At 70.7% G+C, this 51,204-nt stretch carries 50 protein-coding genes and 1 pseudogene; 26 read left to right on the top strand and 25 right to left on the bottom strand.

The window, feature by feature from the left end; translation table 11 throughout:
• Positions 1–219 precede the first annotated feature (219 nt).
• Genes ADL15_RS40690 through ADL15_RS40700 form a run of 3 tightly spaced genes read left to right on the top strand, consistent with a single transcriptional unit; the run spans position 220 to position 2,105 of the window.
• A complete protein-coding gene (locus tag ADL15_RS40690; RefSeq protein WP_157441925.1) occupies positions 220–966 on the top strand; it encodes a hypothetical protein in 747 nt (248 codons plus the stop codon).
• A 27-nt stretch (positions 967–993) separates the two neighbouring features.
• Positions 994–1,887 (top strand): hypothetical protein, encoded by an 894-nt coding sequence (locus ADL15_RS53600; RefSeq protein ID WP_157441926.1) that lies wholly within the window; start codon positions 994–996, stop codon positions 1,885–1,887.
• Positions 1,884–2,105: a hypothetical protein gene (locus tag ADL15_RS40700; protein WP_157441927.1), complete on the top strand. Its 222-nt coding sequence runs from the start codon at positions 1,884–1,886 to the stop codon at positions 2,103–2,105. The genes ADL15_RS53600 and ADL15_RS40700 overlap by 4 nt, the downstream gene beginning before the upstream one ends.
• A 1,565-nt stretch (positions 2,106–3,670) precedes the next feature.
• Here ADL15_RS40700 and ADL15_RS40705 read toward each other — a convergent pair.
• A complete protein-coding gene (locus ADL15_RS40705) occupies positions 3,671–4,543 on the bottom strand; it encodes a hypothetical protein (protein ID WP_157441928.1) in 873 nt (290 codons plus the stop codon).
• Between the two features lie 159 nt (positions 4,544–4,702).
• Here ADL15_RS40705 and ADL15_RS40710 point away from each other — a divergent pair, with 159 nt between their 5' ends.
• Positions 4,703–5,167 carry a DUF4262 domain-containing protein gene (locus ADL15_RS40710; RefSeq protein WP_232344862.1) on the top strand — a complete coding sequence of 155 codons (465 nt, stop codon included), beginning with the start codon at positions 4,703–4,705 and terminating at the stop codon, positions 5,165–5,167.
• A 112-nt stretch (positions 5,168–5,279) separates the two neighbouring features.
• Here ADL15_RS40710 and ADL15_RS40715 read toward each other — a convergent pair whose 3' ends face one another.
• Complete coding sequence (locus ADL15_RS40715; protein ID WP_394326980.1) at positions 5,280–6,104, bottom strand: helix-turn-helix transcriptional regulator; 825 nt, start codon at positions 6,102–6,104, stop codon at positions 5,280–5,282.
• Between the two features lie 87 nt (positions 6,105–6,191).
• On the opposite strand from ADL15_RS40715, the gene ADL15_RS40720 reads away from it, so the two are divergent.
• Positions 6,192–7,016 (top strand): oxidoreductase, encoded by an 825-nt coding sequence (locus ADL15_RS40720; protein WP_067703585.1) that lies wholly within the window; start codon positions 6,192–6,194, stop codon positions 7,014–7,016.
• A 14-nt stretch (positions 7,017–7,030) separates the two neighbouring features.
• On the opposite strand, the gene ADL15_RS40725 is transcribed toward ADL15_RS40720, so the two are convergent.
• From ADL15_RS40725 to ADL15_RS40760, 8 genes are all read right to left on the bottom strand, one after another.
• Positions 7,031–8,233 carry a hypothetical protein gene (locus ADL15_RS40725; protein ID WP_157441929.1) on the bottom strand — a complete coding sequence of 401 codons (1,203 nt, stop codon included), beginning with the start codon at positions 8,231–8,233 and terminating at the stop codon, positions 7,031–7,033.
• A gap of 128 nt (positions 8,234–8,361) precedes the next feature.
• Positions 8,362–8,772 carry a VOC family protein gene (locus tag ADL15_RS40730; RefSeq protein WP_067703592.1) on the bottom strand — a complete coding sequence of 137 codons (411 nt, stop codon included), beginning with the start codon at positions 8,770–8,772 and terminating at the stop codon, positions 8,362–8,364.
• Between the two features lie 143 nt (positions 8,773–8,915).
• Positions 8,916–9,869, bottom strand: coding sequence for a hypothetical protein (locus ADL15_RS40735; RefSeq protein WP_067703595.1), 954 nt, complete (start codon positions 9,867–9,869; stop codon positions 8,916–8,918).
• Between the two features lie 54 nt (positions 9,870–9,923).
• Entirely contained in the window at positions 9,924–11,066 is a 1,143-nt protein-coding gene (locus ADL15_RS40740; RefSeq protein ID WP_067703597.1) for an acyl-CoA dehydrogenase family protein, read from the bottom strand.
• Positions 11,063–12,952, bottom strand: coding sequence for an acetyl/propionyl/methylcrotonyl-CoA carboxylase subunit alpha (locus ADL15_RS40745; RefSeq protein WP_067703710.1), 1,890 nt, complete (start codon positions 12,950–12,952; stop codon positions 11,063–11,065). Before ADL15_RS40745 ends, ADL15_RS40740 begins: the two co-directional genes overlap by 4 nt.
• Positions 12,952–14,526: an acyl-CoA carboxylase subunit beta gene (locus tag ADL15_RS40750; RefSeq protein ID WP_067703600.1), complete on the bottom strand. Its 1,575-nt coding sequence runs from the start codon at positions 14,524–14,526 to the stop codon at positions 12,952–12,954. The genes ADL15_RS40745 and ADL15_RS40750 overlap by 1 nt, the downstream gene beginning before the upstream one ends.
• Positions 14,523–16,268, bottom strand: a complete 1,746-nt coding sequence (locus ADL15_RS40755) for an acyclic terpene utilization AtuA family protein (RefSeq protein ID WP_067703603.1) — start codon at positions 16,266–16,268, stop codon at positions 14,523–14,525. The genes ADL15_RS40750 and ADL15_RS40755 overlap by 4 nt, the downstream gene beginning before the upstream one ends.
• Positions 16,269–16,340: 72 nt before the next feature.
• The gene (locus ADL15_RS40760; RefSeq protein ID WP_067703606.1) at positions 16,341–16,973 is read right to left on the bottom strand and encodes a TetR/AcrR family transcriptional regulator; all 633 of its coding nucleotides are present in this window, start codon (positions 16,971–16,973) and stop codon (positions 16,341–16,343) included.
• Positions 16,974–17,035: 62 nt separating this feature from the next.
• Between ADL15_RS40760 and ADL15_RS53605 the strand changes: the two genes are divergently transcribed.
• Together ADL15_RS53605 and ADL15_RS40765 are read left to right on the top strand one after the other, a co-directional pair.
• Positions 17,036–17,218, top strand: a complete 183-nt coding sequence (locus ADL15_RS53605) for a hypothetical protein (protein ID WP_157441930.1) — start codon at positions 17,036–17,038, stop codon at positions 17,216–17,218.
• A gap of 2 nt (positions 17,219–17,220) precedes the next feature.
• A complete protein-coding gene (locus ADL15_RS40765; RefSeq protein WP_067703713.1) occupies positions 17,221–17,637 on the top strand; it encodes a PIN domain-containing protein in 417 nt (138 codons plus the stop codon).
• Here the strand turns inward: ADL15_RS40765 and ADL15_RS40770 are convergent.
• A pseudogene (locus ADL15_RS40770) lies at positions 17,624–18,168 on the bottom strand (DUF1990 family protein). The gene ADL15_RS40765 and the pseudogene ADL15_RS40770 sit on opposite strands and share 14 nt — an antisense overlap.
• A gap of 11 nt (positions 18,169–18,179) precedes the next feature.
• Between ADL15_RS40770 and ADL15_RS54695 the strand changes: the two are divergent.
• Together ADL15_RS54695 and ADL15_RS56065 are read left to right on the top strand one after the other, a co-directional pair.
• Entirely contained in the window at positions 18,180–19,052 is an 873-nt protein-coding gene (locus tag ADL15_RS54695) for a hypothetical protein (RefSeq protein ID WP_067703612.1), read from the top strand.
• Positions 19,018–19,401, top strand: a complete 384-nt coding sequence (locus ADL15_RS56065) for a hypothetical protein (protein WP_232344864.1) — start codon at positions 19,018–19,020, stop codon at positions 19,399–19,401. The genes ADL15_RS54695 and ADL15_RS56065 overlap by 35 nt, the downstream gene beginning before the upstream one ends.
• A 9-nt stretch (positions 19,402–19,410) precedes the next feature.
• Here the strand turns inward: ADL15_RS56065 and ADL15_RS40785 are convergent, their stop codons facing one another.
• Entirely contained in the window at positions 19,411–20,019 is a 609-nt protein-coding gene (locus ADL15_RS40785; RefSeq protein WP_067703618.1) for a TetR/AcrR family transcriptional regulator, read from the bottom strand.
• Positions 20,020–20,111: 92 nt separating this feature from the next.
• On the opposite strand from ADL15_RS40785, the gene ADL15_RS40790 reads away from it, so the two are divergent.
• Complete coding sequence (locus tag ADL15_RS40790) at positions 20,112–20,861, top strand: SDR family NAD(P)-dependent oxidoreductase (RefSeq protein ID WP_067703622.1); 750 nt, start codon at positions 20,112–20,114, stop codon at positions 20,859–20,861.
• 30 nt (positions 20,862–20,891) lie between these two features.
• Here the strand turns inward: ADL15_RS40790 and ADL15_RS40795 are convergent, their stop codons facing one another.
• Positions 20,892–21,332 carry a hypothetical protein gene (locus ADL15_RS40795; RefSeq protein ID WP_067703625.1) on the bottom strand — a complete coding sequence of 147 codons (441 nt, stop codon included), beginning with the start codon at positions 21,330–21,332 and terminating at the stop codon, positions 20,892–20,894.
• A 112-nt stretch (positions 21,333–21,444) separates the two neighbouring features.
• On the bottom strand, positions 21,445–22,179 hold the full coding sequence (locus ADL15_RS40800; protein WP_067703628.1) for a YqjF family protein: 735 nt from the start codon (positions 22,177–22,179) through the stop codon (positions 21,445–21,447).
• A 17-nt stretch (positions 22,180–22,196) separates the two neighbouring features.
• Between ADL15_RS40800 and ADL15_RS40805 the strand changes: the two genes are divergently transcribed.
• Entirely contained in the window at positions 22,197–23,315 is a 1,119-nt protein-coding gene (locus ADL15_RS40805) for a tetratricopeptide repeat protein (RefSeq protein ID WP_067703631.1), read from the top strand.
• A gap of 57 nt (positions 23,316–23,372) precedes the next feature.
• Here the strand turns inward: ADL15_RS40805 and ADL15_RS40810 are convergent, their stop codons facing one another.
• Positions 23,373–24,488 carry a hypothetical protein gene (locus ADL15_RS40810; protein WP_067703639.1) on the bottom strand — a complete coding sequence of 372 codons (1,116 nt, stop codon included), beginning with the start codon at positions 24,486–24,488 and terminating at the stop codon, positions 23,373–23,375.
• Positions 24,485–24,991, bottom strand: coding sequence for a SigE family RNA polymerase sigma factor (locus tag ADL15_RS40815; protein WP_067703720.1), 507 nt, complete (start codon positions 24,989–24,991; stop codon positions 24,485–24,487). The genes ADL15_RS40810 and ADL15_RS40815 overlap by 4 nt, the downstream gene beginning before the upstream one ends.
• Before the next feature lie 104 nt (positions 24,992–25,095).
• Between ADL15_RS40815 and ADL15_RS40820 the strand changes: the two genes are divergently transcribed.
• Positions 25,096–25,923 carry a hypothetical protein gene (locus ADL15_RS40820; RefSeq protein WP_067703643.1) on the top strand — a complete coding sequence of 276 codons (828 nt, stop codon included), beginning with the start codon at positions 25,096–25,098 and terminating at the stop codon, positions 25,921–25,923.
• Positions 25,924–25,954: 31 nt separating this feature from the next.
• On the opposite strand, the gene ADL15_RS40825 is transcribed toward ADL15_RS40820, so the two are convergent.
• From ADL15_RS40825 to ADL15_RS40835, 3 genes are read right to left on the bottom strand one after another with little or no spacing between them, the layout of a single operon-like run.
• Positions 25,955–27,316, bottom strand: a complete 1,362-nt coding sequence (locus ADL15_RS40825) for an MATE family efflux transporter (protein WP_232344866.1) — start codon at positions 27,314–27,316, stop codon at positions 25,955–25,957.
• Entirely contained in the window at positions 27,259–28,239 is a 981-nt protein-coding gene (locus ADL15_RS40830) for a phosphotransferase family protein (protein WP_067703646.1), read from the bottom strand. Before ADL15_RS40830 ends, ADL15_RS40825 begins: the two co-directional genes overlap by 58 nt.
• Before the next feature lie 40 nt (positions 28,240–28,279).
• A complete protein-coding gene (locus ADL15_RS40835; protein ID WP_198171237.1) occupies positions 28,280–28,777 on the bottom strand; it encodes an EamA family transporter in 498 nt (165 codons plus the stop codon).
• On the opposite strand from ADL15_RS40835, the gene ADL15_RS40840 reads away from it, so the two are divergent.
• Positions 28,740–29,579, top strand: coding sequence for a LysR family transcriptional regulator (locus ADL15_RS40840; RefSeq protein WP_067703656.1), 840 nt, complete (start codon positions 28,740–28,742; stop codon positions 29,577–29,579). The genes ADL15_RS40835 and ADL15_RS40840 overlap by 38 nt on opposite strands.
• 58 nt (positions 29,580–29,637) lie before the next feature.
• Here the strand turns inward: ADL15_RS40840 and ADL15_RS40845 are convergent, their stop codons facing one another.
• On the bottom strand, positions 29,638–30,504 hold the full coding sequence (locus ADL15_RS40845; RefSeq protein WP_067703661.1) for an NAD(P)-dependent oxidoreductase: 867 nt from the start codon (positions 30,502–30,504) through the stop codon (positions 29,638–29,640).
• A 59-nt stretch (positions 30,505–30,563) separates the two neighbouring features.
• Between ADL15_RS40845 and ADL15_RS40850 the strand changes: the two genes are divergently transcribed.
• Positions 30,564–30,917, top strand: a complete 354-nt coding sequence (locus tag ADL15_RS40850) for a MerR family transcriptional regulator (RefSeq protein WP_067703731.1) — start codon at positions 30,564–30,566, stop codon at positions 30,915–30,917.
• 246 nt (positions 30,918–31,163) lie between these two features.
• Here the strand turns inward: ADL15_RS40850 and katG are convergent, their stop codons facing one another.
• The 3 genes from katG to ADL15_RS40865 are packed head-to-tail and all read right to left on the bottom strand — an operon-like array spanning position 31,164 to position 34,088.
• Positions 31,164–33,398 carry a catalase/peroxidase HPI gene (katG, locus tag ADL15_RS40855; protein WP_067703663.1) on the bottom strand — a complete coding sequence of 745 codons (2,235 nt, stop codon included), beginning with the start codon at positions 33,396–33,398 and terminating at the stop codon, positions 31,164–31,166.
• A complete protein-coding gene (locus tag ADL15_RS40860) occupies positions 33,395–33,826 on the bottom strand; it encodes a Fur family transcriptional regulator (protein ID WP_067703666.1) in 432 nt (143 codons plus the stop codon). Before ADL15_RS40860 ends, katG begins: the two co-directional genes overlap by 4 nt.
• A gap of 58 nt (positions 33,827–33,884) precedes the next feature.
• A complete protein-coding gene (locus tag ADL15_RS40865; RefSeq protein WP_067703734.1) occupies positions 33,885–34,088 on the bottom strand; it encodes a hypothetical protein in 204 nt (67 codons plus the stop codon).
• Positions 34,089–34,191: 103 nt separating this feature from the next.
• On the opposite strand from ADL15_RS40865, the gene ADL15_RS40870 reads away from it, so the two are divergent.
• The gene (locus ADL15_RS40870; protein WP_083972397.1) at positions 34,192–34,527 is read left to right on the top strand and encodes an RNA polymerase sigma factor; all 336 of its coding nucleotides are present in this window, start codon (positions 34,192–34,194) and stop codon (positions 34,525–34,527) included.
• Here ADL15_RS40870 and ADL15_RS40875 read toward each other — a convergent pair.
• Positions 34,443–36,128 carry an MFS transporter gene (locus tag ADL15_RS40875; protein ID WP_067703673.1) on the bottom strand — a complete coding sequence of 562 codons (1,686 nt, stop codon included), beginning with the start codon at positions 36,126–36,128 and terminating at the stop codon, positions 34,443–34,445. The two genes, ADL15_RS40870 and ADL15_RS40875, sit on opposite strands and share 85 nt — an antisense overlap.
• Positions 36,129–36,249: 121 nt before the next feature.
• Between ADL15_RS40875 and ADL15_RS40880 the strand changes: the two genes are divergently transcribed.
• The 7 genes from ADL15_RS40880 to fxsT all read left to right on the top strand — a co-directional run bounded on the left by ADL15_RS40880 (position 36,250) and on the right by fxsT (position 45,928).
• Positions 36,250–37,182, top strand: a complete 933-nt coding sequence (locus tag ADL15_RS40880; protein ID WP_067703676.1) for a LysR family transcriptional regulator — start codon at positions 36,250–36,252, stop codon at positions 37,180–37,182.
• 79 nt (positions 37,183–37,261) lie between these two features.
• On the top strand, positions 37,262–37,414 hold the full coding sequence (locus tag ADL15_RS53610) for a hypothetical protein (RefSeq protein WP_198171233.1): 153 nt from the start codon (positions 37,262–37,264) through the stop codon (positions 37,412–37,414).
• A gap of 17 nt (positions 37,415–37,431) precedes the next feature.
• Positions 37,432–39,570 (top strand): FxsB family cyclophane-forming radical SAM/SPASM peptide maturase, encoded by a 2,139-nt coding sequence (locus ADL15_RS40885; RefSeq protein ID WP_083972399.1) that lies wholly within the window; start codon positions 37,432–37,434, stop codon positions 39,568–39,570.
• Positions 39,564–40,403, top strand: a complete 840-nt coding sequence (locus ADL15_RS40890; RefSeq protein WP_067703682.1) for an aminoglycoside N(3)-acetyltransferase — start codon at positions 39,564–39,566, stop codon at positions 40,401–40,403. Before ADL15_RS40885 ends, ADL15_RS40890 begins: the two co-directional genes overlap by 7 nt.
• On the top strand, positions 40,400–41,050 hold the full coding sequence (locus tag ADL15_RS40895) for a TIR-like protein FxsC (protein WP_198171234.1): 651 nt from the start codon (positions 40,400–40,402) through the stop codon (positions 41,048–41,050). The genes ADL15_RS40890 and ADL15_RS40895 overlap by 4 nt, the downstream gene beginning before the upstream one ends.
• On the top strand, positions 41,047–42,063 hold the full coding sequence (locus ADL15_RS40900) for a TIR-like protein FxsC (RefSeq protein ID WP_067703689.1): 1,017 nt from the start codon (positions 41,047–41,049) through the stop codon (positions 42,061–42,063). Before ADL15_RS40895 ends, ADL15_RS40900 begins: the two co-directional genes overlap by 4 nt.
• A gap of 7 nt (positions 42,064–42,070) precedes the next feature.
• On the top strand, positions 42,071–45,928 hold the full coding sequence (fxsT, locus tag ADL15_RS40905; protein WP_067703692.1) for an FxSxx-COOH system tetratricopeptide repeat protein: 3,858 nt from the start codon (positions 42,071–42,073) through the stop codon (positions 45,926–45,928).
• Between the two features lie 399 nt (positions 45,929–46,327).
• Here fxsT and ADL15_RS40910 read toward each other — a convergent pair whose 3' ends face one another.
• Entirely contained in the window at positions 46,328–47,353 is a 1,026-nt protein-coding gene (locus tag ADL15_RS40910) for an outer membrane protein assembly factor BamB family protein (protein WP_157441934.1), read from the bottom strand.
• 245 nt (positions 47,354–47,598) lie between these two features.
• Here ADL15_RS40910 and ADL15_RS40915 point away from each other — a divergent pair, with 245 nt between their 5' ends.
• The 4 genes from ADL15_RS40915 to ADL15_RS40930 all read left to right on the top strand — a co-directional run bounded on the left by ADL15_RS40915 (position 47,599) and on the right by ADL15_RS40930 (position 50,770).
• The gene (locus tag ADL15_RS40915; RefSeq protein ID WP_067703698.1) at positions 47,599–48,180 is read left to right on the top strand and encodes a hypothetical protein; all 582 of its coding nucleotides are present in this window, start codon (positions 47,599–47,601) and stop codon (positions 48,178–48,180) included.
• Positions 48,181–48,366: 186 nt separating this feature from the next.
• Positions 48,367–48,846 carry a hypothetical protein gene (locus ADL15_RS40920; protein ID WP_067703701.1) on the top strand — a complete coding sequence of 160 codons (480 nt, stop codon included), beginning with the start codon at positions 48,367–48,369 and terminating at the stop codon, positions 48,844–48,846.
• Positions 48,847–49,280: 434 nt separating this feature from the next.
• Positions 49,281–50,426, top strand: a complete 1,146-nt coding sequence (locus ADL15_RS40925; RefSeq protein ID WP_067703704.1) for a TRAFAC clade GTPase domain-containing protein — start codon at positions 49,281–49,283, stop codon at positions 50,424–50,426.
• Positions 50,423–50,770: a hypothetical protein gene (locus ADL15_RS40930; RefSeq protein WP_067703707.1), complete on the top strand. Its 348-nt coding sequence runs from the start codon at positions 50,423–50,425 to the stop codon at positions 50,768–50,770. Before ADL15_RS40925 ends, ADL15_RS40930 begins: the two co-directional genes overlap by 4 nt.
• The last annotated feature ends 434 nt before the right edge of the window (positions 50,771–51,204 follow it).

Below are 51,204 nucleotides of genomic sequence, written 5' to 3' on the forward strand. Positions count from 1 at the left end.
AATAGAAGCGTCAGAACTCCTATCCTCCCAGGCCAGAGGGCACTTTCTATCTTCCGGGGTGCCGCCGTCTCACCATTCAGCGGTGGATCGAGGCTCAGGGGGCTCGCGGAAGGGCACACCAGCTCCTGGCCGTGCTGCAATGGCAGCCCTGAGCCGAGAGAAAGAGACGCCCAGCCCATGCCGCGACGAAAGCTGATCCGCCTCTGCGCGGTGCTCGCGATGACCGTCCTGGTGGCCTGCGCCCTGCTCGACAACGTTATGGCACGATTCCCGGAGGGCTCGCGGACGCCCGTACGCGTGCTGCTCGGCATGCTCGCCGCGGCCGGGCTCGGCACGGTGGTGCGCCGGCGGCGGCTGGCCGCCCGCGGCACGACCACGCCGGTCTTTCCCGAAAGCTGCGGCCCCTCAACCGAGGAGATCTACCGCTCGGCCGAGCAGGTGCGCAGCCGTTATGCGCCGATGCAGGTCGACGAGGTGGACACGACCGACGAGGGCTTCCCCAAGGACTCGACCGCCATCGACACTTTCACCTTCCTGCTGACCGACGGCGGCCACATCGCCCGGGTCTCCGAGCACGTCCGGGTCGGAGGCGACTTGCTCCTTGACGACGTGACGATCGAGGTCTCGCTGCTTGGACTCGGCAAGCGGGCACGCGCCCCGATGCCCGACGAGGCGCCGATCGTGGTGCCCATCCTGCGCCGCAAGGAGGTCATGCGGGAGAGCTTCGAGGCCCACGACGGCGCCGACAACCGCTTGGTCCAGCTTCCTCCCCAGGTCACCGACGGGCTGCTGGCATGGGCGGTCCGGGGGCTCTTCCAGATGATCTACGTGCCGAAGGACGAGGCGCCGACACGGGCGCAGAACGCCGTCGTCTATCGGCTGGTCGCGCTCATCTGCCGCACCGACGTGATCACGGCCGGGGATTTCGAGAAGCGCTACGACGCGATCCTGCCTCCGATGACCTAGGCCCAGCCGGGTGAGGACGCCCGGCAGTTGCGCGAGTTCTGCGCGTACTTCGCGGCCAACACCGTCTCGGCGATCGAGGCTCCCGGCGGGACCGAGGTAATCTACGTCACCTATCGCGACGTCACCGTCAACGACCGTCTCGACACCGCGCACGACCGGCAGCGGACCCGGTTCGGGATCACGCCCTATCGCTATCGCATCCCGGTCAACTTCGCGTTCTCGGCGCCGATCTACCAGCTGCGGATCACCGGTCCGGAGTCGCACTTCGTGCACAACCATTATCTGAGCCCGATGCCCGACCGGCTGGTCGCCGTACGTAGCGGGATCGGCATCCGTCTCGACCGCAACCACGGCGTCTCGTACACAGGGCTGCAGACCCGCGGCCTCAACCGGCTGCCCGAACCGCTCGAGCTGGAATGCGTCGCCGAGTTCGAGGAGATCCCGCCCGGCATGCTGCGTCGCACACTTGTCGTCTCGGCCATCTGCGCGCTGGTGACGCTGGCGTTCGCGTTCGTCATGCCGAAATGCGCTGCAGGACAGCCGGGGCACCGACTTCGCCGCGTTCCTACTCGCAGTGCCGGGCTTCGCCGCTACCATGGTCGGGATCTCCGCCGAGCGGGTGCAGCAATCGTCACTGACCACGTTCGGAGGGCTGGTCGTCTCCGGGACGATCTCCTTCACGAGTTCGGTGCTCTACGTCGTCCAGTCGCTGATCTGGCACCACACGCCACGAGTGCGTCTCTCGGTTCTCGGCCTGTTCCGGTTGCCGCCCGCCGACACGATGTGGCTTCTGCTGGCGGCGGCTTCGATCACGGCGACGTTCTACCTGAGCGTGGAGAGCACCCACCGCATGCACCGCTACATGTCGGCCCTGCGCCGCCGTCCGAGCGCCACGTAGATCGATGGAAGGATTCCTCTTGACAACGCAGGTGAACTACGCTGACCGCATGACCGAACGCGGACGCACGCTGCCCTCGGGCACCGCTTTCGCAAACAAGGGCGAGCCCTCCGCCGCCGATACGGCGTATCTACGCAGGGCTCTCGACGACGAGCAGAAGTCGCGCCTGCAGGGCATCGTTGCCCGCAGCCTGCGCAGCGGTTTCATGGATGCCGCGACCGCCACCGACGCCGACACCTGAGCACGCGTCGCCGAACGGGGAACCCCAGAAAGAAGTCCGTCCTTGACCGAGTATCGGTCCGCCCTGCCTGCGGCACCGGCGCAGCGGCACCGTCAAAACAACGACGAATACCAGCCGAGACACCTGCGGGTGGAGCCGGAGCCGATACCGGCTCCCCGGCGGCCGGCACCGACCGACCGGCCGCCCCCGCGCTCGACGGGGCACGCCTGGCCGCCGTTCGATCCGCCGGACTACGACCCCGAACCGGGGCATTTTCCGCCGCCCGACCTCTCCGGCGACATCCACAACCGACGGTGGGGCATGAGAGCGGCCCGTCAGCTGATTCCCGGGACAAGGACGGATCTCCGTGACCGACGACCCGCTGTAGCGATGCCGGGCTTCACCGACGCCAAGTGAGGGCTGCTAGCTCAATCGACCCCCATCGCCAGGGCGTCTTGGGTAGCTCCATCACTCGTCCGGTGTGCTCAGAGACAGAGTTCCGTGGCACAGACACGCTTCATTGGCAACGGACAATCACCGCACGTCGTGGAGGCCCCCGTTCGAACGCCTGCACGAGATACGTGACCTGCCCGCGCCGGCGATCCGTTTCGTCGCGACCCCGCGCATCGCTGACGGAACGACGATGACAGTGCACAGAAGACTGCTATCAGGGCCACGGCCAGCCAGGTCTGGTTCCAGTCTTCCTAAGGGCTTTGGACGACGGAAGTCGTCATGATCGAGTCAAGTTTTGCGCCCGGGGGCCAGGTTGGCTGGTCGGCGTGTTCAGGCGGCGAGGCCTGCGTGCTGGGCGAGGGAGTTGAGGGCGGTTTCGTACGGTTCCAGCCTCGTCGTCATCATCTCTTTCACGGGCTCACCTGACCCGCGTCAGCCTGCTTGTCGCAGCCGGGCACCCAGGCCCGGTATCCAGCCAGTTATCCGAGAACCCCTGGTAGAAGGGCCAGCAATTCGGCTCTCGGTTTCCTGTCGCCTTTCGGCCACCGGCGTTCGCTTCTCGGGTCATCCTGTTCCCGCCGGGGAGTTGGGCCTTCCTCACGGTCGGCTTACCACCCACCAATAGCGGGCGGACCCCGTCGGGGTTTCCACGTTCCACACTCACGAGTTACGACCGGGGTGGGTGCCCTCTCTACTCCGGGGACCAGCGGTGCTCTCCTGACCGAATGCCGTGCCCGGCCAGCGCCTGCCGCCTCACGGCGGCCCGTCCCAACACCCCGCCTCAACATCCCATCGTGCGGAGTGAGTTCCCCCCGCTTTCACGGAGCCTCAACGAAGGTTCACGCAATTCACCCGTCCGGTCTGCCCCTCACCCGTGACCTCCATGATGGAACGGAGATCCTTCGGCTTTCCCCCGGGCTTCGCACCCCGCCGTTACCAGCGACGCACGCCAAGGAAGGGGCCAGGCAGCGAGCACGCGCCCGGGACTACACCACCGACATCACGCCGGTCCTCCTAACTGCGAGTCCACTCGCAAAGTGCGACCTCGTGTCGCAACGGCAGAAGAGTAAGCAGCATTGATCGCGCGCCGTAGAGCGCTGAGTTACGAGCACAACCGCCATTGCCGTACGGGTTCAATGCCTTAGCAGCTGCAACTCGTCGCCCCAGCTCTCGATGACAGGTGTGAGGACTGGGACCTGGATCAGGCTGTCGAAGGCGGCACAGGCCTTTTCGATACACGCGAAAGCCGCTCGAATCGCTGATGGGTCGCCATCCAGGGTGGCGGTCAGCAAGACGAGCAGTTCCTCGGCCTGCCAGTGGGTAAGCGGGTGCTGGCGGAGCTCCCAGGGAAGATACTTGTGGTACGGACGCACCCGTCCCTCCAATGTGAAGATCACGTCCAGGAGCCATGGCATCGACTCGGCGGCGTCCAGACGTCGTTCCAGCGTGCGTCCGTCACGGTCATTCTTCAGTGCGCGATAGGCGAAATTGAGCCAGCCGTCCAGCCGGTCATGCTCAACGAGGATCGATTCAGCTTCGTCGGCATCGACCGTGGCTTGCCGGTTAAGTGCGGATGCCAACCGCCCTTCGGTGCGGTCCAGCAGCGTCGGTGCCCAAGCGAACGACCAGCGGTACCACCATCCCTCAGTTCCGAACGGCGCCACCCGCTCAAGATCAGAGATCGCCAGGATGGTCTCGTCCAGCGTCGCGGAACGGCTCGTCTCGGGCCCGCGCCCGCCGGTGTCGGTGAGCACGACGAACACATCGAGGTCGGACCTCTCCGTCGCCATTTCCCTACCTGCTGAGCCAGACAAGACCAGGCCCAAGAGTTTCTGTCCGTAGTCCGCTGCGTTGCGATGCGCCACGGCCTCGAGCAGGTCGCGGTGCGCGGGAGAGAGGCCGGGTGGCAGTTGCATGGCATCAGTGTGGTCGGTCACCGTCGCAAACTTCTGCCCAGAACCCGAGGTCTGCAAGCGAGTTGATGCCGCCATGGATTGCGCACTCACGTCAGGGAGTTCAGGACGTCGGTGTGTCGAGGGGTGGCAGGAGTTGGACAGCCGAGGTGTGGATGTTCAGGTCCCGGGTACGCCGCTGGTGCACGAGGAGCACCTGCCTGGTTTCAGCAGTGACACCGAGGCCGGCAGCGACAGGTGGGAGGTGAAGCCGTGACGGCTGGACAGCAGGAGATCGGACTTGGTCAGATCGGCGAGGCCATCGAGCGCTCCGGGGTCTATCTGCAGTTCGTGCCGCAGCCGATTCCGCTGGAGACGTGCTGGTACACGATCGGCCTCACTGGGCACGGGCATCCTGAGATGGTCTTGTTCGGGTTGCCTCCCGACATTTCCCGGCCCACCCTGCGCACCGTCGCCGGTGAGGTCATCGCGGGCCGACGAACCTTCACCGCCGGCCAGCACGCCGACGACGTTCTCGAGGGCCACCCGGTTCAGTTCGTCGCGGTGATCGAGCCGGACCGTCACCTGCCCGTTGCCGCGCAGTTCTACGCCGGCACCGGCTCGGCCGTCGAGGCCTTGCAGATCGTCTGGCCGGACCGGTACCTCCGCTGGCCCTGGCAGCCCGGCACGCACCTGGATGACATGCCGGTGCTCGGCCGGCCGACTCCGTCCGGCTGACAGGGCGGCGGCAGGTGAGGGCGCCGCCTCGCGGGCTCAACCGCCGACGATCGTCCAGGCGGGCTGTGGCGGGTCCCGTGGCTCTGCCCGCCGATCCCGGGAGGCTCTGGTCTCAGGCCGGGGTCATCTGCTGGGTGCCGATGGCGGCCAGCAGGTCGAGTTTGCCTCGGGCGTCGGTATCCGGCGACGGCGTGTAGACGACGACGTGGAAGTTCGAGCCCTGGGTGGTCAGCACGTCGCAGTCCAGCGGGATCTCGCCCACGTCCGGGTGGTCGACGACCTTGTGCGAACTCTCGTGCTGGGCCACCGACGGCCGGGCCCAGAGCTCCCGGAAGCGGGCGCTGCGCTGCAGGCGGGCCAGCACGGCCGCTATCGACGGGTCGCTCGGGTAACGGCCGGTCGCGGCGTGCAGGTCGGCGACCAGGGACTCCTCGAACGCGGCACGGTCGGCCGGGGATTGGCGGGCGCGGCCCGGTTTGCCGTCGAACTGCCAGAACAGCACGTTGCGGTCGGTGCGGGAGGTGGGGTCGCCGAAGGTGGCCGACCAGAGCGGGTTCCAGTGCAGCAGGTCCCAGACCGCGTCGAACACCGCGACGGGGTGCTCGGTCAGCCGTTGCATGATCCGGTGCAGGCTGGGCGGGATCAGCCGCGGGATGCGGCCCGGGCCGGCCGCGTGACCGGCCAGACGCAGCAGGTGGTCGGCCTCGTCACCGGTCAGCTGCAACGCGCGGGCCAGCGCCAGGCAGACCTGCGCCGACGGAGTCGGGGCGCGGCCCTGCTCGAGCCGGACCACGTACTCGACGGAGATGCCGGCCAGTGCGGCCAGCTCGCCGCGACGCAGGCCGGGCACCCGGCGCGGGACGTTCTGCGGGATCCCGACGGTGGCCGGGTCCAACCGGTTGCGCCAGGCGCGGAGCGCGTCGCCGAGGGAGTTCACGCCTGCCATCCTGCCCCGTCGCGCGACGGGCTGGGTGGTACGAGTTGTAACTCCCGCCGTGCCCGGCCGAGGCACATGATCGAAGGCATGACCGACACCCTCACCCTCGCTCCCGGCCTGACGCTCGGCCGGATGGGCTACGGCGCGATGCAGCTGGCCGGCCCGAACGCCTGGGGCCCGCCCCGCGACCGCGCTGAAGCCGTACGAGTCCTGCGCACCGCTGTCGAGCTGGGCATCACCCACGTGGACACCAGCGACTACTACGGGCCGTTCACCACCAACGAGATCATCCGGGAGGCGCTCCATCCGTACCCGGAAAGTCTTCGCATCGTGACGAAGGTCGGCTTCCGCCGCGGGCCGGGCGGCAGCTGGGACCCCTCCCCGGATGACCTGCGCGACCAGGTGCTCGCCAACCTGCAACGCCTCGGCCTGGACACTCTGGACGCGGTCAACCTGCGGGTGGCCGGACCGGGATCGGTGGCCGACAGCTTCGGCGTGCTGGCCGGTCTGGTCGCCGAGGGCCTGGTCCGGCACCTCGGCCTGTCGAACGTGACCGCCGAGCAGGTCGCCGAGGCCCGCACCATCGCGCCGGTGGTCTTCGTGCAGAACATGTACAACCTCGCGCTGCGCGGCGACGACGCCCTGATCGAGGCGCTCGCCGCCGACGGCATCGGGTACGTGCCGTTCTTCCCGCTCGGCGGCTTCAACCCGCTGCAGTCCGAGGTGCTCGACGAGGTGGCCGCCTCGCTGGGGGCGACGGCGCAGCAGACCGCGCTGGCCTGGCTGCTGCAGCGCTCCTCCAACATCCTGGTGATCCCGGGTACCTCGTCGGTCGCGCACCTGCGGGAGAACGTCGCCGCGACCGACCTGAAACTGCCCGCTGACGCGGTCGCCCGGCTGGACCAGATCTGAGGACCTCGGCCGGCCTAACCGTCGGTGGCCAAGGATCGCAGCGAGGCCTGGTCCGCCGGCAGCCCGAGCCGACGCAGCTGGTCGTCCCGGCCGCGCCAGTCGCCGTGCCAGAGAGCGGCATTCGCCGCCAGCGCCAGCAGGTAGGCGCGCTGGGCGTCGGTCAAGGGCTGCCCCTCTCTTCTGGGCTGGGGAAAGCCGGCCTCCAGCAGCGGTCCCCACGTCTGGTCGACCGCCCCGGCCGATGCGGTGGCGGCGACACTCACCGCAACCGGAAGCAGGGATGCGAAGCTGTCGGCGCATCGGATCGCGGCCTGCACCAGCCGGATCCTGAGCATGTTCGCGCCGAACGGAACCGGCGGCCGGTCGGGGATCAAGTCGTCACAGTCGGTCGCGCTCGTCAGCGTCTCGGTGATGACCCGCAGGGTGTGCGGGTTACCCGACGCCGCGGGCGACAACGCGGCGCAGGCGCGGATCACCGCCGAGCCGTCGGTCAGCAGGTCGCTGGTGTCCGTGCCCGCGGCCAGCCCGAGGACACAGTCGATCCGGGTCGCGAGTCTGGCGGTCTCGTCCCTGGCGACGGCATGCAACGCGGCCAACGCCGCCGGTGGCAGGGGTGTGTCGGTGCCGGCGAGTCCGGCCCAGCAGGCCGTGGCGTGCAACGCCTCGCGGCGCTCGGCGGAGTCGGCTGCCTGCAGCCACGGCACCAGCAACGGCAGGACGACGCCGGCCCGGCGGGCGCAACCGGAGCCGGTCCGTCCCACTGCGACGTGCTCCGGATCGTCGGCGAACTCCCAGATCAGGTCGAACGACGCCAGTTCAGGGTCGTCGCGCCGGACGCCGATGACGGCGTTCGGCTCGGCTTGCGCCTGAGCCGCCCACGCCGCGATGTGCCCGAGGTAGGTGAGCAATCCCACCCGCATCGATTGCTCACCGGGCCCGGCATCGGCCACCGGCACCAGCGGCGTGGGCTCCGGCGCGTCCAGCCGAGGATCGGACAGCATCTGCGCGAGCACGGCGACCACGGGACCCGCGGCCGTGGATAGGGTCTCCTGATGCACCACGCTGTTCCACAGATGGATCAGCGCGGACGCGCGGGTCGGCAGGTCGGCGGCGAGCAGTCCCCGGAGGTGTTCCGGGGTGTCGGCCGCCGACCCGTACGCATGACCCAGCCGGTCCCAGGCGATCTGATCGATTCCGGTCTCCGCGTCCATAGTCACCGCCGGAAGGGTAGGGCACCGGCCTTGCGCGATACCGGCAGGTGACGATCGACAGGCCCAGCCCTCGCCTCATCTTCGTGGGCAGGTGCCGGCGTTGCTGGCCGGCAGACGTGCGGGATGTCGTGGGATCAGTCGCGCTTCGGCCAGACGGGGCCCTGGTCGGTCCAGGTGACGCCCTTGTTGCGGCAGAGGCAGAAGGGGTGGCCGACGGGGTCGGTGTAAACGCGGAAGCCGTAACCCTCCGGGCCGGTCACGTCCCGTTGCAGGGTCGCGCCGAGGGCCAGGACGCGGCTCTGTTCTGCCTCGATGTCGTCGACTTCGAAGTCGAGGTGGAACTGCTTGGGGTGCTCGCTGCGGGGCCACTGCGGGGCGCGGTAGTCCTCCACCCGGGTGAAGGCCAGCTCGATGTCGCCGAACTTGATACCGGCCCAGTCCGCGGTGCTGTCCGGCTTGACCGGGTGACCCGTCACCTCGGCGTAGAACGCTGCCAGCTTCATCGTGTCCGGGCAGTCGATGATGAAATCGGTGAGTCGCAACATCCGACGATCTTGACACAAGATCGCATGGGCCGACGCGCACCGCAACGCGGGCTGGCCCTCAGGGGTGCCTCCGGCAGGTGTAGACACCCCTGGGAGCCAGCCGGTGAGCGGGAGGCGCGCTGCGGCCCGGCGTTGGTGCGGGGTCAGCTCTGTTGGTAGTTGACGGCGGTGAAGCCGCAGGGCTGGTGGACGTGCAGGTAGTAGGCGCCTTCGCCGTATTCGTCGAGGTCGGCGCCGCCGATCAGGCCGACGTAGTCCATCGGCTGGGCGCAACCCGGGCACACCGGATGTTCCGCGTCCTGGATCCACTGCGGGTGGCCGCCCAAGGTGGAGCCGCCCTCATTCCAGGCGCTGGCCTGGTGGGCGGTTGACCGGATCGCACCAGTCACCGCCTGTCGCGTGGGCGGGTCCTCCGGGCCGGAGCTTTGCGGCAGGTAGTCCGGGACGGTGTTGCCGGGCCACCAGGTGCTGGCACCGTCCGGGGTGACCTGACTGAAAATGGTCGCGTAGCAGGCGCAGAAGCAGCAACTACGGAACATCAGGCGGCCGGTCCAGCCGGTGTGCGCCAGCGCGGCGGCGACGGCGGGTTCGGTGGTGTCGAGGTCAGCGGCGGTCCACAGTGGCGATGTGCACCAGGGGCAGGTCGGCTGGTCCGGTCGCGGGGGCGTCTCGCGCAGCGTCCAGGTGTACGCCGCGGTGCCGCACAGGTCGCGGCGGCTGCCGTCCGGGTTGAGGGTCCAGCCACTCTGCAGGGCGTAGATCAAGGGCTTGACGTGCAGTTTGTCGGTGCCGGACGGCGGCTGCGTCTCCCACCGGCGCATCGCGGCCTCGGCGAGCGGGTCCTCGCTGTGCGCCACGATGAGGAACAGCCGGTTGAGGTCACTCGTCCGCTGTCCGCTGTCGACCATCTCGACGAGCCGGGTGACCACGTCGGGGCCGGCCGTGCGGTAGAGCGTCGCGGGCCACAGCACGTCCGCGTCGAGCAGGGCGCCCAGGTGCGGAGTCAGCAGGGCCGGCTCCGCATCGGCGATTCTGATCAGCTCCTCGATCGCGTCGTCGTCATCGCCGGCGGCTCTACTGATCAGTTCCTGAATCACTCGCGGAGCATAGTCTCCGTGGCAGCGGGCGAGGCCGAGCGAGAACTCGGCCACTCAGTACGAGCGGGGCAGCCCCAGCGAGAACTGGGCCACGAAGTTGAGCGCCATTTCCCGGCTGACCGGCGCCATCCGGGTCAGCCGCGACGTGGCCAGGGCCTGGACCAGTCCGTACTCGGTGGCGAGGCCGTTGCCGCCGTGGGTCTGGATCGCCTGGTCGACGGCGGCGCAGACCGCCTCGCCGGCCGCATATTTCGCCATGTTCGCGGCTTCACCGGCGGCCTTCAGGTGCCCCGCGGAGTGCAGCGCGGCCGCCTTCTGGGTGAGCAGCCGGGCGGCCTCGATCTCCACGTGCAGCTTGGCGAGCGGGTGGCTGATCGCCTGGTGCGCGCCGATCGGGACGCCCCACACCTCGCGCTCGCCGGCGTACCCGACGGCCTTGCGCAGCGCCCACCGCGCCATCCCGGTCGCCGACGAGGCGGCCATGATGCGCTCCGGGTTCAGCCCGGCGAAAAGCTGATCAAAACCGGCCTCTTCGCTGCCGATCAGGGCGTCGGCGGGCAGCCGTACGTCGTCGAGGAACAGCGTGAACTGGTCCTCCGGCGCGACCAGCCCCATGTCGATCTTGCGGAAGGTGAAGCCGGGTGTGCCGACCGGGACCATGAACAGCGACGGGCGCTTGCCGATCCGGGCCACCACCAGGACGTGGGAGGCCTCGTCGACGCCGCTGATGTAGGTCTTCGAACCGTTCAGCACCCACTCGTCGCCGTCCCGGCGCGCCTGCGTGGCGATCTGGTGGGTGTTCGACCCGGCGTCCGGCTCGGTGATCCCGAAGACGTACGTGGCGGTGCCCTCGGCCAGGCCGGGCAGCCAGCGCTGCTTCTGCTCGTCGCTGCCGAACTGGGCGATCACCGTGCCGACGATGGCCGGTGACACCACCATGAGCAGTAGCGGACATCCGGCCGTGGCCAGCTCCTCCAGCACCGCGGCCAGGTCGCCGATCTCGCCGCCGCCACCGCCGTACTGCTCCGGGATGGACACGCCGAGGTAGCCGAGGGCGGCGGCCTCCTGCCACAGTTCGGTGGTCTTGCGGCCCTCGCGGGCGGCGGCGTAGAAGTAGGCCTCGCCGTATTTCTGGCCGAGGCGGGCGACGGCCTCGCGCAGTTCCCGGCGCTCGCTGGACTCCACAAAAGTGGTCATGTCGACTCCTCAGAAGAAATCACGGCGAGCACGTCCCCCGCGGCGACCTGCCGGCCGACCACCGCGGAGAGCGACCCGACCACCCCGTCCCCCGGCGCCACCAAGGTCTGCTGCATCTTCATCGCTTCCAGGACCACGATCGGCGCACCGGCCGCGACCTGATCACCTTCGGCCACGTGCACCGCCACGACCAACCCCGGCGTCGACGCGAGCAGCGAGCCGGCCGCCACGTTCGCCGCCGGGTCGGTGAAGACCGGCACGCCCTCGAAGTCATATGCCCCGTCCGGCCCGTGCACGTCGGCCCCGTCGCCGACCACGGTCACCCGGTACGACTCGCGCACCCCGTGATCGTCCAGCACGACCCGGTCCGCGTCGACCGCGAGCACGCTCACCCCGGGCAGCCACGACGACTCCAGCCGCCCACCCCGGTTGAGGTAGCCGACCTCGAAGGTCGCCCCGCCGTACCGGTAGGCCCGCACCCGTTCCCGGCTCGGCACGTTGCGCCACGCCGCCGGGATCCGCGCCTGAACACTTCCGGACGCCGCAGTCCGGACCGCCGATCCGACTGCCGCCGCCAGGGCCGCCTTCCGGACCGCGTGGTCCTCTCCGGCGCCGAGCCACGCCGTGAGCCGCCGATCCAGCAGCGCGGTGTCCACCCGGCCCGCGACGAAGTCCTCGTCGGCGAGGATCGCGCGGAGCAGCCCGAGGTTCGTGGTCACCCCGTGCACCACCCCGCGCCGGAGGGTGTCGGCGAGCAGGCGGATCGCGGCGGACCGGTCCGTACCATAAGAAATGATCTTGGAAATCATCGCGTCGTAGTGGATACCCACCTCGGTGCCCGCCTCGACGCCCGAGTCCACCCGGACGTCCGGGGCCGTCCCGAAGTCGAAGGCCCGGATCCGGCCGGTCTGCGGGGTGAAGTCCCGCGCCGGGTCCTCGGCGTAGAGGCGCACCTCGATAGCATGGCCGGTCACCGGCGGCGGCGCGGAGGGCAACTCGCGGCCCTCGGCGATCGCGAGTTGCCAGGCGACCAGGTCAAGACCGGTCACCGCCTCGGTGACCGGGTGTTCGACCTGGAGCCGGGTGTTCATTTCCAGGAAGAAGATCCGCTCGCCGTCGACCAGGAACTCGACGGTTCCGGCGCCCTGATAGTCGACCGCCTCGGCGGCCGCGCGGGCGTGCCGGTGCAGCGCGGACCGGACCGGATCGGTCAGCCCCGGCGCCGGCGCCTCCTCGATGATCTTCTGATGCCGGCGCTGGACCGAGCAGTCCCGATCCCCCACGATCCAGATCCGGCCCCGGGCGTCGCCGAGCACCTGCACCTCGACGTGCCGGGCGTTCGGCAGATAGGGCTCGGTGAACACGGTGCCGTCACCGAACGCCGACTGCGCCTCCGCCTCGGCCGCCAGCATTGCGGACCGCAGCGTGTCCGCGGACGTCACCACCCGCATGCCACGACCGCCACCCCCGGCCGCCGCCTTGATCAGCAACGGGAACGACTGGTCCCCGCCGAGCACCGGCACCCCGGCCGCCGACACCACCTTCTTCGCCTGGATCTTGTCGCCCATCACCTCGATCGCGTCCGCCGCCGGACCGATCCAGATCAGTCCGGCGCCGAGCACGCCACGGGCGAAGCCGGCGTTCTCCGACAGGAACCCGTAACCGGGGTGGATCGCGTCCGCGCCCGCGGCCCGGGCTGCCGCGACGATCTGGTCCACGTTCAGATAGGAGTCGATGCGGACCGCGACGTCCGCTTCGCTCACGTGCGGCGCCAGCTCGTCGGATGCGGTGAACACCGCCACCGTCGCAATGCCCAGACGGCGGCAGGTCCGGAAGATCCGGCGGGCGATCTCGCCCCGGTTCGCGACAAGAAGCTTACGGATCATCACAGGCGGAACACCCCGTAGCCGCGGGCGCCCTGCACGGGCGCGTTGTGAATGACGGAAAGACAAAGACCCACCACGGTACGGGTGTCGCGCGGGTCGATGACCCCGTCGTCGTAGAGCATCCCGGAGGTGAAGTAGGCGAGCGACTCGCGTTCGATCTGCGCCTCGATCCCGGCCCGGGTCCTAGCGTCGGCCTCCTCGTCGAACGGCCGCCCAGCCGCCGCCGCAGCCTGCCGGGACACGATGGACACCACGCCGGCCAGCTGCGCGGGGCCCATCACCGCGGACTTCGCGCCGACCCAGCTGAACATGAACCGCGGGTCGTAGGCGCGCCCGCTCATCCCGTAGTTGCCGGCGCCGTAGGACGCGCCCATCACGATCGACAGGTGCGGCACCCGCGAGTTGGACACCGCGTTGATCATCTGGGCGCCGTGCTTGATGATCCCGCCCTGCTCGTATTCCTTGCCGACCATGTAACCGGTCGTGTTGTGCAGGAACAGCAGCGGCGTGTCGGCCTGGTTGGCCAGCTGGATGAACTGGGCCGCCTTCTGCGCCTCCTCGCTGAACAGCACACCCTGCGCGTTCGCGAGGATCCCGATCGGATAGCCGTGCAGCCGCGCCCACCCGGTCACCAGGCTGGTCCCGTAGAGCGGCTTGAACTCGTCGAACTCACTGCCGTCCACGATCCGCCGGATCACCGCACGCGGGTCGAACGGGATCTTCAGGTCGGTCGGCACCACCCCGAGCAGCTCCTCGGGATCCTCGACCGGATCGGCGTAATCGGTCAACGGCGACGGGCCGAGCTTGCGCCAGTTGAGCCGGCGGACGATCTGCCGTCCGATCCGGATCGCGTCCTGCTCGTCCGCGGCCAGATAGTCGGCCAGCCCCGAGGTCCGCGCGTGCATCGCGGCGCCACCCAGCGACTCGTCGTCGGACTCCTCGCCGGTGGCCATCTTGACCAGCGGCGGCCCGCCGAGGAACACCTTCGCGCCGCCGTCGACCATCACCACGTAGTCGCTCATCCCGGGCACGTAGGCGCCACCGGCGGTGGAGTTGCCGAACACCAGCGCGATCGTTGGCCGTCGATCGGCGCTGGCCTCGGTCAGACCACGGAAGTGCTGGCCACCCGGGATGAAGATGTCCTTCTGGGTGGGCAGGTCGGCGCCGCCGGACTCGACCAGGTTGATCGTCGGCAGGCGGTTCTCGGCGGCGATCTGCGCGGCCCGGAAGCTCTTCTTCAACGTGATCGGATTGCTGGACCCGCCCCGGACGGTCGGGTCGTTAGCGATGATCATGCATTCGACGCCCTCGACCACGCCGACGCCGGTGACCACCGAGCCGCCCACCGTGAAGTCGGTGCCCCACCCGGCAAGCGTGCTCAGCTCCAGGAACGCCGAGTCCGGATCTATCAGCAGCTCGATGCGTTCACGAGCGGTCATCTTGCCGCGCCGATGGTGCCGGTCGACGGCCTTCGGCCCGCCTCCGGCGAGGGCCTTTTCCTGCTGCGCCGCAAGGTCCGCGACCCGCTCCAGCATCGCTTCCCGATTTTCCTCGTACGCCGGGGAAAGGGTCATGTCAGCAGCTCCGTGGGAATGTCGGCGTGCCGGGCGCGCAGCCACTCGCCGAGCGCTTTGGCCTGCGGGTCGGAACGGGTGGACGCGGCGACCCCGTCGCCGAGCAGCCGGTCGATGACGATGTTGAGCGCGGCCAGGTTCGGCAGGGCGTGCACGGTCACGTCGAGTCCCTCCGCCTCGGGCAGCAGTGTCCGCACCCGGCCGGCGTCGAGCCACCCGGCCAGCCAGTCGTAGGCGTCCTGTCTACGCGGATGTCCGGCCGGGATCCACACACCGATGTTCGCCGCCCCGCCCTTGTCCCCCGACCGTGCATAGACCAGCCGCCCCAACGCCACCCGGCTGGCTGTCAGAGGTGCCTCACCCGCCGGGAGAGACCCCTGAGGACCAGCCGGGGCCCGCACCGCGCCACGGTCCGAACCGTGGCTGGCGTTCACGGCTGCCTCCGGCGCCGGGAGGGAGCCGCCAGCGCCAGCTGAGGGCGGGGCGGAGATGTTGATGTGGGCGCCGTCGGGGAGGACGACGGTGTGGGGGACTTCGGACTGCGGGAGGTAGGCGGCTTCGAAGACGCCGAACGGGGTGGACTCCGTGGGGGGTGAGGTCGCGTGGAAGCCCGGATACGACGCGAGGGCCAGCTCGACCGCGGCGCTGCTGAAGGCGCGGCCCACCACGTCCGGGTCCGGGTCCTTGACGTGGCAGCGGAGCAACGCGGACGCCTCGGCCTGGGTGGCCGGGTCGGGGCGGTCCGTGCGGGAGAGCTCCCAGGTGATCTCGGCCGGGTGCTTCACCAGGGCGGATTCGAGCTGGGCGCGGACCCAGGCGGCCTTCGCCTCGATGTCCAGGCCGGTCAGGACGAAGGAGACGGCGTTGCGATACCCGCCGAGGCGGTTGATTCCGATCTTGGTGGTGGCGGGTGGGGCTTCACCTCGTACCCCGGAGATCTTGACTTGATCTTGATTTTTTTGGACGAGCTGGACCGTGTCGAGGCGGGTGACGACGTCGGGGTTGAGATAGCGGGGCGTGTCGATCTCGTAGATCAGCTGGGCGGTGACCGTGTCGATGGTGACCGCGCCGCCGGTGTGCGGGTGCTTGGTGATCACTACGGTGCCGTCGGCGCTCAGCTCGGCGATCGGGAAGCCGAGCGGGCGACCGGTTTCGATCGTGGTGAAGCCGGCGAAGTTGCCGCCGGTGGCCTGGGTGCCGCACTCCAGGACGTGGCCGGCGACGATCCCGGCGGCGAGTTCGTGCAGGTCGGCGCGGGTCCAGCCGAACTCGGCGATGGCCGGGCCGAGGGTGAGCGAGGCGTCGGTGACCCGGCCGGTGACCACGATGTCGGCACCGTTCGTCAGCGCTGCCGCGATACCGAACGCGCCGAGGTAGGCATTGGCGGTCAGCGCCCCCGGCCAGGCGAGGTCGTCACCTTCGACGTGCGCCACCGTGACGTCGGGGTCCAGCCTGCGGATGGCGGCGGCCAGGCCGGCCGGGTTGAGACCGCCGGCGTTGCTCACGATCCGGACACCCTGCGACCGGGCGAGGGCGAGGCAGTCGGTGAGCTGGCGCAGGAACGTCTTGGCGTAGCCGAGGTCGGGATTCTTCCGGCGGTCGCGACCGAGAATGAGCATGGTCAACTCGGCCAGGTAGTCGCCGGTGAGGTAGTCGAGCGGGCCGCCCTCGAGCATCTCGCGCATCGCGGAGAGCCGGTCGCCGTAGAACCCGGAGCAGTTGCCGACGCGGATCGTTCGCACTTCGCCCGCTCCCCCTTTGTCGTGGCGGTCAGGGGCCACGTTAGGGAATCTGACAAAATTGTCAAGCTTCGGTCAGGCTGGCGGGCGCAGGCCGATCGCGGCGGCCCACAGCTTGGACATGTGGTTGACCACCTCGTCCTCGTCGAGCGGCTCCCGCAGCGAGTAGATGACGTGCGCCATCTGCTCGACCATGGCGCCCAGCACGATCGCGGTCAGCCGCGGGTCGAGCTCCGGGTTCGCCAGCCCGGCCTCCTGGAGGCGGCGCAACCCCTCGGCACCGCGGTGCACGTAGAGCTCGCGCACCTCGAGGAGCATCTGACGCAGCGTGTCGTCGGTGTCGGCACCCTGCTCGACCAGCCGCAACACCCGGGAGGCGCCGCGCCAGGCCTTCAGGTAACCGCGGTTCGCCTCGACGATCCGGGCATAGGGGTCGTCGGCGGCGTCCGGCCCGACCAGGCTCTCGGTGAACATCTCCTCGGCGACCGCGCGCACGACGGCGCGCAGCAGGTCGTCCTTGGACTCGAAGTAGGTGTAGAACGTGCCGTAGGAGACGCCGGCGGCCTGCGCGACCTGCTCCGGGGTGAAGCCGGCCCAGCCGCGCGCTTCGAGCAACTCCCGGCCGGCGGCCAGCAGCGCGTCCCGGGTCCGCCGGCCGCGGGCGGTGACCGGCGCGGTCGGCGCGGGATTCGTTCGTGATCGACCCATGGTCACCATCATTACTCGTCCGTGGGTTGCCGTCCGTCGATGCACGCGACTAGCCTTGACCCATGACAACCGCCGACCACGCCGACCAACCCGAACGATCCTCTGATCGACTCGCCCGCTTGCTGGGCCTGCCGCCGCGTCCCCCGTGGACCGCGGAAGACGAAATCCGGTTCAGGGAGAAGATGGAGAAGGCTGAACGCGAGCTCGCCGAACTGGTCGCCCGCCGGAAGGCCGAGGCGGAGTGACCGTGACCTCCTCAGAGCATTCCCTCCGCATCCTGGACGCCAGTGCGCTCGTGGAACTCGCGCAAGGCAATCCGATGCTGATGAGACTGGTCAATCTCGCCCAATACGGCGCAGCGACGTTGGTGGTGCCAGCCCTCGCCGTGCTGGAAGCACAGGTGGCGATCTCCGCGAATCCGACCGTGTGGGACCACGTGCTCACCTTTCCCGGCGTCCGCGACATGAGCCTGACCGCACATGCCGCGGTCGCGGTCGGTGACCTGGCCGGCCCTCGGCTCCGACGCTATCCCCTCCACACCGAATTGATGGCGGAGCAGATGACGGCCCAGGTCGTCCACGAGGCGGTACAGATGACCGCCATCGTCGCGACCCGGATCCCGACCCTCTATCGCGATTATCCCGTTGTGCTCATGGAATTATGACCAGCGCCAGGCGTTGGATGGCTCTGACGTAACGATCTGTTGCGTACTGCTGCGCCCACCGACCCACCGGTCCGCTGGCGCGCGCGACAAACGATGCGGGACGACTGAAGGCCGAGATCCGGATCCGTACGTCGCCCGTACCGTCCTTCACCACCATGAACGCCTCCTCGCCCCGCTCCGGGTGACCGGGCAGCGTGCCGTAGGCGAATCCGCGGCGATCGACCTCGTCGACGGTGTAGACCACCCGGCACGGGATGGTCAGCCGCGCCGGGCCCCAGCCGGCCCGCAGCACCACGTCGACCCCCGGCGCCGCAATCCCTCCGGGGCTCACCACGGTGAACCCGGCCTCCCGGTGCATTCCCCAGTCGAAAGACCGGCCACTGCCCGCTCGAAGACCTCCGCACCCGACCCGATGCTGACGTCGCGGTGCACGTGGCCGTACCCCGCGGGCAGTGGCTCGGTCCGGGTCGCACCCACTTCCTGATACGTCAACCGCATCTGATCACGGTAGCCACCACACGCCCATGCCATGATCGATCGCGATGAGCGGCGATGAGAGGGTGATCCTGGGCCGGGTCACGGCGCCGTCCCGGGCCGTCGTGCTCGCCGGCACCGGGTTCCTCGACGAGTGGAGCGAGCTGGGCGACCCCCTCTCGGTCCGCGCGCTTCACGCGGCCCGGGCCGGCGGCGCCCACCTCCACGACTGGCTCGCCGAAGCGACCGCCGTGCCCACCGGCCCGGCGACGCTGACGGTGACCGCGCGCACCCGCCCCGGCACCTACGAGCCCCGGCCCACCATCGCCGTGCTCGACATCGACCTGGACCTGCCCTGGTCAGCGGTGTCGGCCGGCACCGAACCGGTCCCGCTGGGCGACCTACCCGTGGACCCGTGCGGGATGGTCATCGGCGACCCGGTCGCGCTCGACGCGTGGATCGGATTCGGCAGCGGGCCGCGAACCGTCGACGGGCTGGCCGACCTGCGGCTCGGCGGCAGGGGCGATACGCAGGCCAGCACGCACTTCAGCGCACCGGAGATCGCCGCGACCTGGACCCTGCACGGCTGGCTGGACCTGCCGATCACCGCCGCCCGCGAACGAGCCGCCACGATCAACCAGTGGGCGGCCGCGCACGGCCACTACGAGTTCCTGGCGAAGGTAAACCCGCACACCCATCAGCACCTCGGGTGGCGAGCCGGCTGGCCGGACCCGCTCGGCGCCGGACTCATCGAGATAGCCGGCTGCACGATCCTCTGCCTCACCTGGTCGCCCAGCGAGCTGCAGCGCTTCCGCGGCGGCCGATCCCACGGGCAGGTCCACCCGGTGACTCTCGAGGACGTCGACGGGCGGGCGACCCTGCGATGGCGAATAGGAGCGTGGACAGATGAGTCTCAGCGTACGAATCTGGATTCCCGATGAAAACGCCCATGCCGGCCGCCGCCTCCTGGACGACCCACCGCGCACCGGGACCTCAGCGGGCAGCGAGTTCACCCGTCACCAGCTGTGGGGTTCCACCGCGGCGCGGCGACTCGGCGCGACGTTCCTGCCGCAGCTCGGCGAGATCACCCTGGAGAACCGGGGGAACCTGATGATCCCCCCGGACCGCCTCGACGCGTTCGAGCAGGAATGCCGGCACCTGGCGGAGCACGCCGGGGAGCTCGCGGCCGCCACCGGATACGAGCCCGGGTACATCACCGACCGGCTGGCAACCATCCGGAACGCCGTCGACCGCGCCCGGGCAGCGAACGGCAGCATCCTGATCTGGTAGGCAAGCCCCTCAGCCGAGCGGCCAATGCCGCAGGGCGATGTCGGCCACCAGCTGGAGCTCCGCCCGCTCGGCGCCCCCGGCGGCCTGTACGGCGATGCCGTTGGACACCGCCATCAGGTATCGCGCGAGCTGATCCGCGTCCGCCCCGGCCGGCAGGTCGCCCTCGTCGATCGCCCGCTGCATCCGCTCGCGCAGCACCGTGATCCCGTCGTTGCGCCACACCGCCAGCGCCTGCTGCGCGCTGCGACCGGCCTCGCCCGCCGCCAGGGAGCCCTGGACGCCGAAGCAGCCGGCCGGGCAGCCCGGCAGGGTCGTGGTCCGGACCGAACCGTTCAGGAACGCGGTGGCCACCTCCCGCGCCGTCGGTTCCTCCATCGCCCGCGGCACGTACGCCGCGGGGCCTTCGGAGTAGCGCTGCAGCGCCTTGCGGAACAGGTCCTCCTTGTTGCCGAAGGCCCGGTACATGCTGGTCCGGGTGATGCCCATCGCTTCGGTCAGGTCGTCGAGGCTGGCGCCTTCGTAGCCGTTCGCCCAGAAGACCAGCAGCGCGCGTTCGAGCGCCGCGTCGGCGTCGAACGCCCGTGGCCGGCCGATCGGCGTCTTCCGCTTGGTGTCCACGTCTCGAGCCTACTCCTTCGGTACCGATCGGTGCGCTAGTGGTACGGTCCTCTTCGGTACCAACCGGTGCCGAAGTTTCAGGAGGTAGAACCATGGGTCAGTTCGAGGGCAAGACCGCTGTTGTCACCGGTGGCAGCAAGGGGATCGGCCTGGCCGCCGCGCAACGGCTGGCCGCGGACGGCGCGCACGTGTTCATCACCGGCCGGCGCACGGCCGAACTCGACGCGGCCGTCGAGACCATCGGCGCGGCCTCGGCGACCGCCGTGCCCGGCGACATCGCGAACCCGGACGACCTGGACCGGCTCTACGACGCGGTCCGGTCCCGGGGCCGGGGCCTGGACGTGCTGTTCGCCAACGCGGCCGCCGCGGCGTTCGCGACCCTGCCGGAGATCACCGAGGAGCACTTCGACCGGATCTTCGGGGTCAACGTGCGGGGCACGGTGTTCACGGTGCAGAAGGCGCTGCCGCTGCTCAACGACGGCGCATCGGTGATCCTGAACGCCTCGGTGCGGGCCGGCGACGGGGTCGCGGCCTTCGGCGCCTACGCGGCGTCCAAGGCCGCGATCCGGTCCTTCACCCGGACCTGGGCCAACGAGCTCAAGGACCGGAACATCCGGGTCAACGCCATCTCGCCGGGCACCATCGACACTCCCGGGCTCGACGGCGTGGTCGCCGGCCCGGACGCGGCCGCCCTCAAGTCGCAGTTCGCCGACGGCATCCCGATCGGCCGCATCGGCCGCCCGGACGAGATCGCCAACGTCGTGGCGTTCCTCGCCTCCGAGCAGGCCAGCTTCTTCCTCGGCGCCGACCTGGTCGTCGACGGCGGTGAGATGCACATCTGACCTACGAACTCCGGCCCAGGATGCCGACGCTCAGCGCCGCCCGGCGGACAGTGCCACCAGGAACTGCCCGCCGCCCGCGTCCACGTTCGCGGTGACCGGCAGCCCGGGCACCAGCCGGGAGAACCGGTCCACCAGCCAGTCTGCGGCCTCCTGAGCGTCCTTCTTGCTCGGGCAGCGAGCCACCAGCTCCCGCCCGCCCTTGCGCTCCAGCCGCTCGGCGACCGTGATCAGCGGCGCCGGCTCCACCACGTGCAGCCGGTCCGGCCACGCGATGACCACCTTCACCGCGCCCTTGCGGGTGTTGCAGGCCCGGTGCGCGAGCCGCTCGACGACCTTGGCCTTCCGGTCCGCGGTGCGGGCGTCGACGCTCGGACCGCGCGGATCGTTCACCGGCATGTCGGCGTCGACCGGCTCGTCGCACACCCAGCAACGCCAGCCGTCCCGCTTCGCCACATCATCAAGAAGACTCACCCGGACAAACTACTCGCTCGCTGCCGCGAGGCCGCGCGCGCGGCTTTCACCGCCGCGAGCGCGGCTTCAAAAGGCTTTCCCCGCCGCGAGCACGGCTTTCAAAAGGCTTTCATCACCGCGCGCGCCGGTGCGGGCCGAAGATCACCGGTACGCCGGGTGAGTACAGCACGCTGTCCGGTGGTGTGCTGATCCCGGGCAGACCGGCCGCGGCCAGCAACGAGTCGTCGAGGTCCAGCAGCTCGGCGCGGTGCAGCGGCCAGCGCGGATGCTCGTTGGCCAGGTGCCGGGTCCGCCCCCAGGCCCGGGTGTGCAGTCCCCACCGGGCGGTCACGAAGTGCTCCACCGGACCGGGCGTTCCGATCGGCGCGCCGACCCGGATCCGCATCCGGTTCGTCGCGGTCCGCGGTCCGGGCCACCGGCGGCGCGAGACGTAGGCGATCTCGTCACCGGTGCGGGTCATCCGCATCCGCGCCCACATGTACGGCAGTTGCAGACTCACCCGCGCCACCAGCACCGGGACCAGTCGTTCCGCCTCGAGCGAGCGGAACACCACCGCGCGCCGGCCCTGCGCGTCCACGCTGTAGAGCCGCACGTTCGTCTCGCAGAACGTCCCCAGGTACGGCACGCCGGGGCTGCCCAGGAACCCGATCCCCTCCATCCGGAACCCGATCACCCCGGCGTACGTGACGCCGTCGATGACGTCCGGGACCGTGCCGGCCGGCAGCAGCGGGGCGACCCGGTCCGGATCCACCGCCCAGTGCAGGAAGGCCAGGTCGGTCCAGCGTTGCCCGAGCACCGCACGCGCCACCGGCCGTACGGTCTCCGCGGTGATCTCCTCGACGTCCACCCCTCTATGCTGCCCCGGTGACCTGGCTTCCGTACGACATGGGTGTTCTTGCCGCGCTGCGCGGCGACCACGAAGCGGCGCGCGAGCACCTGGCGGCAGCCGGCCCGGACGATCGTGCGCTGCTGCTGCTCGGTCAGCTCGGCGGTCCGGACGACAGCTATGAGCGCGCGGCCGAGCTGGGCAACGCCGAGGCCGCCTACAACCTGGGCGCGCGCCGGGCGATGGCCGAGGACTGGCCGGCGGCGCTGCGCTGGTACGAGCGCAGCGCTGAACTGGGTGAGCCGGGTGCCCGCCGGATGCTCGGGATCATGTACGCGACCGGGCAGGGTGTGCCGGTCGACGACACCGTGGCCGAGGCGTACTGGCGGGCCGCTGCCGACGGCGACGAGCGGGCGTTCCGCGATCTGGGCACGCTGTTCGGCTATCACCGCGACGATCCGGCCGAGGCGGCGCACTGGTTCCTGAAGGCCGGCCAGGCCGGCGACCCGACCGCGCCGAGGGAGCTGAAGCGGCTCGTCCCGCGCCTGAACCGCGACGACCGCCGGGCCCGCACCCTGCTCGGCGTGATCCACGGTTTCCACCTCGACGACCGGGCGACCGCGGTCAAACTGCTCACCGTCTCCGCCGGCGAGGGCGACCCGATCGCCCAGCGCAGCCTCGGTTTCCTGGTGCAGGGCGAGGACCCGGACCGGGCGGCCGCGCTCTACCGGTCCGCGGCCGAGGCGGGCGACACCATCGCCGCGTTCAACGTCGCCCTGCTGGCCGGTCCGACCCCGGAGGCGGTGCCGTGGTTGCGGATCGCCGCCGAGGCCGGGATGCCCGATGCGTACCCGGTGCTCGCCGACCGGCTCAGCGAGCAGGACCGCGACGAGGAGGCCCGGTCCTGGTACCTGAAGGGCGCCGAGGCCGGCCAGGTGACGAGCATGTTCGCGCTGGCCGCCTGGTATCGCGACGGTTTCGGCGGGCCGGTCGACCTGGTCCAGGCGCTGCGCTGGTACCTGACCATGCTCCAGCACGGTTCCGGCGACGGCGTGCACGAGATCCACGGCTTCGTCGACCGAATGACCCCCGACGAGATCCACGAGGCAGGTCGGCTCTCCGGCCGCTACGCCGAGGCCGACCTGCTGGCTTCATAATTCAAAACCCTTTTTGGGTACGACCTGAGCACCCGCCCGGGCGGGTGCTCAGGTGCGTCAGCGGTTCAGCCAGCTCTGGTCGGACGGGCTGACCTCGGTCCGCTCGGCGACCTTGCGCACGTCGTCCAGGGTGAGCCCGGCGCCTTGGCCGACCACCGTCATCACCCGGCCCCCGCCCAGGTCGACGACCAGGTAGATCAGGCCCTGCCCGGGCTCGTCGGTCCGCACCGGATGCCGGGCCGGGTGCCCGCCGACGGTGAGCTGCTCCCCGCCGGACGGCGCCTCGGTGCTGCTGCCCACGGTCACCGACAGCTGCCCGCCGGCGCCTTCCTTGGGCTTGCCCGTGCTGCCGAGGCTGAACGCGGACACCTGAGCGCGCCAGGCCGCCGCGCTGGTGCCACTGACCGCGACCGAGTTGGCGGTCCATCCGGTCGGCAGCCAGCCCAGCCGCACCGGCACCGGGGACAGCCCCGCGTCGGTCCGGACCGAGCGGGCCGTCCGCAGCAGGTCGGCCTTGCTGACGGCCAGCCGGTTCAGCGAGACGGACAGCACGGTCCGCTCGTCGACCGGCCAGGTCACGTACGCCTTCGCGTCGCCCTTGACGTTGACGTACTCGCCCTCGGCGCCGTTGATGTCGACCGCCTCGCCGGTGGTGTCCCGGTTCGCCCCGTAGCCGGGTGCCACGGTCCGGACGTTGAGGCTCAGCGCCGGGCCGTCCCATGGATCACCGGCCACGGCCTGTTTCTTCCACACCCGCACCAGCCACGGTTCGGCCGGCGCGGCTCCCGGCTCGGCGGCGACGTGCTGCCGGATGCTCTCGGTCAGCCCGGCCGGCACCCAGCTCGGCCGGTAGCGCAGCTCGATGTTCTGGGGCAGCGTCCCGGCCGGCACCGGTGCGGCGGACGCCCCCGTGGACGGCGCCGCGGTGCCGGCCGCGCCGGTCACCGTCGTGCTGGTCGCCGGGTCGCCGCCCCGCAGCGCCAGTACCGGCACGGTGATCGCGGCGGCCACCGCCGCGGCGGCGACGGTCGCGCCGAGCAGGCCGTACCGCTGGCGGCGCCGCACCACCGCGGCCCGGCGCGGCAGTGCCGACCGGATGCGGTCGGGTGGCACGGCCCGGTCGGCCTGGTGCTCCTGCGCGGAACGGATGAGGTCCTCGATGTCCCTGCTCACGGCTGCTCTCCGGTGGTCACGAGCGAGGCCGGCAGTGCACCCTGGAGGGTGGCCAGCGCACGCATCAGGTGGGTACGGACGGTGACCGTTCGACAGCCGAGCATCTCGGCGATCTGCTCGACGGCCAGGTCTTCGTAGAAGCGCAGGGCGATCACCGCGCGCTGCCGGGGTGGCAGCCGGGCGATCAGGCGCAGCATCGCGTCCCGGTCGTCGCGTTGCGCCAGCTGGTCGGGCGCCGCCGGCAGGTACCCGTCGAGGGTCTCCACCGAGACCGGGATCGACTGGGCGGCCCGGCGCCGCCGCCAGGACAGGAACTCGTTGACCACCATGCGCTTCACGTAGAGCTCCGGCGCGTCCATCCGGCCGATACGCGACCAGCGGGCCTGTGCCCGGACCAGCACGTTCTGCGTGATGTCCTCGGCCAGGTGCGGATCCCAGGTGACCACTGTCGCGTAACGCACCAGGGTGCCCAGGCGGGCGGATACGAACTCTTCGAACGTCACGACGAGCAAACGCCTCCAGCGACCCGTTCTGTTGACATACCCACGCCGCTGATTCTCCGGGGTGTTGCCTAAGCTCGTCGATGGTCACGCCACTGAGGAGATCCGTGCAGGTCGAAGTGCAGAGCATCGTCGCGTTCGCCACCAACGGCGTGGGCTCGGCCGGGAATCCGTTCCCGCTGAGTTTCAGCCTGCGCGAGTCGGCCGGGTGCTGGTCGGTGCAGGCGACCGCGGCCCGGGCCTCGGAACTGGCCGACCTGCTGATCCCGGCCGGGGTGGACACCGTGCTGGTGGCGGATCTGTACACCAACAGCTGGTTGACCAACGACATCAAACCCTGGACGCCGGCCGGGATCGCGGCGATCCGGGCGACGCCGTGCACGGTCCACGACTTCAGCGGCCTGGCCACGATGGGACTCAGCGCCGAGGGCCTGGTGATGCCGCCCGCGTCGCTGCTCCAGTTGCTCGACGGCGGCTGGGCGCCCTACCAGATGACGGTGGTGGGTCTGCCGGGCTCACCGAGCGCCGACCGGCTGGACGAGATCGGGCTGGCGCTCGGCACCGCCCGCTGCGACCGGCCGGTCCTGCCGACCCTGCCCGGTTGCACGCTGCACTACACCGGCCACGACGACTGCTACGTCACCGTCGAGTCGACAGATCCCGCGGTCGTCCCGGCTGTGCTGGGCCGCCTGCTCGCGCTGCTGGTCGGGTCCCCGCTGACCGAGCAGGGACCGGTCGTGGTGCAGCACCCGCCGGACGCGATGATCGCGGAGCTGCTGGCCGGGAGCCCGGACTGGATCGGCCACCTGGCCGGCGACCACACGGTGCACCTGGCCGTGACCAGCGGGCCCTGGCGGCTCGCGGACCCGATCCCGGACCGGGTGGACCGGGTCGCGGTCTACTCCCCCGCCGACGGGACCTGGCGCCTCCGCTGAGCCGTGAAACAAGCCCGCCGGTCGTGGCGCCTCAGCTGAGACGCAGCAGCAGCAGTGCGGCGGTGGCGGTGACGAGTTCGCCGAGGGCCAGGCTCAGCCAGATGCCGGTCGTGCCGGTGTGGCTGAGCGCCAGCAGCAACGGCACTTTGATCAGCAGGAGACTGCCGACCGAGATCAGGTACGACGGGCGGGTCCGGCCCAGCGACTGGAAATACGCCGAGACCAGCGGGGCCACCCCGGCAACCGCGACGCCCAGCGCCACGATCCGCAGCGCCCGCACCGCCACCGGGGTGATCACCGGGTCGTCGACGAAGATCCGGATCAGTGGGCCGGCGACAACGATCAGCACGAGGGCGGCCACCGTGCCGTAGGTCAGGCTCGCGCGCAGCGCCAGCACCCGGGCGCGACGGACCCGGGCGGGCTGGCCACGGCCGGCGTTGAACCCGACGATCGGCTGCAGGCCCTGGCTGATGCCCAGCTGTGGCATGAACACGAAGGTCTGCAGCCGTACGCAGACCGCGTAGGCGGCCAGCGCCACCGCCCCGGCGACCCCGCCGAGCAGGTTGTTGACCAGCACGGCGAGCAGCGTCGTGCCGAGCCCGGCCAGCAGCGACGGCGCACCGACCCCGAGCAGCGCGCGCACGGTCGGCGCGTGCGGGCGCAGGTCGGCACGGCGGATCCGGTACGGCCGGTCGCGCTGGACGAAGAAGAACCACAGGCTCATCCCGGCCGAGGCGGCCGTGCCGGCGATCGTGCCGAGGGCCGCCCCGCGCACCCCGAGGTGCAGCCCGAAGATCAGCAACGGGTCGAGGGTGACCTGGATGACCACCCCGATCACCCACTGCCAGGTGGCGAACCGGATCCGCCCCTCGGCCCGGACCACCGCGGTGAAACCGGTGGTCAGCAGGGCGCCGGCGAGCAGGACCATCGCGTACGCCCGGGTGTCGTCGCGGGTCGCGGCGTCCGCGCCGAGCGCGCCGACCAGCGGGTCCAGTCCCAGCAGCCCGGCCACCGTGATCACCGACGCGGTCAGCCAGAACAGCACGAGCGCGTTGCCGGCCGCGCGGGCGGCGCCGGCCGGGTCGCCCGCGCCGAGCCGGCGCGACACCAGCGACGCGCCGCCGGTGCCGACCGTGCCGGAGACTGCGCCGAGCACGAGCAGCACCGGCGCGGCCAGGTTGACCGCGGCCATCGCGCCCGGGCCGACGCCGTGACCGACGAACCAGGCGTTGGTCAGCGCGTAGACGCCGTAGACGCTGACCGAGACGGTGGTCTGCGAGCAGGCCTGCCAGAGCAGCGGTCCGACCGGGCGGGTGCCGAGCGCGTCGGTCTGACTCAGCTCGTTCCCCGATCGAACAGGGCCATTGATTCGTCCAGGCGATCGCGGGCCCAGTCGTAGTTGGCGGTGCCGGGGAAGTTCCGGTACGCCGTCTCGATCGTCATGATCAGCACCAGGTAGAGGCAGTACAGCCGGCGGCGGACCCGTTCCGGCTCGGTGGCCGGGCCTCGGCCGTAGCCCTCGATGAACGCCGACGCGTCGCCGAACGCGGGCAGTTCGCTGCCGGTGAAACCCGCCTCGATCAGCGGGTCGCCGTAGAAGGCGCGTTCGTGGTCGATGATCGCGACGATCGCACCGTCGCGGACCATCACGTTGCTGTCCCACAGGTCCCACTCGACGAACCGGGGCTCGGTCACCTCGTCGAGGCACCCGGCGTTCGCGGCGATCACCGCGCGCACCGCGGCGTAGTCGTGGCCGAGGTCGACCGCCCGGCGCTCGCCGTCGCGGAGCACACCCTCGATCATCGCGAGGAAGGTGGCCCGCCAGGTGGATTCATACGGGCCGCCGAGCGGGCCGAACCCATCTCCGGCAATGGTGTTGAGGTCGCGATTGAGCGCGCCGAGAGATTTGTTGACCGCGGCCCGCTCCTCGGGGGTCTGCTCGAGCAGGCCGAGGTTGTCCGCGTCGAAGTACGGCATGACGAACCAGTCCGCGTCGCACAGCTCGTGGCTGCGGTCGGCGAACTCGACCTGCGGCACCGGCACCGTGGTGTGCGCCCGGATCAGGCCCAGCGCGGCCAGCTCGGTCGCCATCGCGCCGCGCTCGTAGGTCATCACCTCGACGGCCGGCGGCGGGGCGATCTTCAGGACCACCTCGCGGCCGGAGCGCAGCCGGATCCGGTAGGCCACGTTGAACCAGCCGTGGCCCAGCTCGCTGCACCAGTGCGCGCCGGCCGGGACCTCGGCGGCACCGTAGGCGCGCTCGATCATCGCGAGCAGGACCGCCGGGGTCTGCCGGTTCTTGGTGATGCTCTCCATGGGCGCGAACCCCTCTGCTCAACCGGTTGAGAGCGCTCTCTCACTGTTGGCCAACGTAGCGGCTGTCACGTCGTACCGGAAAGGTGTTAACCGGTTTTGATGGTGTTGCGGCGACCGCGTTCACGCTGACGACGACGAGGATGCCGAGCCAGACGTGTGGCGGCGGGACCTGGCCGAGCAGGATCAGGCCGGCCATGGCCGCGAAAACCGGGTGGATGCTCATCACCACGCCGAAGAACCGGGCCGGCACGCGGCGCAGGGCGAGCAGATCGGCCGCATAGGGAATGACCGAGCTGAATACGCCGGCACCGATCGCGAACAGCAGCGCGGCGCCGGTCAATCGCCCCTGCCCGATCAGCCAGGCCAGCACCGGCAGGTAGAGCAGCACGGAGACCGTGGTGGCCGCGGCCGGTGCCTGCAGACCGGGCAGCCGGCCGCCGAGCAACCGGTTGAGCAGGATGTAGCCGGCCCAGCAGCCCGCCGCGACCAGCCCGCACCCGATGCCGAACCAGTCACTGCCGCCGTGCGGGACGTTCACCGACGCGGCGACCGAGCTCGGCACGTCGCAGGCGGCGGTGTCGCGGGCGGTGGCCGCTCTGGAGGAGTCGCTGGGTGTGCGCCTGCTGCAGCGCACCACCCGGCAGGTGAGCCTGACCGACACCGGCACGCAGATCCTGGCCGGCGCCCGGCGGATCCTCGACGAGCTGGCCCACCTGCAGCGGATCGCCGCCCGGAACGCGGTGCACGAGGTCCGGATCGGGTACGCGTGGGCCGCGCTCGGCAAGCACACCCGGCGGCTGCAGCGGGCCTGGGCGGCGGCGCGGCCCGGCATCCCACTGGTGTTCGTACACGCCAACACGGTGACCGCCGGGCTGAGCGAGGGCGTCGCCGACATCACGGTGCTCCGCAAGCCGCTCGAGGATCCGCGGTTCGCCACCGCCCGGATCGGGTCGGAGGCCCGGTACGCGGCGGTCGCCACCGACAACCCGCTGGCCCGGCGGCGCTCGCTGCGCCTCGCCGACCTGTCCCGCTACCCCGTCGCGATCGACGCCCGTACCGGCACCACCACCCTGGACCTGTGGGAGCCGGAGCCGCCCCCGGCGACGGTCCGCGCCACGCACGGGGTCGACGAATGGCTGACGTTGATCGCCGCGAACCAGGCGGTCGGGGTGACCTCGGAGGCGACCGCCCACCAGAACCCGCGGCCGGGCGTGGCCTACCGGATGCTGCGCCACACCCCGCCGATCCCGGTCTGGCTGGCCTGGTGGCACGACGCTCCCCCACCGCACCTCGACGACCTGATCCACCTGAGCCGCGCCGCCTACGGCGCGGCTCTCTGACCCCCGCGACGCCGCCCGGGTCAAGGCCGCTGCGCGACCCGCGGTCGCCGGCTGGTGCTCAGGGGTGTCTCAACGGGGTTGAGACACCCCTGGAAGCCAGCCTCGCGTAGCTGTCCCCGCCGTGGCCGGCCGCGACGGCGCGTTCGATGATCGACCGCACGGCCTGCTGCGGCGCGGTGTCCAGGCCGTGTACCGCGGCCGCGTCGATGACGTGGGAGACGGCGGACCCGGCCGAGGCGAGGCTGGAGACGTCGGCCGGGAACGAGTCCGTGGTCAGCTGCTCGGCGAACCGGTCGGCCATCCCGGGCAGCAGCGCGCCGATCCCTCGCGCGAACCGGGCGAAGTCGGCCGGGGCGATGCCCTCGGCACCGGCCAGCGCGAACGCGTGCGCCAGCCCGCCGACCGCCATCGTGAACAGGTCGAGCAGCGCCATCTCGTAGGCGGCCGCGGCACCGATCTCCGCACCGAGGTGGATGCTGCCGCGCGGGAGCACGGGCCGGCACCGGTCGAAGAGCGTCCGGGGACCGCTGCAGAGGATCGCCGCGGCCGGTGTCCCGATCGTCGGCGCGGGCGTCAGGATCGCGCCGTCCAGGTAGTCGATGCCCTGATCGGCGGCCCAGGCCGCCATGTCCCGGGCCTGCCCGGCGTGGCCGCTGCTGAGGTTGACCAGGGTCCCGGCCACCGGACCGGTCACGGTCGCCCGCACCGCCGCATAGTCGATCATGCAGGTGATCACGACCGGCGCCTCGCGGGTCGCGTCGGCCGCGGTCGGCGCGAGCATCGCACCTTGTTCCACCAGCGATGCCGCCTTGCCCGGCGAGCGGTTCCAGACCACCGTGCGATGCCCGGCGGCGAGGGCGGCGGCAGCCAGTGCGCGGCCCATCGGCCCGAGTCCCAGTACGGCGATGTCACTGTGTCGTGTCACGCCGGTGACGCTAAACCTTCACGTTGACGTGAGAGTCAAGCCCTGATCTGCTCGTGGACATGCGGATCAGCGAACTGGCCCGGCAGGCCGGCACCACGCCACGCGCGCTGCGCTACTACGAGGAGCAGGGCCTGCTGCACCCGGCGCGGCTGGCCAGCGGCTACCGCCAGTACGACGAGCAGGCGCTGCGGGCGGTCCGGCACATCCAGCTGCTGCTGTCCGCGGGTCTGAACACCACCGCGATCGCCGAGATCCTGCCGTGCATCCCGGACGACGTGACCGTGCTGGCGCCGACGTGCCCGGAGCTGCTCGACGAGCTCGCGGCCGAACGTGCCCGGATCACCCGCTCGATGCAGCAGCTCGGCGCCGCCCGCGACGTGCTGGACCGGCTGCTGCAGAACGATCCCCGCTGACGGAAGCGCGGCGCGCCGGGCTGGTGCTCAGGGGTGCCTCACCGGGGTTGAGGCACCCCTGAGCACCAGCCGGAGAACCTGGCGGCGCGCAGCGGCCGGGAACGGGGACGGTGTCGCGCGAGACCACCACGGGACTCGGCTCGTAGCCTGCGGGCGAGCGCTCCGTATACGTACCAAATAAGGGTCGTAAGCCGGGAAAACAGCGACGAGCCCGGCCGTCGTGGCCGGGCTCGTCAACACCACTGATCAGATCTTGTCGAAGCGGTCGTTGTTCATGACCTTGGTCCAGGCCGCGACGAAGTCGGCGACGAACTTCTCGCGGGCGTCCGAGCTGGCGTAGACCTCGGCGAGGGCGCGCAGCTGCGAGTTCGAGCCGAAGATCAGGTCGACCGCGGTGGCGGTCCACTTGACCTCGCCGGTGGTGGCGTCCTGGATCTCGTAGACGTGCTCCTGGGACTCCGCGGCCTGCCACTTGGTGCCCGGGGAGAGCAGGTTGGCGAAGAAGTCGTTGGTGAGCACACCGGGCTTGTCGGTGAGCACGCCGTGCTTCGCGCCGGCGAAGTTGTTGCCGAGCGCGCGCAGGCCGCCGACCAGGACCGTGGTCTCCGGCGCGGTCAGGTCCAGCATGTAGGCGCGGTCGATGAGCAGCACCTCCGGCTGGGTCTTCTCGCCGGGGCGCAGGTAGTTGCGGAACCCGTCGCCACGCGGCTCGAGGACCGCGAACGACTCGATGTCGGTCTGCTCCTGGGTGGCGTCGGTGCGGCCGGCCCGGAACGGCACGGTCACCTCGACACCGCCGTCCTTGGCGGCCTTCTCGACGGCGGCCGAACCGGCCAGCACGATCAGGTCAGCGAGGGAGATCTTGGCGCCGCCGGCGTTGTTGAACTCCTGCTGGATGCCCTCGAGCGTGGCGATCACGTCGCCGGTGCCCTGGTTGACCTCCCAGCCGCGCTGCGGCTCGAGGCGGATCCGGGCGCCGTTCGCGCCACCGCGCTTGTCGGTGGAGCGGAACGTGGCGGCCGAGGCCCACGCGGTCGAGACCAGCTGCCCGACGGTCAGACCCGACTCGAGCACCTTCGCCTTGAGCGCGGCCACGTCGGCGTCGCCGACCAGCTCGTGGTCGACGGCCGGCACCGGGTCCTGCCAGAGCTGCGCCTCCGGCACCCACGGGCCGAGGAAGCGCTCGACCGGGCCCATGTCGCGGTGCAGCAGCTTGTACCAGGCCTTGGCGAACGCGAGCGCGAACGCGTCCGGGTTCTCCAGGAAGTGGCGGGAGATCTTCTCGTACGCCGGGTCGACGCGCAGCGACAGGTCGGTCGTCAGCATCGTCGGCTTGTGCTTCTTCGACGGGTCGTGCGCGTCCGGGATGATCGCCTCGGCGTCCTTGGCGACCCACTGCTTCGCACCGCCGGGGCTGGTGGTCAGCTCCCACTCGTATCCGAAGAGGATCTCGAAGAAGCGGTTGCTCCACTCGGTCGGCTTGTCGGTCCAGGTGACCTCGAGGCCGCTGGTGATGGTGTCGCCGCCCTTGCCGCTGCCGTGCGTGCTCAGCCAGCCCAGGCCCTGCGCCTCGATCGGGGCGCCCTCGGGCTCCGGGCCGACGTGGCCGTCGGCGACACCGGCGCCGTGGGTCTTGCCGAACGTGTGACCACCGGCGATCAGCGCGACGGTCTCCTCGTCGTTCATCGCCATCCGGCCGAAGGTCAGCCGGATGAAGTGCGCGGCGGCCTGCGGGTCGGCGTTACCGCCCGGGCCCTCCGGGTTGACGTAGATCAGACCCATCTCGGTCGCGCCGACGCCCGGCGCCATCTCCTTCTCGGAGACGTAGCGACCGGCGAGCCAGGTGTCCTCCGGGCCCCAGAAGATCTCCTCGGGCTCCCAGACGTCCTGCCGGCCGAAACCGAAACCGAAGGTCTTGAAGCCCATCGACTCCAGCGCGACGTTGCCGGCCAGCACCAGCAGGTCGGCCCAGGAGACGCTCTGGCCGTACTTCGCCTTGACCGGCCAGAGCAGGCGGCGGGCCTTGTCCAGGTTCGCGTTGTCCGGCCAGCTGTTCAGCGGGGCGAACCGCTGGCCGCCGTCACCGGCGCCACCACGGCCGTCCTCGATGCGGTACGTGCCGGCCGCGTGCCAGCTCATCCGGATCATCAGGCCGCCGTAGTGACCGAAGTCGGCCGGCCACCAGTCCTGCGAGGTGGTGAGCACCTCGGCGATGTCACGCTTGAGCGCCTCGACGTCCAGCTTCGCGAACGCCGCGGCGTAGGAGAAGTCCTCGCCCAGCGGGTTGCCCTTGGACGAGTGGGCGTGCAGCACCGACAGGTCGAGCTGGTTGGGCCACCAGTCCCGGTTGCTGTGCGGGCGGCCGCTCGCCTTCGGGGTGGGCGCGTCGATCGCCGGGTTCTCGCTCTCGCTACCGCTCGCGGTGACCGAGTCGTGTGCGACCGGGCAACCGGAGGCCTTCGGGTCTTGGGTGTCGCTCATCTGATTCCTTCCGAACGGGGCAGGCATTCGGGGCAGGTGCCCCAATACACGACTTCCGCCTCGTCGATGACGAACCCGTGGTCGTCCGAGGCGGTCAGGCAGGGGGCGTCGCCGAGGGTGCAGTCGACGTCGGCGATGGCGCCGCAGGACCGGCACACGACGTGATGGTGGTTGTCGCGCACCCGCATCTCGTACCGGGCGGTCGCGCCGGCGGGCTGGATGCGACGCGCCAGACCGGCGTCGGTGAGCGCACGCAGCACATCGTAGATCGCCTGGTGGGAGACCGCGGGAAGATCGGTGCGCACCAGCGCGATCACCGCATCGGTGTCGATGTGCGGGTGGTCGCGCAGCGCGGCGAGCACCGCCAGCCGGGGCCGGGTCACGCGCAGCGAGGCCGCACGAAGCTGCACCTCGAAGTCGGACGCCATGGCGACGACCCTAGTACCCTTTTCTGGAATCAATCAAGTTATGACACGCAGAGTTTCCTCACTCCGCACGCCGAATGCGGCGCATCAGCATCGCCCAGACGCCGTAGCCCGCGCCCACGTCCCCGGTGACCGCGCCCGCGGCGGAGCCCATGAACAGCGCGTTGGCGCAGTCCGGGCAGACCTCCCGGCCGGTGATCGTCTCTTGGAACGGCTCGCTGACCCGGCGGCCGCAATCCGGGCAGTCCCGACCTGACAATGCCACGACTGCCTCCTGGAGGTGAGATGCCCGAGGGTACGAGATCACCGCACCTCGAAGCGTGAACCTTCCCGGGCCGGTCCACGACTGAACACCCGAAGGAGGGCCGATGAGCGACGCATTGCTGGTGGTCCGTTGTCAGCTGGGTGAGCGGCCGGCCTTCGCCGAGCTCGTCCGGGCCTGGCATCCGGCGGTCGAACGGTACGTCGGGCGGATGCTCGGCGCCCCCGACGACGACGTGGTGCAGGAGATCTGGCTGGCCGTCGTGCGGGGGCTGCCGAGGCTGAGACAACCGGACCGGTTCGCCCCGTGGCTGTTCGTGATCGCCCGGCGGGCGGTGATGAACCGGCTCCGGGAGGCCTACGCGAGCCCGGAACCGGTCGACGAGCCGCCGCCCGGGGCTACCTGGCCGTCGGGCTGGCCGGGCTCATCGGCGGCGGACTGATCGGTCTGCTCTGGGCCACCGAACCGGCCCTGCCGGTCCGGACCGCGGTGGCCTTCGCCGTGCTGATCACGATCGGTCTGGCGTGGGCCGGGTTCGCCGGCTGGGCGCTGACCCGGCGGACGCCGTTGTTCGCCCGGGACCGGGTGGTCGCCGGGTGGCTCGGCGCCGGGGCCTGGCTGGTGTTCAGCGCCGGGGCCCTGGTCATCACGCTCACCCGGGAACGGGCGGAACCCTCGGTCCTGATCGTCGTACTCGGGCTGGGTCTTGTCGCGGTCGGGAACCTGCGGGCGGCCCGCCGCGCGCGGGCGGACCTGGTGCGGCAGCGGACCGATCTGTCCGGGTGAGCGGTGCAGCAGCAGCAACGGGGTCGCCAGCAGCAGCACGCCGGCGATCCCGATCGCGGCGCGGGCCCCGGTGTACGCGGCCAGCACGCCCCACAGCGCGGTCGCCACGGCGATCGCGGCGGTGCTGGTCACACTCCAGGCGACCAGCACCCGGGCGGTGCGCTCGGGCGGGACCCGGCGCAGCCGCTCGGTCGCGAGCACCGGGTTGAACACGCCGATGCAGGTGATCAGGGCCAGCTCGACGATGATCACGAAGACCACGTCGGCCGGGCCCGGCGTCACGAAGAACAGGCCCACCGGCCAGAGCACCCGCACCACCGCGGCGACGCGCAGGACCCGGCGGCTGCCGCAGCGCGCCACCAGGACTCCGGCGAGGCGGGCGCCGGCGAAACCGCCGAGGCAGGGCAGGCCGAAGGCGAGACCGTACTGCCAGGCCGACCAGCCGAAATCGGCCAGCAGCAGGACGGCGAGCAACGGTTCGGTGGCCATGATCAGGGCGTTGACGGCGACGGTGTTGCGGAACAGCGGGCGCAGCACCGGATCGGCGTGCACGAACCGCCAGCCGGCGACCAGCTCGCCCGCCCGCGCCCGGACGGACCGGTCCGGCAGCGCCGCCCGATCCGGGGCAGACCGGTCCGGCAGCGTCGCGCTCGCCGGGGCAGACCGGTCCGGCAACCCTGACGAGCGGTCCCGGATCGCGCCCACGCTCAGCGCCGACACCAGGAAGCCGGCCGCGTTGGCGGCGACGGTGACCAGCGGACCGAACAGTTTGACCGCCGCGCCACCCAGCGGCGGACCGGCGGCCACGGCGATCCAGCCGGCCGACTCCAGCCGGCCGCTCGCGGTCAGCAGCTGATCCTCGGGCACAACGGAGCGCAGGAAGGCGCCGCTGGCGGCGGTGAACGCGATGTTCGCCACCGCCCCGATCACCGCGACGACCACCAGCTGGGCGTAGCTGAGCAGCCCGCACGCGTACCCGATCGGGACGCTGAGCAGCGCGGCGCACCGCACCACGTCGGTCCCGATCATGACCCGGCGTTTGTGGTGCGCCTCCACCCACGGGCCCAGTGGCAGGGCGACCAGCGCCCCGGCCGCCGTTGCGGCCGCGGCCAGCGCGGAGACCGCCGCGGGCCCGGCATGCAGCACCTGGATCGCGATCAGGGCGAACGCCCCGAAGCCCAGCCAGGTGCCGGCCGTGGACGCGACGAACGCCGTCCACAGCAGACCGAACGACCCACCCAGCTTCTGCCGCACCATCCGCACTCCCCCATCACAACCATCCGTTGACCGGGAGCATCCGATCAGATGCGTGCGCCTGCATTCCAACAACGGATCGGGGATCTGCCACAACCAACAGTTGTCCGGCTAGGCTCGCGGCGTGGACATCGAGGCCGTACGCACGTTCGTCGCCGTCGCCGCCGCCGGGCAGTTCCAGCAGGCCGCCGCCGAGCTGCGGGTCACCCAGCAGGCCGTCTCGAAACGGATCGCGACCCTGGAACGCTCGCTCGGGGTGACGCTGTTCCTGCGCACGGCCCGCGGCGCCCGCCTCACCCTGGACGGCCGCTCGTTCCTGCCGCACGCCCGGCTGGTGCTGGCCGCCGTCGACCGGGCGGCCGCCTCGGTCCGGCCGGGCGAGCGGGCGCTGCGGGTCGACGTGCTGAACCGGCGGATCGCCCCGGCCCAGGCGGTCCGCGAGTTCTACCGGGTCCACCCGGGCGTCGACCTGGAGCTGGTCCCGCTGCCCGAGGCGAACGTGCACGACGCGATCGCGGCGCTGCTGTCCGGCGAGATCGACGCCACGTTCCGTGCCGTGCCGATGCCCGCGAGCGAGCTGCCGGAGCAGATCGTGGCGCACTGGGTGCTCGACGATCCGTTGCAGCTGCTGGCCGGGCCGGCGCACCCGCTCGCCGGGCGGGCCACGATCGCGCCGGCCGAGCTGGGCGGGCACCGGATCTGGATCCCCGGTATCCGGCCGGGCACCGAGTGGGCCGCCTACTACGCGCAGCTGACCGCCGCGTTCGGCCTGCACATCGACCGGATCGGCCCGAACTTCGGCACCGAGGCCCTGATGGACGCGATGGCCGACTCCGGCGAGCTGACCACCCTGGTCGGCAGCCGGGACCGCTACGTCTGGCCGGCCGGGCACGACCTGCGCCGGATCCCGCTCACCGGGCCGACCCCGGTCTACCCGCACGCGCTGCTGGTCCGCGCCGGCAACCCGCACCCGGGCCTGGCCGCCCTGTGCCAGCACCTGATCACCACGGCGCCGCCGGCACCTGCCGATGTCTGGACGCCGCCCTGGACGCGGTGACAACAGGTCGAAGGTTTTCTATTGTTGGGCTGTTGTCGTCGAGTCTGATGGGGGCCGGAACGTGGATTCCACCGAAGACATGAGCAAGGGTGTTGTGCCGCTGGAGGATCTGCGCCGTACGCCGCTGGGCAGCATCGACCCAGCCCGGGCCGCCCAGGTGGCCCTCGCCGACGCACCCCGCGACGCCGACCACGGGCGGACCGCCTCGTCGCTGTTCGGCTCGGCCCTGTAGCGATCCCCGCGAGCCCGATCAGCCAGTACGTACTCAAGATCGCCAGCCGGTGCGACCTGAAGTGCGACTACTGCTACGTCTACGAGGCCGCCGACCAGGGCTGGCGCCGGCAGCCACCGACGATGGATCAGGCCGTCGTCACCACGATCGCCGGGCGGATCGCCGAGCACGCACGCCGGCACGACCTGCCGGCCGTGCGGGTGGTGCTGCACGGCGGTGAGCCGCTGCTGGTCGGCCCGCGCCGGCTGGCCGAGATTGCCGGTGAGCTGCGCGCCACCGTCGGGCCGGCGCTCGACCTGCGGATGCAGACCAACGGGGTGCTGCTCACCGAGGAGATCTGCGCGATCGCCCGCGAGCACCGGATCGGGATCGGTGTGTCGCTGGACGGGAACCTGACCGCACACGACCGGCACCGCAGGTTCGCGCACGGCGGGGGCAGCCACCAGCACGTGCTGCGGGCCCTGGAGTTGTTGCGGGCTCCGGAGAACCGGGAGATCTACGCGGGTCTGCTGTGCACGATCGACCTGTGCAACGACCCCGAGCAGGTGTACCGGGCGCTGCTGGCCGAGCGGCCGCCCCGGCTCGACCTGCTGCTGCCGCACGCCACCTGGGAGACACCGCCGCCGGCTTTCGACGGCGCGATGTCGTACGGAACATGGTTGTCGGCGGTCTTCCGGCGCTGGACGGCGGACGGGCGCACGGTCCCGATCCGGATCTTCGATGCGCTGCTGGCGCCCGGCGTGGTCGGCGCCGAGGCGGTCGGGCTCGGCCCGGCCGACCTCGTGGTGATCGAGACCGACGGCTCCTACGAGCAGGTCGACTCGCTCAAGGTGACCTTCGACGGGGCGGCCGCGACCGGGCTGGACGTGTTCGGCGCCACCGTCGACGAGGTGTCCGCGCACCCGATGATCGCGATCCGGCAGATCGGCCGCGACGGGCTCAGCGCCACCTGCCGCGCCTGCCCGGTGGTGGAGCGCTGCGGCGGCGGCCAGTTCCCGCACCGCTACCGCGCGGCGACCGGTTTCGACAACCCGTCGGTGTACTGCGCCGACCTGAAGGAGTTGATCGACGACATGGACGAGCGGGACGGCCTGGCCACCTGGGTGCGCGACGAACTGGCCGGCGGTGCGGGCGCCACGGACGCGGTCGCCCAGCTGGCGCCGATCCACGAGGCCCTGGCCCGGGCCCGGGTGGTCACCCTCGGCCGGACCGGACCGGACGGCTGGGCGCAGCTGGCCGCCCTCGACGAGTCCGCGCCGGACGCGGTCCGCGCGGTGCTCACGTCACCGTTCGTGCGCCGCACCGACGCCTCCCACCTGGCGAATCTCGCCGCAGCGGCCGCGATCCGGGCCGGCGCCGCGATCACCGTGGGCGTGCCGGTCCGCGACGGCCTGCTGGTCCTGCCGACGCTCGGTGCGCTGCGCCTGACCGGCGCCGATGCGGTGGTCCCGGTCCGCACGTCCGCCGCCGGGTTCGCCGTCGATCATTTGACGGTACGACTGGACGACCCACCCCCGCAGTGGCTGCCCACCCGCGAGCTGCGCCCCGGCATCCGCCTCGAGGACACCGACCCGCTGCGCGACGCCTACGACGAGCTGACCGTTGCCGATCGGCTCGACGACCGTGCGGTGCTCGCCTGGCGGCAGCGCCTGGACGCCGCCCTGGACAGCCTGCGCGCCACCGCCCCGCAGTACCTGCCCGGCATCACCGCCACGCTGCGCGCGATCGTGCCGCTGGCCCCGGACGGCACCGGCACGCAGCGCTCCGGCTCGGCGCGCACCGCGTTCGGCGCCGTCGCGCTCACCCCGGAGGAGCCGGACGCCCTGGCGGTGCTGCTGGTCCACGAGGTGCAGCACCTCAAGCTCGGCGCGGTCCTGGACGTCTGCCCGATGTTCGACCCCCGCGACCCGCGCCGGGTCGACGTGCCGTGGCGCACCGGCCCCCGGCCGATCGAGGGCGCACTGCAGGGCACGTACGCGTTCCTGGGCGTCGCCGACGTCTGGCGCCGGCGGCCCGGACCGGTGGCCGCGGCCCGGTTCGCCGCGCTGCGCGGCGAGGTCACCGCCGCGCTCGGCGCGCTGACCACCGGCGAGCTGCTGAACCCGGCCGGCGCCCGGTTCGCCGCGCGGATGCGTGCCATCGTGGACCGATGGTGAACCGCGAGACGCTCAGCGCCGACCTGCGCCGGGCCGGGCTGCGGCCCGGCGGCACCGTGCTGGTGCACTGCTCGCTGCGCGCGGTCGGCTGGCTGCCGGAGGGCCCGGCCGCGCTGCGCCGCGCGGTCCAGCAGGTGATCACCGCGGACGGCACCCTGGTCGTGCCGACGCACACCACCGCGAACTCGACCACCTCGCACCTGTTCCGCCGGGAGACCGACGGCAGCCCGGAGGCCGCGGCCGGCTGGGAGGCCGCGATCAAGGGGTTCGACCCGGACACCACCCCGTCGGACGAGATGGGGATCTTCGCCGAGGGGGTCCGTGAGCACCCGGACGCGCGGCGCAGCACCCACCCGCACACCTCGTTCGCGGCGCTCGGGCCGGGGGCGCGCGAGCTGACCGCGGTGCACGACCTCGACTGTCACCTGGGTGAGCGCTCCCCGGTCGGCGCGCTCTACGCGGTCGGCGCCACGGTGCTGATGATCGGCGTCGGCTACGCGCACTGCACCACGTTCCACCTGGCCGAGTACCGGCTGGCGACCCCGCCACGGGTCCGGCCGCACCGCTGCTACGTGCTCGACGAGCGCGGGGAACGCCGGCGCATCGACTTTCTCGCCCCGCACAACGACGACCACGACTTCGCGGAGCTGGGCGCGGCGTTCGAACGCACCGGCGCGGTGCGCACCGGCCGGGTCGGCGCGGCACGGACCCGGCTGTTCCCGATCCGGGCCGCCGTCGACTTCGCGCTCGACTGGATGACCCACCATCGTGGACAGCCGCTATCGTGGGTTCCCACCGTGGCGGGCGCAGAGGCTGGGGGGGCCGGGACGTGACCTCGAGTGACCGTACGCCGGTGTTCTTCATCAGTTATGCGCACCGCCCGCAGCGGGCCCGCCCGACCCGCGACGCGCACCTGGTCCGCGACTTCTACGACACGTTGTACGGCCACGTCGACGAGCTGCTGGGCCTGCAGGCCGGGCAGGAGGCCGGTTTCATGGACGCCGAGATGGACGGCGGGCAGCGCTGGAGCGACGACCTGGCCTACGCGATCGGCCACTGCCAGGTCCTGGTGCCGCTGATCTCGCCCCGGTTCGCCGGCAGCGAGTGGTGCGCCCGGGAGTGGCACGCGTTCACCCGCCGCCCGCACCGCACGTTCCCGACCGCGACGTCGTCGCACGGCGCCACCCCGATCATCCCGGTGTCCTGGACCCCGTTCCCGATCGAGCAGCTGCCCGGCGAGATCCGGGCGGTGCAGCTGTTCACCCCGGCGCTGCCGCAGCCGGAGATGGCGCGGCTGTATCAGAGTGAAGGTCTGTACGGCCTGCTGCAGCTCGGTGAACGGGGCCTCGAGGTGTACGAAGCGGTGGTCTGGAAACTCGCCCAGTGGATCGCGGACGCGTTCTGGACGCATGATGTGGAGACGGACAAGGATGTCGACTTCCGCGGCCTGGCCACGGAGTTCGGGGAGGACCCGACGTGATCTTCTTCCTCAGTCATGCGAACACGGCCCGTGGCTCCGGCACGCTGGACCCGTGGGTGAAACGGTTCTTCGACGACCTGAGCGACGGGGTCCGGGCCCGCACCGGCGCCGACGAGACCGGGTTCTACGACGGGCTGCTCGAGCCGGGCGCCGATCGCCGGGCCCGGCTGACCGACGAGATCGGCCGGGCCCGGGTGTTCGTCCCGCTCTACTCGCCGCAGTACTTCGGCAACTCGTGGGCGGCCGCCGAGCTGGACTCGTTCCGGTCCCGGCTGCGCGGGCTGGGCCGGGCCGAGGCGGCCCGGCACGTGGTCCCGGTGGTGTGGACACCGCTGCCGCCGTGGGAGAACCGGCGCGAGTTCGACGAGGCGTTCGCCGTGGTCGGCAAGTCGGTGGAGTACACCGAGAACGGGCTGCGCGCGCTCTGCATGCTCAGCGTGTACCGCGACGCCTACCGGGACCTGGTCGCGGCGTTCACCGACCGGATCGCCGGCGTGGCCCGCGACTCGGTGCTGGAGCCGTCACCGCCGGCGCCGCTGGTGCCGCGGGCGGCCGGCGGCGGTGAGCCGGCCCTGATCGTGTCCGCGCTCGGCGCCGGGCTCGACGCCCGGCGCGACCAGGTGATCGAGGCCGCCGAGCGGCTCGGGGTGCCGGCCCAGCCGCTGCCCGCCGACCAGTTGCGCCGGCAGGCCGCGCGCCGGCCCGGGGTGCTGCTGATCGACGGGGACGCCACGCCGGAGACCGTCCGCGACACCGTGGCCGGCCTGCCCCGCTGGGTGATCGCGCTGGTGGTCGCGAGCGCCTCGGCGGCGGTCGGCCCGCTCACCGGTATCCTGCGAACCGCCGGTCTGCACCAGGTGAGCCCGGTCCGGACGGCAGCCGAGTTCGACCGCAACGCCCCGCTGCTGGTGACCGAGGCCCGCAAGCAGTACCTGCGGCACGGGCCGGTGGTCACCGCGCCCGGCACGCCGCGACCCAGTCTGCGCAGGACCTCCGACGACAAGCGAGGATAGGTCGACAATGGTGGATCGCGAAGGCCAGATCGTCACCTTCTACTCGTACAAGGGTGGCACCGGCCGGACCATGGCGCTGGCGAACGTGGCCTGGATCCTGGCCGCGAACGGGCACCGGGTGCTGGTCGCCGACTGGGACCTGGAATCGCCGGGCCTGCACCGGTTCTTCGCGCCGTTCCTCACCCCGGAACAGGTCACCACCACCCGCGGCGTGATCGGGCTGATCACCGAGTACCAGTGGGCGACCCTGCCACGCGCCGAGGACGGCAACGGCGGGCCCGACCAGGACCGGCCCGCCGACTGGTACCGCGAATACGCCAAGGCCGAACGGTACGCCTTCTCGATCAACTGGTCGTTCCCCGGCGGCGGCTCGCTCGACGTGCTGCTCGCCGGGCACAGCAGCCTGGAATACGAGGCCAGCCTGAACGGGCTGAACTGGGAGGACTTCTACAACCGGCTCGGCGGCGCGCACTTCTTCGACGCGCTGCGCGAGGACATGAAGAGCCGCTACGACTACACCCTGCTGGACAGCCGCACCGGGCTGAGCGACGTCGCCGACATCTGCACGATCCACCTGCCCGACGTGATCGTCGACTGTTTCACGTTCAGCGAGCAGGGCATCGACGGCGGCGCGTCGGTCGCCGCGCAGATCCGCACGTACGAGGACGAGCGGCTGCGCCGGATCCTGCCGGTGCCGATGCGGGTCGACACCGGCGAGCAGTCCAAGCTGGCCGCCGGGCGGACCCTGGCCAAGCGCCGCTTCACCCGGCTGCCGGCCGGGATGACCGAGGAGGAACGGCGCAGTTACTGGTACGAGGTGGAGGTCCCGTACCGCACGTACTACGCGTACGAGGAGATGCTGGCCACCTTCGGCGACGAGCCCGGCGACCCGGCCGGCCTGCTGTCCTCCTACGAGCGGCTGACCGGCTACATCACCGGCGGCCGGGTCACCCGGATGCCGGCGCTGGACCCGGCCCTGCGCCGGCAGGTGCTGGCCCGTTTCGAACGCAAGCAGGCCCTGGTCGAGGAGACCCTGGTGCTGCGCTACGCCCCGGCCGACCAGGTCTGGGCCGAGTGGGCGCTGGCCGTCTACACCGCGGCCCGGCTGCGCGTGGTCGACGGCGGCGGGCCCGGCGCGCAGCCGGCCGAGTCCGGGGCGCGCGAGGTGGTGCTCTACTCCGACACGTTCCGCGGCGACGGCAACCGGTCCGCGGTGGCGCTCTGCGTCGCCGACAGCACCCCGGGCCCGGACGACTTCGAGAGCTGGGACTCGCTCAACGGGCACACCGCGGAGTCGGCGATCGGGCGGGCGCTGCGGCTGGTCGGCGCGGACGACCACGGCACCGCCGACTGGCACGCGACGCTGCCACGCTTCCCCGGCGACGCGCCGCAGGTGCGCAACGCGCCGAACCAGAACCCGCGGTTCACCGGCCGCGACCTCGAGCTGCGCCGGATCCGCGACACCCTGAAACGGGCCGGCGGCACCCCGGTGGCGCTGATCGGCGGCGCCGGGATGGGCAAGTCGCAGCTGGCCATCGAGTACGCGCACCGGTTCCAGGGCGCCTACGACGTGATCTGGTGGGTGCCGGCCGACCCGCCCCAGTTCGTCGAAGTGATCATGGCGGACCTCGGTGCCGAGCTGAACTATCCGCGGCGGGCCACCGTCGACGACACCGCCGGCGTGGTGGTGCGCCGGCTCAGCCGCGGCGGCGGCCGCGAGGGCACCCCGCTGCGCTGGCTGCTGATCTTCGACAACGTCGACCGGTACGCCGAGATCGAACGCTACCTGCCCCGCGGCAGCGGCCACCTGCTGATCACCACCCGCGACGCCGAGTGGGGTGACGTCGCCAAGGTGATCGACGTGGAGGGCTTCACCCGCGAGGAGAGCGTCGAGCACCTGCGGTTCCGGCTCAGCAGCGCGCTGAGCCCCGCCGACGCCGACCGGGTCGCCGACGCGGTCGGTGACCTGCCGATCCTGGTCGTGCTCGCCGCCGCCTGGCTGCACGACACCGGCCGCTCCGCCGAGGACTACCTGTCCGGGCTGGACAAGGCCGGCACCGTGCGCCACACCGCGACCGCGGTGTGGGAGGTCATCCTGGAGCGGCTGCGGGCCACCTCGAACGGCGCGTACCGGCTGCTGCAACTGGCCTCGGTGCTGCAACCGGACATCTCGCTGAGCCTGCTCTACAGCGACGAGGTCGCCCGGGTCATCGCCCAGTACGACAAGGACGTGGCCCGCCAGCTCGCCGACCGGATGTCCGAGCACGACGTCACCTCCGCACTGATGCAGCCGATCAACCGGCTGTCGCTGGTCAAACTCGACCCGGAGAAGCGCCGGGTGACCGTGCACCGGCTGCTGCAGAGCGCGCTGCGCGACCGGATGGCCCCGGACCGCCTGGCCGAGGTCCGGCACGCGGTGCACCGGGTGCTGGCCGGCGCCCGCCCGGCCGGCGAGGTCGAGGACTCGCAGACCTGGGACGGGTTCCGGTTGCTCTGGAGCCACCTGGACGGCTCCGCGCCGGAGGACTGCTACGACGACGACGTGCGCCAGCTGGTGATCGACCGGATCCGCTACATCTACCTGGTCGGCAACTTCAAGCAGGGCCTGGAGTACGCGGTGCGCGCCGACGAGCGCTGGACCGCCCAGCTCGACGCGCTGGGGCCGGACGACGAGCGCCGGCACCCGCTGCTGGTCCGGCTGCTGCACCTGCGGTTCCACCGCGGCAACCTGCTGCGCAGCCTCGGCGAGTTCGCCCAGGCCCGGGACCTGGACCGGGACACGCTGCAGGCGCAGGAGGACCTGATCGGCGACAGTCACCCGTACACGCTGTTCACCGCCGGCAGCTACGGCGCCGACCTGCGCGCGCTCGGGCAGTACCAGGAGGCCCTGGAACGCGACATCCGCACGTACCGGCTGTCGGCCGACCGGTTCGGCGAGGACAACCGGCGCACGCTGGCGTTCGCCAACAACCTGGGCACGTCGTACCGGCTGACCGGTGACTTCCGGCGCGCCCTGGAGATGGACCGGACCACGCTGCAACGGATGGCCCAGGCCCTCGGCGACGACCACTTCCGCAGCCTGCTCTCGGCCAGCAACCTCGGCCGTGACCTGCGCGAGGCCGGCGAGTACCGGGAGTCGGTGAACCTGCTGCGCGGGGTGCGCCGGGGCTTCGAGAAACTGTACGGCCAGCACTCCCGCGACGCGCTGTCGGTGCAGGCGAACCTGGCGGTGTCGATGCGCGGCGCCGGCCAGGTCGACGAGGCCCGCGAGTTGCTCGACGAAGCGTACGAAAGGCTCACCGTCAGCGGCGGCCCGGACGGCCCGGAAACCTTGATCACCAGGCTCAGCCGCGCCGCCACCATGCTGCTGACCGACGATTTCGCCGCGGCCCGCGCCGAGTTCGAGAAGATCGAAACCATTTTGGTACGACGGTTCGGCCCGGACCATCCCTACGTCCTGATCAGCCGCAGCAACCTCGCCGTCGCCCTCGGCGAGGCCGGCGCGGTCGAACCGGCCCTGCCGATCGCGCGGGCCACCGCCGCGTCCCTGCACACGCTGCTGGGTCCGGTCCACCCGGCGACGATGGCGGCCGACAACAACCTGGCGCTGTTCCTGATCGAGACCGGCGAGCGCGACAGCGGCCGCGAGTTGCTGGCCGACACGGTCGACCGGCTGGCGCTGGCCCTCGACCAGGACCACCCGGACACCTACCTGAGCCAGGGCAACCTGGCGCTGGCCGCCCGCACCGACCACCTGCAGATCGCCGAACAGCTGGCCGAACGCCTCGGCTCCGAACACCCGACGGTGCGCTCACTGCACCGCCGCCGCCACGTCTACCGCATCCTCGACCCGCACACCTACTGATAGACCTTCACGGTCCAGGAGCAGCCGACCCAGGTACTGACCCGGAAGTTGCCCTTCGTGCCACCCGCGTGCCCGCGCAGCGTCACCACGCCGCGGGCCTTGGCCCCGCCAAAATAAATACTTAACGATCTCCATGGATATCCCTGGAGACGTCCTTCCTGGGCCGGGGCCCGGGATTCCCAGCTCGGACTGCATCTGTTCGACCGCCACGGAAGGCGGCGATCTGATGTCTTAGCTTGTCGTTTAACCTCCACTGCTCGCCTGGCGTCGCCACGGAGCAGCTCGCGGCGTCCCCGAAGGCGACTACGGTGAGTGCCGGTGGACGAGCCGGTGCGGGGTGGCGACGAGACCGAGCGCGCGTTCTCTGCGGCAGATCCGTGCATCGGATCAAGGGAGCGATCAGCGCTCGATGGTCGGTACGTTGAGCGCGGTGAGGTGCCCCTTGCCGATCGCGTACGCCAGAGTGCCGTCGCCGGGGACCAATCGCTCGACGCGTGTTGGCAGTCGCGCTCCGGCTCGAATGCCACCGCGGTCGATCACGATGACCTTGCCGTGAGAGCGGGCGAACAGTGCTCCATTCGCTACGGGGACGGGTGCGCATGCTGTGCCGGGCGGCACCGGCGTGATCTCCGTGCGGCCGCCACTGGTCAGGTCGACCACCGTGATGCCAGAGTCTTCGGCCAGCATGAGCTTGTCGTCGATCAGGACGGGCGCCACGGGTGGGAGGTCTGTGTCGTGTTCCCAGAGCGCCTGCACCCCGGTTGACGGATGGAACGACATGACAGTGCGCCTGCCGCTGACGAACACCACACGGCCGTCGTCACCGTGGGTGTATGCCTCGCCCGAGTCAGGGAACTGTACCGGCTCTGGCAGCGGCCACGTGCCCAGAGTCGTCCCGGTCGGCGGGTCCTCAAGTCGGAGTTCCGGCCGGCGCCTGCTGGCGAGCAGCACCGCGTCGACGGCCGTATCCGAATCAACTTGGAACCGGACGGTAGCTGGCCAGGCCAGTGACTCGCCTGGAGCGTACGGTGAATCGAACGGGACGGATGTGCCGGTGGCAAGGTCGATCCGTGTCACAGGGTGGTAGCCGCGCCAACCGCCCAGCACGATGACGGACCCGCTGATGGTCAGATAGCGGCGGAACTCCAGACCCGGATGCGACCACATCAGGCGACCGCTCAGCAGCTCGAAGCAGTGCAGGACACCCTGCTGGCTCAGGTAGAGGCATCGTCCCTGCGCGATGGCGGTCGTGCCCCAGCAGTCCTCGACGCGCTGCTCCCATATCAACGCCCCGGTCATCGGCTCGAGCCGTACCAGGCGTGAGTACCGCTCCGCCACGACGAGGGCATCGGTCGCGGCCACCGTCGTCGCGCTCGACCGCATACATAGCGGCCGCGACCAAAGGATTTCCACGGGCTGATCCACTGCCCAAGGCTATAAGCGACGCCATCCCGCCAGCCCTCAACGGGTGCCGCTCATCTCATCGGCAGATTCGCCTGCCGGGCGATCCGACCCGCTGTCACGTTGGGTAGCGAGCGACTCGCAGCAGATCCGTGCACCGCTCAGAGTTGGTGATGCCTCGCTGCTGGCCGGCGCGCACGATCTGCGGCAAATGAGCAAGTCCGAGGTGTCGAAAAGTACTCACACAGTCGCCGTGCAAAGGTCTACTCGTGAGCATCGACGACGACATCGCCCGATTCGACTGGCCGCGCATCCAGACATATGTCGGCCATGCCGAAATGGTGCCCGATGCCTTGCGAGGGCTCACCATGGCTTCGGACGACGAGGAGGCAGCCCGACTCGGCGTATGGATCGAGCACATCCTTGTGTCAGTGGCCGGCCCCTGCGAGGGCTGCGCGCCAGTCGCGACCGTCCTGGTCGCGGCGCTGCCAGGGATGACGCCGCCAGGGCATAGCGTGGCGCTTGATCTCCTGTCTCGGATCTCAGCCGCCGAACCCACCGGGCCGGCGCACGAACAGATCGGCGCGGTCGACATCGATGAGATCCGGCAAGCCGTGGCGGGCGGCTTCCAGCACTACGTCGCAGTACTCCGGGCTGGATCCTCGTCGGAAGCCGATCTCCGCTCCTGTGTCGACCTCATGGATATCCTCGCGTTTCATGACCGCAGCCTGGCGATAGAGGCCATCGCAGCGCTCAAGGCGATCCAGACCGCCGACCGTGCCACAGACTTGGCCGTGCTGATCGAAAACACGCTCGACGATCTGGCCTACTCTTCAAACGATTCTGCATAGACGGGCTGCACGGCGACATCCGCATGATCGAGTGCACTCAACCCGGCACGACAAGGTGCCGGGCCGTCACGGCCGACCGCCGGTCGTGAGGGCGGCGGTTGGCCCGAGCGCGGACGGCGGCATGAGCGGATGTTCCATCGGCTCGATCAAGTCTTACGGCGAGCGAACACATCGAATGATGGGAGCATGTCGATATTGGACGAGTATGAAGGCTACGAGCCGATAGGACCGCAGGAAGATCTGATTCGGCTGTTGGCCGAGTACAACCTTCGCGAAGAGGACCTTCAGGGCGCGATCCGGACACGCACACTTCCCTCCGGAGTCGCTAACGCTGACGAGACGCAATATTTGGTGCATAGATCAATCCTTCGCCCACATGGTGCTTTCTCCTGCGCCGGCGACAATGAAGCTCTCGACTTCTGTGAGACTGTGGCCGATGAGATGGTGCACGCCTTCGGCATCTCTCGCGCCGAGGCGGTAGCGCGTGTCAACCGACAATGGTCGGAACCCGAGGCATCGCTCGGCGAAGTCCCACGTGTATGGATCGTCGGCAGCGACCTTGTCTACCACGACGAACCGGCTGACTGGGCCACCGGTATCTACTACGGATTCGAAGACCGCTGGTGGGACGCGGATGGTGACCGGCAGCCCTTGCCGGCTCCCTGACCACGGCCGGCTCATCCGCTCATCGGCACGAGCGGGAGTCGACCGACCCCCTCGACCGTCGTGACGCCCTGTAGCGAGCGGATCGCGGCATGAGAGTGCGCCCCCGTCATGGCTGTCTCCGCTCGGCTATCGGGATCGGTTCTGCAGGGTCCAGCAGCCTGGCGCTATTGGCTGGAAGCGCAGGTGCTGCTGGCGTTCAGCGAGCGGATCCTTCCGGTCGATACCCGCAGTCGCGCGAGGTAGCGCCGCTCTGCACGTTCCCCGATCCGCGGCCGGTGCGGAATCCGCTCATTGCGGCGACCGCACTGGTGGACTGCATACGGTCGTCACTCGCAACGGGCCGACTTGGTGCACGCGGGCGTTGAGATCATCGACCCATGGCAGCCTCGAGGCGAGGGTGCCATGGGTCCTGGCAGGGCCCGTAAGATCCGCTCATGCAGAGCAGAGTGCTGGAGCAGCACATTGCGGTTTTTGGTGAGAGTGGCAGCGGCAAGACCGTGCTGGTCTCCTCCTTCTACGGCGCCACGCTGGAGCCCCAGTTCCTGAACAACAGCCTCTTCGACGTCGTGGCGGACGACCGCAGCCAGCACACCTTCCTACATCAGAACTACCTCGGTATGCGGAACAGGGCGCAGCCGCCAGCGCCGACCAGGTTCGCGGCGAAGTCGTATTCCTTCTCCGTCAAGTTGCGGGATAATTCCGAGGCGGCGGTCAAGAGCCGGCCGTTCGACGCGCTGCGGCTGGTTTGGCACGACTATCCGGGTGAGTGGTTCGAGCAGGACGTGGACGGCGAGGAGGAGGCGCAGCGCCGGGTTGACACGTTCCGGTCGCTGCTCAGCTCGGACGTCGCTCTGCTGCTGGTGGACGCGCGGAAGCTGCTGGACCACGCCGGCGAGGAGGAGCGCTACCTCAAGTCGCTGATCGCCAACTTCCACACCGGCCTGCTGTCGATCAAGGACGAGCTCCTGGTGGACGGCAAGCCGCTCGTCGAGTTCCCGCGGATCTGGATGATGGCGCTGTCCAAGGCCGACCTGATGCCGGACATGGACACCTTCAAGTTCCGCGACTTGCTCACCGAGAAGGTCGGCGGCGACCTGGACCAACTGGCTAGGGTGATCGCCGGGCTGGTCGAGGCGAGCGACGCACTCTCCGTCGCTGAGGACTTCGTGCTGCTCTCGTCCGCGAAGTTCGAGCCCGGCGAAATCAAGGTGGCCGAGCGCGTCGGTCTCAATCTGATCCTGCCGCTGGCCGCGATCCTTCCGTTCGAGCGGCATGTCCGCTGGAACCAGACCATGCAGCTGCCGGGGAAGGTAGCCGAGAACCTGCTGAGCGGCGCTTCGACGTTGGCCGCCGCGTTGGTCGCCCGCAAGACCCGGTTGCCCGGCCCGCTGGGTAAGGTCCTGAATTTAGTCAATCCCGCTCTCGTGAACGCGGCGGCGAAGCTGGCCGGTGACAAGCTCCGCGAGATGAACGCGCAGGCGCTGGCACGGCAGGATCATCTCGCCGCGGTCCTGACCGGTTGCCGGATTGATCTCGACCGGGCCGAGCAGGACAACGTTCTGTACCGGAGCCTTAAATGAGCCTGATCTGGGCTACCCGTGGGCGCACCTGGGGCTTCCGCTTCCTTTTCAAAGGCGACTTCAAAGACCCTTTGCAGGAGTACGAGGAAGCCTTCGCCGGCACCGACTCCGACCAGGAGCTGTGCCGCCGCACCGGCGACACGGTGGCGCTCCGCTTCCCCGACCCGGACGGCCGCCAGGACACTGCCGGCCGGGTGATCCCCCACGACTTCGTGATCTCCGGCCCTCTGACCGCCGGGATCGACTCGGTGAACGACGGTCGCCGGCTGATCTGGTCCCGCCCCGACATATCCGGCCACTTCGCCGAGATATGGGACGCGCCCAAGCCGCCGCCTCCGCAGTGAGAGCTGAATTCACTCGTTGAGCTGCTCAACTGCGTTCATGGAAGTCTCGTGTTATAGCCCTCCTCTGGACAGGCCAGCAGGCGGTGCAACTCACCCCGGCCGTGCGCCTGGTCCGGCGGTGGCGAGTTGGCTGATCTCATTCGGAGGCCAGCAGGTCCCTCTACTGGCGGCCGTTGACAGTAGACGCTCGCAGCGCGGGGGGGACGTGGCGATCACCTCGATGTTCAACACCGCCGCCCCGACGGAAACGTGGAGTGAGATTCGCACGACAACGCTTACTCAACTCGGCAGATCCGTGAAGTCGGAGGTCCGCCTTCGATCCGCTCCGTTGTGACTACTGACCTTTCGGGGTCAGGGTCAGGGTGGTTTGAGGCCGCTGCTGCCGAGGAAGCCGGTGGCGAGAGCGGGCCGGTATTGCATGGCTTTGAGTCGCT

It is taken from the genome of Actinoplanes awajinensis subsp. mycoplanecinus (assembly GCF_001509495.1).
In the GTDB taxonomy this organism is placed as follows: Bacteria; Actinomycetota; Actinomycetes; order Mycobacteriales; family Micromonosporaceae; genus Actinoplanes; species Actinoplanes palleronii.

Bases quoted from the DNA above. Each gene is read 5' to 3' on its own strand.
- ADL15_RS40690 (WP_157441925.1), top strand. From the start codon at position 220: ATGACCGTCCTGGTGGCCTGCGCCCTGCTCGACAACGTTATGGCACGA.
- ADL15_RS40720 (WP_067703585.1), top strand. From the start codon at position 6,192: ATGACCGACACCCTCACCCTCGCTCCCGGCCTGACGCTCGGCCGGATG.
- ADL15_RS40730 (WP_067703592.1), bottom strand. From the start codon at position 8,772: ATGTTGCGACTCACCGATTTCATCATCGACTGCCCGGACACGATGAAG.
- ADL15_RS40740 (WP_067703597.1), bottom strand. From the start codon at position 11,066: ATGACCACTTTTGTGGAGTCCAGCGAGCGCCGGGAACTGCGCGAGGCC.
- ADL15_RS40745 (WP_067703710.1), bottom strand. From the start codon at position 12,952: ATGATCCGTAAGCTTCTTGTCGCGAACCGGGGCGAGATCGCCCGCCGG.
- ADL15_RS40750 (WP_067703600.1), bottom strand. From the start codon at position 14,526: ATGACCCTTTCCCCGGCGTACGAGGAAAATCGGGAAGCGATGCTGGAG.
- ADL15_RS40760 (WP_067703606.1), bottom strand. From the start codon at position 16,973: ATGGGTCGATCACGAACGAATCCCGCGCCGACCGCGCCGGTCACCGCC.
- ADL15_RS53605 (WP_157441930.1), top strand. From the start codon at position 17,036: ATGACAACCGCCGACCACGCCGACCAACCCGAACGATCCTCTGATCGA.
- ADL15_RS54695 (WP_067703612.1), top strand. From the start codon at position 18,180: ATGAGCGGCGATGAGAGGGTGATCCTGGGCCGGGTCACGGCGCCGTCC.
- ADL15_RS56065 (WP_232344864.1), top strand. From the start codon at position 19,018: ATGAGTCTCAGCGTACGAATCTGGATTCCCGATGAAAACGCCCATGCC.
- ADL15_RS40790 (WP_067703622.1), top strand. From the start codon at position 20,112: ATGGGTCAGTTCGAGGGCAAGACCGCTGTTGTCACCGGTGGCAGCAAG.
- ADL15_RS40830 (WP_067703646.1), bottom strand. From the start codon at position 28,239: ATGGAGAGCATCACCAAGAACCGGCAGACCCCGGCGGTCCTGCTCGCG.
- ADL15_RS40840 (WP_067703656.1), top strand. From the start codon at position 28,740: ATGCCGAACCAGTCACTGCCGCCGTGCGGGACGTTCACCGACGCGGCG.
- ADL15_RS40850 (WP_067703731.1), top strand. From the start codon at position 30,564: ATGCGGATCAGCGAACTGGCCCGGCAGGCCGGCACCACGCCACGCGCG.
- katG (WP_067703663.1), bottom strand. From the start codon at position 33,398: ATGAGCGACACCCAAGACCCGAAGGCCTCCGGTTGCCCGGTCGCACAC.
- ADL15_RS40860 (WP_067703666.1), bottom strand. From the start codon at position 33,826: ATGGCGTCCGACTTCGAGGTGCAGCTTCGTGCGGCCTCGCTGCGCGTG.
- ADL15_RS40870 (WP_083972397.1), top strand. From the start codon at position 34,192: ATGAGCGACGCATTGCTGGTGGTCCGTTGTCAGCTGGGTGAGCGGCCG.
- ADL15_RS40875 (WP_067703673.1), bottom strand. From the start codon at position 36,128: ATGGTGCGGCAGAAGCTGGGTGGGTCGTTCGGTCTGCTGTGGACGGCG.
- ADL15_RS53610 (WP_198171233.1), top strand. From the start codon at position 37,262: ATGAGCAAGGGTGTTGTGCCGCTGGAGGATCTGCGCCGTACGCCGCTG.
- ADL15_RS40890 (WP_067703682.1), top strand. From the start codon at position 39,564: ATGGTGAACCGCGAGACGCTCAGCGCCGACCTGCGCCGGGCCGGGCTG.
- fxsT (WP_067703692.1), top strand. From the start codon at position 42,071: ATGGTGGATCGCGAAGGCCAGATCGTCACCTTCTACTCGTACAAGGGT.
- ADL15_RS40920 (WP_067703701.1), top strand. From the start codon at position 48,367: ATGTCGATATTGGACGAGTATGAAGGCTACGAGCCGATAGGACCGCAG.
- ADL15_RS40925 (WP_067703704.1), top strand. From the start codon at position 49,281: ATGCAGAGCAGAGTGCTGGAGCAGCACATTGCGGTTTTTGGTGAGAGT.
- ADL15_RS40930 (WP_067703707.1), top strand. From the start codon at position 50,423: ATGAGCCTGATCTGGGCTACCCGTGGGCGCACCTGGGGCTTCCGCTTC.